This window comes from Bacteroides sp. UBA939, assembly GCF_002293435.1.
Taxonomy (GTDB): domain Bacteria; phylum Bacteroidota; class Bacteroidia; order Bacteroidales; family Bacteroidaceae; genus Bacteroides.
In genome coordinates, this window is record NZ_DBDF01000038.1 from 1 (window position 1) to 57,671 (window position 57,671).

A 57,671-nucleotide genomic window follows, 5' to 3' on the forward strand; every position below is an offset into this window, starting at 1 on the left:
AACTTTTCCATAATGAACCAATAGGCTCCGACGCCTTTGAAGGTTTCTACGCTGATCAGGTTTTGCATTCTGGGGTCATGCATCGCCATAAGCGGATGTTTCAGATAGAAGTTACTTTTCATATCAGGTTATTTGGGTTTTTACAGTGGGAAAAGTTTCCGGTAAGACGGTTCATTATAAATATGACATTCAAACGTAAGATTTCTTATGTGAAACTTTTCCCGTATTTTTATACTGCAAAGGTATAAAAATGATAATTTATAGCAAATGTACGGTTTGGCGAGAAAAAACGCCCTTAGAACATGCTGTAAGCCCTATTTTTTCCGCCAAACCGTACATTTGCTAATTTTTCACTTTAACATAACATTAACATTTTGGTAGACCTTTGGCCTCCTTGAAACAACCTATAATACCCAATCCCACCAAATTTCATCCTTTAGCATTATGCCAATTCTAAAAGAACATTCATGACCTTGTATAACAACATCACCTCTACCATTATGCAATATATGGCAATACTCTGGAGTCGCATTTCTTAAAGTGGCAGGTACTTAAAGTTAAGATAAAGAAAAATAAAAAAGTTTCCCACAAGCAAGCACTATGTCGCTAATTTTATATTAATTTGCAGATGCTTACTGAATGTAAAACAGAAAATGAGAAAACAAAAAAATATGAACTACCCTTACAGCATACTCGTATTTATATGGTTGATTGTAGCAACCGGCTTTAATGTAACACATGCCTTTGCAGCAAACAACTCCTTGCCGGACAGCCTGCTGACCGAAGACTGTGTCTATGAATATACCTTTTCGAATTATGACAAGGCAGTGCAAATAATGAAGGAACTGCGCAAGCGGAATACCTATTCACAATACCGACTGGACGTGACTGAAGGCGACTTGTATTTCAATACAGGACGCTATCTGCAAGCACTGAAATACTACAAACGGGTAATGAAAAGCGACACGGTGCGAGGTAGCGACAAGGAGTACATGGAGCAGGTACACCGCATGATTTCCTGCTACGACTGCCTGCACGACGAAGCAAAGAAAGCAGGCTATGTGCGGCTATTGTTGCAGAAGGCGGAGCAGTGCGACAACAAAGAAATGAAATCCATCGCCCTCTTCAATATGGGAAAGATGATCTATTACCAAGAGGACAAGCCACGGGGCTACGAAATGATAAAGGAAGCTATTTCCCTGATGAAGCAGACAGACTATAAATACAAGTATGACAACCTACGATATAATTACAACTCACTATTCATCATGCAGCAACGGGACAAACACTACGAGGATGCCCTGCAAACACTGGAAGAGCTGGAAAAGGTGACGACCAAGGCAACCAACGAGGAACCCGGCATCGGCAATCTGGCGGAGAAGGAGCAGAAAACGCTGTATGCGCACCGTGCAGTCGTATTCTCCCGGCTGGGACGGTTCAGGGAAGCGAACGAAGCTTATCAGGCGTGGAAAGCCATCGGGGAGGCATACACCAAAGACGACTATCTGATTATCCCCTATCTGATGGACAGGAAACAATACGACAAAGTGATTGAAATGTACACGCCGCGCGAAGCCTTCCTGTATGCCAACAAGGACACCATCAACTACCACATGATGACGGCGAAGCGTTCGCTGGCGAAAGCCTACGAGGGCAAAGGGAACTATAAACTGGCATCACGGTACTATAATGCGCTCTCCATCCTGACAGACAGTCTGAAGGCACGGGAACAGAAAAGTTCCGCCATCGAACTGGCAACAGTATATGAGACTCACGAACGCGAAGAGGAATTGCACGAACAGACGGAACGGGTGAAAATGTACACAGTCATGCTGCTCTCTTCCGGAGTGGTGCTTGTTATCCTGCTGGTGTTGTTCGTACTTAATATACGGCATACCCGTACCGTTCGCCGAAAGAACACGGCCATGGTGAAAACGATTGATGACCTGCTGAGTTATAAGGACGAACTGGACGAAGCAAAGGAGAAACTGCGCAAAGTGACAGAAAATAATAATACTGCCGACCTGCCGGATAATAGCATCATACCGGATAACGATACCGTAACGGACACGGAAGAAGAAGAGAAAAACCGGCTACTGTTTGAAAAGCTGGACAATGTGGTAACACGTGACAAACTATATCTGAACCCTGACTTGTCGCGTGAGGATTTAGTGAAGCTCACCGGAGCAAATAAAACACGGGTGGGAAGAATATTGCAACAGAATACAGGATTGGGTACAACGGGATATATCAATAAGAAACGGTTGGAATTTGCTGCAAAATTACTAAAAAACAATCCTAATTACACGATACCGACTATCGCCGAAAAATGTGGCTTGCCCAATGTTCCGACCTTTAATCGGCTGTTCCGTACCAAATACGGCATGACACCAAGTGAATATCGAAAAACCACGTAAATTCCCAAAAAATAAGAGATATACAAGTCAAAACAAACGAAACAAAAAAGGTGTGTGCCAAAGTGGTAGATATTTGTGCCAAAGTGGTATATCTTGAACCTCTATTTTCTTGGCTTGTATTTCCGTAAAGACTATTTTTGGACTGTACTAATCAATTTTAACCGGTATAGTTCAAATGAAATAAAGGCGTACTGGCATAGTTAACCGTTTAAAAAAGACTCTTTGAAAGCTATATGATAAAGAAGATAGTGACACACTACGCCTCCCGCCTGGACGAGTACCTGCGCCACAAGTTTCCGCAGCCCGAAGGCATGGCAGAAGTAGGATTCATCGGCAACAGCGCGGATGAAAAACCATGCAAGCTGGTCGTTTCGCTGGTCAACATCGAGCGTGAAACGGCAGGGGGCATAGCGGGGAGTATCAACCGCAGTGGCATGGATTATACGCGGACTTTTGCGCCGCTGCTACTAAACCTCGACCTGATGCTCGCCGCCGTATATGACGAGAGGCGGTATGCCGAGTCGCTTTCCGTCCTGCACGAATCATTGCTTTTCATCCAGTCGCATCCCTTTTTTGAACTGGACGGGCAAAGATATACGGTAGAGGTCGTCACACTCTCGACACAAGACATTAATAACATCTGGTCTACATTGGGTGGACAATATTATCCGTCGGTGATGTGCAAACTGCGCCGTCTCGCGGTGGATGCGAATGAAGCTGTAGGCAGCGGTGGCATCTCCCGCGCCCCGTCGGCCAATGTAACCAATAAAAGAAAGGAGAAAAATACATGAGCCAATATATGCCCATAGCCATCATACGCATCGAACATGATTATTGCGCCCCTCCAGCAAACCCTTTTGTGGACATGGAGCAGACCCCCGACACTCGAAAGCTGACGGATCGACGGGGCGTGTTACTCAGATCTACCGACAGGAATGAGTGGCAATGGATTATGTCCAATGATGCGCCGGGATTTATGGATGATGATGCGCTGGAGCTTTCGATGATTGTGAAAAGCCCCGATTTCCTGCAACAGATAGAGAGCAAAGAATATGAGTTAGGCGGCTTTTACAAATTCACCGTGAAAGACGGAGTGACGGAAGTAAATGCCGATTATGTCTGGAAACAGGAAACAGAAGGACAGAAACTGAGAAACGAGTTCTGCCGCCTAACGCTGAAACCGGCACAAACGTTACAGGCCGCCTGCTGCCCCATATTCACCCTCCGGTTCTCTTCCCGTCCCTATTATTGGGAGTATCTGTGCATATTCAGGGATGAGAATGACCTGCGCGGGAAAGACCTCAGCATGAAGTGCAGCGACAACTCTGTGTCTTTCTTTCCACCGGAAAAGTGCGGGACAACAGCATTCGGAGCCAATGTCTGGAGAATCGTTTCTATCGCTCGGATACCACTGAAGGAGCATTATGATTTTTCACTGCAACTCTACCTCGGCACGCGAGTGGAAAATCGGTTCATTTCACCACCGCAAATGGGAAAATTCCGGTCGGACTCTCCGGATATCCTGAGAGAGATATGCTACATCAGAGAACAATAACCAAAGATTTGAGTCACGTCAAATATAGTATTAATCTTTAAAATTGAAAAACTATGGGCGAATACAAGACCCCCGGCGTTTACATCGTAGAGAAAAACGCATTCGGCAACTCGGTAGTGGAAGTGGAAACTGCCGTGCCTGCCTTTATCGGCTACACCGAAAAGGCGCTGAACGGTACGGAAGAACTGATCGGCAAACCATGGAAGATTACTTCCATGACAGAATTTATTCAGTATTTCGGAGGGATGCATACCCCGAAATATACCATCTGCCTCAAGACGGGCGGTGAGGAATCCGCCCCCTCCGCCAAGAGCTTCTCCGTGAAGACCTCCTCCGGTAGTGAGTTTTCCATTGCTGTGGAGAACGACTATACACTCTATCTGCACATGCTATTGTTCTTTACCAATGGCGGCGGTCCGTGTTACATCGTGTCCGTAGGCAAATACGAAACCGAATTCAAGGCAGCGGACTTCGAGACGGCCTTTACACCGCTGGAAAAAGAAGCGGAGCCTACCATGATAGTCATCCCCGAAGCCGTCAACCTGACGGACACCGCCTGCTATTCCCTGCAACAGAAAATGGTGGAGCACTGCAACAAGATGCAGAGCCGTATCTCCATTCTGGACGTGTTCATCCAGAAATATCCCGCCGACCCGAAAGCAAAAGTAGACTACGTGGAGAATTTCCGTAACGGGTTCAGCACCAACTTCCCCTCTTACGCGGCGGCTTACTATCCTTATCTGAATACTTCCGCTCTCGCTGATACCGACATTACGGAAAACATGATCGTACTGAAAGACAACGTAGCCGACTTCATTACGCATCTCGATTTAGACGAGAAAATGATAACCTCCTTCAAGACCGCTTTTCTCACAGAGGAAAATAGTGGGGAGATGACAAAGGACATCAATCAGGCCCTGCTGCAAAACTCCGTAATTTACCGGCAACTCATAAAAGCAGTCAAGGACAACCTGAACCTACTCTCCCCCTCGGCAGCGATAGCGGGCGTATATTGCTCGGTGGACAACTCGCGCGGCGTATGGAAAGCTCCCGCCAACGTGACGGTTAATTCCGTGGTGAAACCATCGGTAGCCATCAACGACTACGAGCAGGAAAATCTGAACATACCCATGAGCGGCAAGGCGGTGAATGCTATCCGCACCTTCCCCGGCGAAGGAGTCAAAGTATGGGGGGCACGCACGATGGACGGCAACTCGCAGGACTGGCGGTATGTCAATGTGCGCCGCACAATGATTTATCTGGAACAGTCGGTGAAAAACGCCGCACGCGCCTACGTGTTCGAACCGAACGATGCCGGTACATGGATTAACATGAAGTGCATGATAGACAACTTCCTGCGCAGCGTGTGGAAACGCGGCGGACTGGCGGGGGCGACTCCCGAAGACGCCTTCGAGGTGCACGTGGGGCTGGGCGACACGATGACAGCCGAAGATATTCTGGATGGCATTATGCGCATCACGGTGCTGGTGGCAGTCAGCCGTCCGGCAGAGTTCATCGAAATCACCTTCCAGCAGCAGATGCAGAAGAGTTAACTATAGTAGCAACAATAAAAAAATCAATATATTATGGCAGATAATGGAACAGCACAGAGTGCAAGTACACAGGCGTGGCCGTTGCCGAGTTTTTATTTCAAAATCTCCATTACGAATGTAGGGGATATGTCATGCAGTGAAGTGTCGGGACTTGAGATGGAATACGATACCATTGAGTACCGTGCCGGTGACAGCCCGGTGTTCACCAAGCAGAAAATGCCGGGGCTAAGAAAGGCCGGTGACGTGACGTTGAAGAAAGGCATCTTCAAGGACGACAAGGCAATGTGGGACTGGATCAATAAAGTGAAGCTGAATACCATCCAGCGCGAAACTGTCACCGTCAACCTGCTCGACGAATCGGGCGGGGTTGTGAAGACGTGGGTAGTAGTGAACGCCTGGCCCAAGAAGATTACAGTGGAAGGCTTTAAGGCGGACGGCAACACTGCCGCCATCGAGACATTGGTACTGGCACACGAAGGTGTGAATATTTCAACATAGTGATATGGCTGATTCTCCCGCATCACAATCCACTGTTAAATGGATTCCATCCGTTGCTTTTTACTTTCAGGTGAATTTCCAACGGATGGGAGGTACCAACTTCCAAGCTTCATTCCTGGAAATTGGCGGATTGTCGTGGGATTTGGGTAAAAGGGTCTACCGGGGGAATAACGGGAGCTTCCAGGCTGTTCCTACCGGACTGACCTATCCGACGAATATGACATTGAAGCGTCCTCTGGGGCCTATGTCCGGTGCACTGGCCAAATGGCTGAAGGAGTGCCATGACTTTATCTCTTCCGCAAGGAAGGACAGAGATATGCAAGCTATTATGACTTACGATATGGTCATTCATCTGATGGATATAGACGGAAAGCCCCACGCCTCGTGGCAATGTGTAAATGTCTATCCAATGAAATGGAGCTTGGGCAACTTTGCTTCCGACAAGAGTGAAATGGCAATAGAAACTATCGAACTGGCCTATGCCCGTTTGGAACGTGTAAAATAAGAAATTATGCCGATAATAATCAAGGAAATGCATGTCCGCACCGTTGTAGAGAAACGAATCGTCACAGAAGCGGAAGTTTCGGAGGAACTGTTCCGGAAGATAGAAAGCCGTGTAACGGAGGGACTGTTTGCCGGAGAAAGCAACAAACAGCTATCCACCCAGCAGTGGCAGCCCTTCACCCGGCGGTGGCAGCGAAAGAAGAACGAAAGGTAGTGACATATAAAGAACAAAAACGAAATGGGAAAGATGACCATCACCGCCTATAGGGACGACAGTTTCAACAGCGAATGCAAATCCGCATTGAATCTCCCCATCAATCCGAACAAGGTGAAGCTTGGCAAAGGAATCGTTTATGCGGAAGACAAGCAATTGGGCAGTCTGAACGGATCAAATGTCTATGTGCGCTACAAGCCTGAAACGTTCAGTTTCGAGTGTCTGCTGGATATGACTGCCATGGCCGATGACGACGAGAAGAAACCGGTGCACGACATGGTGGATGCTATCGAGGAGCGACTGTACGACTACAACACCGAAGGACATCGCCCTTCGTTTGTCAAGGTGCAGTACGGCGACATCACGTTCTTCGGACAGCTCAAGACACTGGACACGGAATACACCCTGTTCGATGCAGACGGCATCCCGCTCCGCGCCGAACTGAAAGTGACACTGACGGGTTATTGCAACCAGAAGGAGGAAAAGAAACACTTCTCCAAGCATTCGCCTGACGTGTCGCGGTTGGTCACACTGAATGAAGGGCAGACACTCTCCGCCCTCTGCTACGAAGTATATGGTGATGCGCTCTTAGTGGGGCAAGTCGCAAGATTTAATAATCTGAACGGCTATAGGAACATACCGGCAGGTACGCAACTCCTGATGCCGATGTTAAAGAAAGGATAAAGAAATTATGGTAGAATCACCTTCGGTAAATAAAGACCGCGTACTGTCCTGTTCCGTCTATGTGAATGGCAGCAAGCTGAAAGACACCTATTCACTGGTATCAGCTTCGGTGCGACTGGAACTGAACCGAATCGGCAAGGCGACGCTGACGTTCAATGTCGGAAACATGGACAAGCAGACCTTCGATGAAAGTGACGACTCGCTGTTCAAGCCGGGCAACAGTATCCGTCTGGACGCAGGCGAAGTAGATAAGGAGGAAACACTGTTCGATGGCATCATCACCGGGCTGCGCATCCTCACAGAAAAGGACTTCCGCTCTTATATGATGGTGGAGTGCCGCGACAACGCCTACGCTGCCACCCAGGGGCGCAAGAACCGTATCTTCGAAAAGAAGAATGACAGCGACATCATCAAGGAAGTACTCGCCGCCTACGGCAGCGTAGATGTGGATGCCACTTCTTATCAGCACCCCACACTGATGCAGTATTACTGCTCGGACTGGGACTTCGCCCTCTCACGTGCCGATGCCTGCGGACTGTTTGTCTTCACCGAAGGCAATAAGATAAAGGTTAAGAAACCCGATGTAAGCAGCTCGCCCGTACTGACGGTGACCTACGGCACGGACATCATCGCCCTCGACCTCGAACTCTCCTCCGACGACCAGTTCACGCAATACGAAGCCGTGTCGTGGTGTCCCAAGACACAGAAGATGGTTCGGGTTTCCGCTTCCTCCCCCTTGCTCAACAAGCAAGGCGACCTGCAGCCCAAGAACATCACCTCCGGTAACAGCCTGCTGCTGCAAACCGATGCGCCCACAGACGAGAAAGCATTGAAGCAATGGGCGGACAGCATGGCACTGAAAGCCGGACTGGCACGCTATCAAGGTTCCGTCAGCTTTTACGGCTCCGCCAAAGCGAAGCCCGGCTGCATGATTGAACTGAAAGGGCTGGGCAAACGGTTTGGCGGCAACCTGTTTGTCGGTGCGGTGATACACACCATCTGCGACAACGAATGGATCACCGAAGCCGGTGCAGGCATCTCGCCCTTGAACATCACCAATGAAACGGACGTGGTGTCTCCCTCCGCCGCAGGTTTCCTGCCCGGCATACTGGGTTTGCACTCGGCTGTGGTGAGAAAGCTGGACGGCGACCCGCTGAAAGAACAGCGCATACAGGTGGAACTGCCGTGGCTGAACGGTCAAAGCAAACTGCTCTGGGCACGCCTCTCCACGACCTACGCCACCAGTGGCACAGGTTTGTTCTTCCTGCCCGAACCGGGCGATGAGGTATTGGTGAGCTTCGTGAACCAAGATCCCGGACATCCCGTGATTCTCGGCTCACTGTATAGCGAGAAGCACAAGCCGCCCTACGAGTACGAGGCGAAGAATAACAAGAAAGCCTTCGTCACACGTGAGAAGATGCGCATTGAGTTCGACGAGGAGAAGAAAGCTATAACAGTCTCCACCCCCGGAAAGAACACAGTGGAAATCAGCGACGACGGAAAGCATATCCGTCTCTCTGACCAGCATAAGAATGAAATCAAGATGGACAGTGGAGGCATCACCCTCACATCTGCCAAAGACATAACGCTGAAAGCTAAGGGCAACATCACGATAGATGCCGGGATGAAACTCAGTGAAACCGCTAAGCAGGACGTCAGTCTGGGAGGGCTGAATGTGAAAGTGCAGGCAAAAATAGAAGCAATGGTCGATGGTGCCATAGCGAAATTCACAGCAAACGGCCAGGCCATTGTAAAAGCCCCAACAGTAATGATCAACTAATGTACAACGGATAATAGTTTATAGACAATGAAAAGAAACAAATTTTTAACTCTCTATTCTCAACTTTCAATTATACAACCATGCCTCCAGCAGCAAGATTAACCGATATGCACACCTGCCCCATGCAGACTCCGGCGTTTCCCTCGCCGATTCCGCACGTGGGCGGTCCCATAGTGGGTCCCGGTGTGCCGAATGTACTGATAGGGAAATTGCCCGCAGCCGTCGTAGGCGATACGTGCATCTGCGTAGGGCCACCGGATAGCATTATAAAAGGCTCGTCCACGGTGATGATTGGCGGTAAACCCGCAGCCCGCATGGGTGACACCACGGCGCATGGCGGCTCGATAGTTTCAGGATGCCCCACGGTGATGATTGGAGGATAGCAATATGGACGACTTGAGACACCTCTTGAATGCCGATGCCTTCCTCGGTCGTGGCTGGAGCTTCCCGCCCGTGCTGACGGATAGCGGCATAAAGATGTCCGCCTATGAGCAGGACATCGAGGAAAGCCTGCGCATCCTCTTCAGCACCTCGCCCGGCGAACGGGTGAACCGCTACGACTACGGATGCCCTCTGCGCCGATACACTTTCGAGCCGATAACCACGGAAACCACGGTACGGATGCGCAATGACATCACGCGAGCCATTATTCTCTTCGAGCCGCGCATCACTCTGGAAGATGTATCGTTTGAGGAGCAACCGGAGAAGGGTGTGCTGTTGATACGGCTCACCTACACCGTGGTTCGCACCAACAACCGCAACAATATGGTTTATCCGTTTTATCTGAATGAAGGAATGAATGTATAACACTTGAAAAATTACAACTATGCCATTTTACAAAAAAACGTAAGATGAACAGCAGAAGGTCTATTACCCCCCAAGCCATCGTGCTGGGTAGACCTATGGAAACGACAACCATCGCCTGCGACCTGACGCGGATTTCCACTATATCAGATAGAGACATTCAGTCCGTCCTAGTTGGCGTCTCTGGTGCAATACACACCCGCATGGCAGAAGACAGGGGTGAATCTTGAAATTAAGAGATAGCCGCCCTGCTCGCAGGGTGGCTGGTCTTCCTTTCAGAATAAGGAATAGTAGTAACTTTAAAATGTGACAGTTATGTATGTAGGAAGAGAATATAAAAGACAGATCAGTCGGGTGATTGGGAAATCGGATGGGAAAAGTGTGCAGCAGTTTAAAATGAAAGATATCAGAAAAAATGCAACTATTATCCCCTTAATATTACAACGCGCAGCTATCGCAGACAATAATATTAATAAAACTATTCAGAGAGTTAAAACGATAGTAATTGAATTGCTTCCTTCTTCACCCACCCATCTAACCACAGATGCTCAGAATGTCAATAGGCGAAAACATTATATATCATTACGTCTTGGTAGAGACCAAAAACAATACGAAAGAGGTTTGAGACATGGCGTTATTCCTCCTGCAATGATTGCTGCCCCTGCTCCTTCTCCAGTAGCGAATAGTTTGGGGCAAATAGGAACTATAGGAGTTAATGAAACACTTATTATAGTATCCCATGGTGCCCGTTACGTCCCTATTTTTGCATTTAGAACACCTGCTATGTTAGCTAGAGGAATTTTTAATTCGCGCATATTACCTGTTGGTTACAGTGGGCAAATTTATTTAGATGGATGCCATACAGGAGAGCCAGGACTTCTTGGAACTCTTGGAGATGGCTCTTCTTATGCAGAAAAGTTCAAACGTGAATTACGCAATTTGTCAGGTATGGAAACGCCTTCTATATACGGCGATTTTACTGTGAAAGGAAATTTAGGTGCCGCTATGACAAGCCGTTGGGGTACGGAGTGGATTGAGGGCGATAATAGAACAGAGCGATTAATACGTGATAATATTGGTGTACTACCAGCGACACCTTTAGCGAATCATTTTGATGCTAATCATAGAAGGAATCGCAATACATCAAGTGTTTTAGGTCTTAGAAATACGACAGTAACTGATTATAGGGGGAGTTATACAAAAATAGAGTTTTAGGTATTGTTTCTAATGAGATCCCGTTCCGTCGGATTTGTAATCCGCTATATCTTGATACATATGGATGATCGAATTATATTGAGAAATAGTGTTCTTTGACATATTGGGAAAAAAGAATAATAGAGTTGCTTTTATCATGCAGATCGGGAGTGTAGAAAATATTTTTTATCGTTCATTTTGCCCATTCCGCCTCCAAATTCTACTTAACAGAGTTCAGGGGTAGCAACATTGAGATTTCTTTTTCCCAAGAATTGAAGAACGCAGAAAACATTGAGATATAAAAATGATAGATTGACAATGGCAATGAACAACAGGCACAGCGGCACCCTCCGCACCGACTACGAAGCCGGTCAAGCAAGGCTGGACGGCTTCCAGATCCTAACCTCCGACCGGCACGTCCTGCTACACCGGTTGGAAAAGTCGGGCGGCACGTTGTGTCCTCTTCTGGAGAACCACGTGCTAAGCGTGCTTGCCGACATCAGCCGCAAGCAACTGTCGGGCTATGGCGAGAGTTTTTCCGGTGCACAAGGCACAGCGGATGTGGCACGCTATGCGGAGAAGCTCAGGAGAGATATCGAAAGCTGGAGCCGACGTCTGGAGACTTATATCCTCCAGAGTTTGAAGTCGGGACATAGCGACAGCATTGCCGTCAAGACAGCTCAAAAACTGGATGACAGTCTGAAAGCCGCCTTGCCCGATGGCAATGTAGCGAAGAAGGAAGACTATTACCGGATGCTCCGCACCGTGACTGCCATTCAGGAACAGGCAGACCGCTATACAAAACAGGCGGAGAAAAGCGGAGATACGGAACCTGCACTGGCCTTGTTGCTGGCTTATCTGAAAAGCTACAGCGACATCACCGATACTTTCAACCATCGCCTTGCCTCGCTGCCCGGCATCTATCTCCGGGAAATCCTGCACGCCAAGCCGAAAGCCGCCGAGCCGGACCATGCCTATGTAGTCATCACCTCAGAAGCGGAAGGCTTCACCTTGCCGACAGGAACGGCGTTCCCTGCCGGAGCAGAATCGGTTTATAAGACGGAGAAAGAAGAGTACATCAGCCCAATGCAATGTGTGGAGGCGGATGCAGTCTATCCGGACAAGGAAGTGCTCTACAAACACCCTCTGCTGCAAGGAACAGAACAACCGTTCGCTCACGGCAAAGCATTATATATCGGCTGGCAAATCGAGTCGCCCATGCTGGTGCTGGAGGAAGGGAAACGGAAAGTGACGGTTCTCTTTTCATTGACCGGCAACAGCGTTTTGCCCGACAGTTTCCCGGCGGATGCCCTTGCACTGCAACTAAGCAGTGAGGAAGGATGGACGGAACGGACGTGCCGGTACGGCATAGAGGACGGGCAGCTTGTTGTCCACTTTACCATCGGGCAGGAAGAGGCGGTCCCCACCGCCTGTACAGAGGAAATACACGGCATGGCAACGGAATATCCCGCCCTGCGGCTTCTGACTGACCAGCCCCGATGGGCAAGCCGGTTGAGCATTGACAACGTGGAAATACAGGCGGAAGTGACCGGTATCCGTAATTTCACCTTGAAGAACGAACTGGGAGAGGCGGACATCGCGCAACCCTTCCAGCCTTTCGGCATACAAGGGGGACGCGGTGCATCGTTCCTTTTCGGCAGTATGGAAATGGGACTGAAACCTTTGCAGGAAGTCCGTTTGCAAGGCACGTGGAAGAACCTGCCCGGAACGGAAGCGGAATTCAACAGGCTGTATAAGGAATATGATACCCATGCGGACTTGTTCACCGTCTCAGTCGGATACCGGCAAGACGGCAGGTGGAAGCGCTGCGGCGAAGAACAAAGACTGTTCCGCTTCGATGCGGACGGAAATATGGACAAGGCGGAAATTTCTTTTATTTCCAATGAAAAAGAAGATTCCAATGAATACGGAGACCACTGCGACAAAGAAGGTCTTTTCCGTGTCACCTTAGAATCTCCCGCCATTGGTTTCGGCATGGAAGCCTACCGCAAACGGTTCATGGAAGTGATGATAAACAACAGCCGCCGCAAACGGTTCATGGAAGTGTTGATGCACAACATCTGCTGCAAGAAGAAGGAGCTTAAGGAAATCCCGCAGGAACCTTCCGAACCGCTACTTGCCGATGTGGAACTGTCATACATTGCCAAGGCGGACTGGAAAGACCCCACCATCCGGCTGAGCCGCATCACCGGCTGGTCGGCACAAGAGCCGCAAGCTGTCGACAAGGGTGAGATACAACCCTTCCTGCTTCCCGCTCCGGCGGAACATTTGGTTCTGTTTGCCTTCACCCGTGCCGCGGGAGAAGGCAAAGTGCGGATGTACATCGACACGGCATTGCCCAAGGAACGCATTCCCTTCGGCAGTCCGCAACCCGGGCAAAACGTAAAAGCAGACTGGGAACTGTGGAACGGAACCGGCTGGCAAACCATCAGCCACGAATCCGTTCAAGCGGAAGAGACCTGCGGACTGACGCAAAGCGGTTTCATCGAGATAACCCTGCCGGAGAAGATCAATAACAACTATACGGACCGGCAAGGCTGCTTGTGGCTGCGTGCCGCATTAACGGGCAATGTGTCCGCCTGCCTTGCCATACGGGGCATCTGGATGAACTGCATCCAAGTGACCGCCGTGGATGGTGACGGTACACCGCTACCCGCCGGAACCCTTCAGGAACTGGAAGAAATTGACGAACGAATCGAAAGTATCACGCAGCCTCTGCCCGGTTTCGGGGGACGGACAGCCGAGACGGAGACGCAACATGCCGTGCGGCAACAGATGCGCCTGCACAACCGTCACCGAGCCGTCACGATGAAGGATTACGAGGAACTGGTGCTGGAGCATTTCCCCGAAGTGGACAAGGCGCAGTGCATCGCCATTCCCCAAGAGAATACCCCATCGGACATCCATATCGTGGTATTCAGCCGCATGGAGGACAGCCGCTACTTCCTCTCCCCGGCCTGGAAACTCGAAGAGATACAACGGACGGTAAGCCGGTACACATCGCCTTTCGTTTTGCTGAAAGTGGTCAATCCCCAGTATGATAAGATAACGGTAAACTGCAAGGTGGTGCTGCGCGATAAGGTACAAGACAAAAGCAAAGTATTGCGACAACTGGTGGTGCTGGCACAGGAGTGCATCTCTCCGTGGTACCGGAAAAAGGAGATTCCCGACTCGGGGCGAAGTTTCTCCTACAAGGAACTGCACACGTGGATGGCGAATCACGAAGATCTGTTGCGGCTGGTTTCGCTGGAAGTCGGCGGAATCAGCCTGCCCAATGTGGATGTGGAAACGGAAGACTACGTCTTTAAAGGCAGCAAGCCGTGGAGTACACTGCTACCGGAAATAAGAATCGGACTGCTCTCTCCCAGTGACGGCATCGAAGAAGCCGAAATCGGAAAAAACTTTATGATTAAGATAGCTTATGAATAGAAATCAAGTAATGGACGAGCAGAAAGAACCCTACATAGCGCAGCAGGCCGAAGAGGATGCCCTCTACACGAAATTGCAAACACAGATGTTGGAAGAAGTGCAGCGGCTGTCGGGCAAGGTATGGACAGACTACAACGTACATGATCCCGGCGTGACCGTAGGCGACATCACGAATCATGCCCTGACGGAACTGGATTATAAATTGGGCTTCCCCCTGACGGACTATTGTGCGGAAAAGGGAGGCACATTTGCCCCCGAACGGCTCGGTCTCTTCCCACCGGAGAAGGTCTATACCACCCAGCCCATTACGGTGGAGGATTACCGCAAGCTCTTCCTTACCCATATCCCCGAAATAGACGATGTACAATTGGTATGCAACCGGCAGACCGGCGGCTATACCATTAAAGCATTGCTTTCTCCCTTCGGGGTGGAAGACGAGAAAACGGTGTGCGAACAGATAAAAGCCCTGTTCCATCAACACCGTAACCTGTGCGAGTACCTGTCGGACGAAGTGAAGATACTGAAACCCGATGAACTGGAATTTCATGCTGAGTTCGAGATAAAACCGGGAGAGGACGCGTCCGTCGTACTTGCCAGGATATATAGTACTATCTTGCGTTACCTCTCCGGTACGGTACGGCTTTCCACTCCCGATGAAGCGGTAAATTCCGGCATCTCTCCCGAAGAGTGGCTGGAAGGCGTGACTGATGTCGTGCGTCCGGTGGTTCCTGAACTGCAACAGACCGAACACGAACTCTACAAACAACTCCGTGCGGTGGAAGGGGTACGTTCGTTCACAACCTGCTACCTGATGAAGGACGGAGAGCCACAGACGAATTTCCTGGAAGGATTCGGCTTGCAAATACCCACGGAAGCTAAGGAACTGCACGTCCGTATCCGTCAGGGACGCTTCGAGGTGGAATCGAACCTCGCCATCTTCCGTACCCAGCTGGAAGCACTATACCAGGCAAGGCGGCACAGACAGCCCAACCGGACGGAGCAAGGACAAAAATATCATTGGAGCCTTCCGGATACCGTTTACCGCGACATCTTTGCTCACGACTCCGTTATTGGTGACTTCCCGGTCTGCTATCGCCTGTCCGGAAAGGAAGGACAAGAACAAACCGCCTTTGAAAGCTATTTAAAATTGTATGACCAAGTGATACAGGACGGGCTGCAGGAAGTGAAGGAACTGCCCCGCATCTTCTCCATCGAAACGGAGGGTGCCGCAAACCTGACCGACCGGCGCATCCGTGCGCTGAAAAAACAGTATCTGGACTTCCTCGACAAGCTATATGGTGTGGAAAGCCACCCCGCCTGGCTGTCGGAACAGAACTGCTACGGCGAGACAGAGGAAGGCACGTTGCGGAGGAGAATGAATTTCCTGCGCCATGTCGCCCGGCTGACCGGTAACCGTTCGCGGGCAAGAGACATCCTGCCCCGTAAGGAAGAAAGCGACACACCGGTGGTAAAGGAATGGTTTTGCCGGTTGCTGGGTCTTGAGAAGAGCGACGAATATACCGTCAGCAACGTATTGCCCAAGCACAACCTGCGCATTGTGGATAAGGCCGAAATATCATTGACGGATAGAATTGACTCTCTGCTTATCGACGAACGTATGCTGGAAGAAGACAAGGTGGACAAAATCAATTACGAGGAACTTGCGGCGGACGAGGCGGAAAAGCGCAGGGAATATGAGATGATGCGTTCGGAACTGGGCTATTTCAATGTAAACCGGATCAGCGGTGACCTGTTCCGGGGCGGAACAGACCTGGAGAATTACCGGACAGTGCAACTCGGCAAGGAAGAATACATGCTGATGTACCGCAACCGGGAACGGAACGGCTGGATCAATCTGGGAAGTGCAGGAAGCCGGGAACGGCTGAATACGCTGGCAAACATCCTGCGGCGTTTCCTGCGCGAACTGAACCGTGCGTGCGAGACGGTCTATATTGTGGAGCCTATACTGGCTGACACCGACAGACCATTCCGGCTGATACTTGTGCTTCCAGCTTGGACCAGGCGTTTCCACTCGCCCCGTTTCCGGGAAAATTGCAAGGACTTGTTGCGTTGCCTCCTTCCGGCGCATCTTTCCGTCGAGATATACTGGCTTAATGAGCACAGCATGAAAAGATTTGAAAGTTACTATCATCAGTGGATACACTCGCTGACAAACTGCCGTATGGGAGATTATAAAAAACTGCTGCTATTAGCCATGGACGAGTTATTGAACCCTACAACGAAAAAAGATAAATCAGATGATACTAATTGACCACATATCTTTTGAGTTTACCGCCCCGGACGAAGTATTCGCACACAGACTGTATGCAGACTGGGACGACTTTTGCCACCGCTGCTTCGAACAAGTGGTGGAGGAATGCTGCACCACCTACGACAAAGAAAAGGTGTTGTACGAGATTGAACGGCTGGAACTGAACCTGGGTAACATCCCGGAAGAGGAGTTTCACAGTGAATTTCCCCGGCGATTGAGGGAAGAACTGCTGAAAGCATTGTCCTCCCTGAATATACGGACTGCAGACGAGGTGGAAAAGAGTGCTGCTTCCCGCCGGGACAACCTGCTGTTCTTCCTGGAACATGGCTTTCCAAAGCCGGAGTGGACAGACGGTGACTTCAACCCGTCGATAGAGGCTGAGTGGTTGCTCTCACAATCCACCACTATCTATATGCCCTTCATACAGAATGCCACCCTCCTTTGCTTAGGACGGGAACATGCCTTGCGCCGCCTGTTATGGCAGACGGACAACGTGGAGATGCACCTCCGGATTTACACTACCGCGCTTGCCGAACCCTCCGCAGGCTTGCAGGAAAAGCACCGTTTCCTTGCTTTGATACTGGAGGAAAAGCCCGGTATCGCCGTGCGCTTCATCCACAAGGTAGGAAGTGACGAGGAACTGCACAGCATGACGGTCTTGCTCGACAGCCCGACTGTCCGGCAACTCATGCAGACCGAGATGAAGGAACACGCCGAAGTGGACCTTCCTCCCTACTGGCATTATCTGTATGAATGGCTCATCCAATATTATCCCTTCAACGGGCTTGCCATGTTCGGCGGCAAGGCAGAGTTCATCCGCCACCTGCACCACCGCCTGCTGACATTTATCCGCAAACGAAGCGATTCACCCTACCTTTCCAAAGTGGAACTGACCTTGGACTTCCTGCTGGAAGTGTTCGGTCATACCTATTATAAAGATGTGTTGAACGACATCTATGAGTTACAAGCCAGCCAGCCGGACGGTTCTCCCGTGTATGACGGATATTTCAACCGGGAACTGTACCGGATATTTATGCAGCTTTCCCTGTTGCGACAGCCTGCTATTATGAAACAGAAAGCAACCGGGGAAAAAGTGGAATCCCAAATACTGTTTGAAGAGCGCTGGAATACAACGGAAGGTTTTACCGCATGGTTGGAAGACTCATCCGAGCCTGCCGAGCGTAAGCGTGAGCTACTGCAAACAGCAGTTACGGAGAATACACAGGAATGGATGGCGTTGCTCCGCAAAACAGTACCAAAAGAGGGCATACCTGATGCGGTAACCGACAATCTGCCTGTGTCCGTGTTGCAACAAGGTATGGCAAAGGTCAGCTTTTATCAGGCATCGGTCTTGTCAAGGACGATAGAGCGGATTGAACAAAATGCGGATGCGTTTCCATTCCTTACGGCAAGCGGTATCCCTTTATCTTCGGCCCTGTCAAAAGCCTTGCTGCTTTATATGCAGGATGCGGACACCTTGGAACGTACACTGACGGAGAGGGAGATTATAGAGAAGTTCCTTGCTTTCCTATACCATATATATACAGGACAAACAGACTACCACAATGAAACCGGGTGGAAGCAACTGTCTGAAGAAATCATACCGAAGCCGGAACAACAGGAAGATAGCGGGCAAGAAGAGCAAGAAGTAGCTAAAATCCGGGCAAGCCTTCCTCTGTATACGGCGGAACTGCTCCGACAAGTGACGGAAGTATTACGCTTGGACGAAGAAGAACAACGGTTGGCATGGAGCACCTATATGGCAACCGGGAAAAAGGAAGAGGAATGGTCGTACAGCAGTCCGGAGGAAAAGATTCGCCTCTTCGTGCAGACAGTAGTTTCCCTGCAAGGGCAAGGAGAATCAGAAGTGGAAGAAACCGTCCGACGAGTCAAAGCGGAACTGAAAATTCAAGAAGATGTAATGCCTGTCATAGATAAGGTACCGGAGTTCTTCCTCGTAGGCAATGCCGGTCTTTGTCTGTTCACCCCCTGGTTTATCCGATTGTTCGGTATGCTCGGCTATCTGGACGAAGAGCGGAATTCGCTCAAGAATACGACTCTGAAAATCCGTGCCGTGTTCCTGCTGCAATACGTTGTTTACGGGGAGGAACGGGAATACCGGGAGACAGAACTGGTCTTCAACCGGTTGCTTACCGGGTTGTCCCGGCACATTCCCCTCCCGAAGTACCTGCCACTTACCGATGAGGAAAAACAAACCGCCGATTCCATGGTGACAAGTATAAAGGCCTACTGGTCGCAAATGAACGGCACATCGGTAGAAGGATTCCGTCAGAGCTTCATCGCCCGCAACGGAACATTGGAACAGCAGGAGGAACAGTGGTCGTTGTCGGTAGAGAAAAAGACTCACGACATCCTGCTCAATTCCGTATCATGGAGCTTCAGGAAGATACGGTTGCCGTGGCTCAAGAAATACATTCAGGTGGTATGGAACGAGAAACAGGAACTTCCCTGATGCCACAAGTCGGCAACAAGAGAAAGTTGAGATAAAGACATTATATAAACCATATAAATGGATATCGTATGGAAACAGAAAAAGTATATCAGGAAAAGACGGCACGCACCATCCAGCAGAAGCAGGAAGGTAGCGGCGCTTTGCAATTTGTGGATAACCGTCCGATAAGCCCGGCCCTGCAACGGATGGGAGAAGACGAAGAAGATACCCTGCAAGGAAAGTTCGGACAACCGCTTCAGCGCGAGGAGGATGAAGAATTGATGCAGGGAAAGTTCGAGGAGCCGGTGCAGAAAAAAAATGAAACCGGCATACCGGATAATCTGAAAACCGGAATTGAGGATTTATCAGGCTTTGCGATGGATGATGTACGGGTGCATTACAATTCGGACAAACCGGCTACGATACAGGCACTTGCCTATACGCAAGGTACAGACATCCATGTAGGCCCGGGACAGGAAAAGCACCTACCCCATGAGGCATGGCACGTGGCGCAACAGATGGCAGGTCGTGTGAATCCAACCATGGAAGTGGGCGGAATACCGGTGAATGACAACATCGGTCTGGAACATGAAGCGGACATAATGGGTGCAAGGGCAAACAGCCTTTAATAATGCGAATCAGGAGTTAAAGGAGTTATGCGTGAATCTATCGAATGGTTTAACCAGGCATTGACCGTCGCCATCCAGCTTTACTTCCGGCAGGAGTGCAAATACGGTCGACTGGAAGAGGTACGGCCACCTCGTAACGGCTGGATGGAGAAAGTGACGGACAACCCGGACATCCGCTTCGATGAGCATGTCGTGGTGATGCTCGCCCTCATGCCCCATGTCTGTCCACAGGCACTGGACATCTTCTTTGTGCAGAACAAGGATTTCGACCGCCAATACACCGAGTTCGGCGGCTGGAAAGGTTTGTCGCACAGTGGCTTCCTGCCCACGGGCGAAACGGCCTTGTTCATCCTCGCCAGAGAAGATATAGAGAAGCGGAAGGAAGTAGCACACTTGTTCGGACGCGACCATTGGTTCTACCGCAGCAACATCCTGCGGCTGGAAGGCGCGGGCGAAGGCGAACCGTTCCTGAGCGGGCAGTTGCGTGTAACGGAAGAGTTCCTGAGTCGTGTACTGCTTGACACAGAGTACAAACCGGATTACAACATCGGTTTCCCCGCCAAACGTATCACCACCGAACTGGACTGGGAGGACATGGTACTGGACTATCAGGTGGAAGCCGAATTGGAAGAGATAAACACCTGGATTTCCTCCGGAAAGACCATCATGGAGGACTGGGGACTGTCCCGTTTCCTGAAGGCGGGCTACCGTTCCCTGTTCTATGGCCCTCCCGGCACGGGAAAGACACTGGCGGCAACCCTACTGGGCAAGAAGAACCGAATGGACGTGTACCGCGTAGACCTCTCCATGATTGTATCGAAATACATCGGCGAGACGGAGAAAAACCTTGCCCGGGTGTTCGACCTTGCCGAAAACCGGAACTGGATTCTCTTCTTCGACGAAGCGGATGCCCTCTTCGGCAAACGTACTTCCACAAATAGCTCCAACGACCGGCATGCCAATCAGGAAGTGGCTTACCTGCTGCAACGGATAGAGGACTTCCCCGGTATAATTATCCTGGCCACCAATCTGCGCAGCAACATCGACGAAGCGTTCTCGCGCCGTTTCCAGTCGGTGGTTTACTTTCCGATGCCCACACCGGAACTGCGTGCCGAGTTGTGGGGGAAGATGCTCCCCACGCAATGGCTGGGCGGGGATAAGGGCGAATTAATCGCTCTTGCCGCCGAAACGGAACTCTCCGGTGGCTCCATCACCAATGTGGTGCGGCGATGCGCCTTGTACCTAATAAAAGCCAAGGAAAGGATATTGGATAAACGGATATTGAAAGAGGCGTTGCAGAAGGAAAAGTTGAAAAGCTGACCATACGTGTTATTGCATCTGGGATACCCACATACCTATATCCTGCTTGCTGAGGGCAGCGGCCATCAAGTCCGGAAACTTATCCGGGGTACAGGCAAATGTAGGTACGCCGATGGAAGCCAGAAATTCTGCATGGTTCTTGTCGTACGATGGTGCACCGTCGTCATTCAATGCCGGAAGCACAATCAGTTGCACACCGCTATTGACCAACGACACAAACCGCTTTCTCATCTCCCGGGCATCTCCTCCTTCGTACAAGTCGGTCACCAATACCAGCACGGTGTCTTGCGGGCGGGTAATCACTCCCTGGCAATAGGTTAGCGCCCGGGCGATATCTGTTCCTCCTCCGAGTTGCACGCCGAACAGCAGGTCGACAGGGTCTTGCAAATCCTCCGTCAGGTCTACTACAGCCGTATCGAAAACTACCATCCGGGTAGTGACTGCCGGGATAGATGCCAATACGGAACCGAATATCCCGGAGTATATCACCGAAGTACCCATCGAACCGCTCTGGTCCAGGCACAGGATGACGTCTTTCAACGCTCTTCTTTTACGTCCGTACCCGATACGTATTTCGGGGATAACTGTTTTATACTCCGGTTGATAGTTCTTCAGGTTCCGTTGGATGGTCGTTTTCCAGTCTATCTCATTATAACGCGGATTCCGGCGACGGCTTGAGCGGTTTAAGGCTCCGGTCACTGCCTGTTGCATGGGTGCCGACAGTTTCCGGAGCAGCTCATCCACCACTTGGCGGACTACCTGACGGGCCATTTCTTTATTCTTTTCGGGAATCACCCGGCTCAGTGACATTAAGGTTGCCACCAGGTGGACATCGGGAACAACTGTTTCCAGCATTTCCTTTTCGGTAAGCAGGCTGGTGAGGTTCAATCGCTTGATGGCATCCCGCTGAATGACTTGCACCACCGTCTGCGGAAAGAACTCGCGGATATCGCCCAACCATCGGCTTACTTTAGGAGCTGATGATCCCAGTCCTCCCCTCTTGTCGCTATCATATACTGCTTGCAGGGAGCGGTCCATGCGTTGCTCCTCCATGTTCAAGGTCACTCCTGTTCCGTCGGCTTCATCTCCGCCCAGTATCAAGCGCCATCTTTTCAGCATTTCTTCTTCCATGTTTTCTTTTGATTTTATAAATGATTGGTCATATCCATAGCACGATAATGAGAATTTAGTTGTCTCACAAACAGGAGTATCTCTATATATTATCAATTCCTCATTGTCTCAAGCCCCAATAACTGACGAATCACGGGGATTACCTTCTTCGCTTCTTCCCGGTTCAGATGCATATCACCCGCGCCAGCGATTCCCGCAGAATGTTGAGCGGACATTGCCCCCGCATTCTTCGCCTTCTCCCCCAACTTGCGCAGTTCGGCAGAGGTGAATTGGCTGAAGGTACGCCTCAGGACAGGAAGCAGCTCCATAAACACTCCCTTCTCCTGCGCACACACCCAGTTATTCACCAAATTCCAAAGCCGGTCATCCAACAGAAGAATGGAACCTGAGGAACGCAAAAACCCTTCAAACCAGTATGCCATATCCGCCGGAGAGTTACCCACTGACGAATAAAAGCTCAGCGTAGCCTCCATTTCCTCTACCGAAATCTCCCCCTTATCATTCAATAACCGGGTAGCATAACCGGACAACAACGGATGTACACCCGCAGAAGTACGCATCTGGCCAATGAAACTAAGCCACATCCCATTCAATTCTTCCCGGTTGAGAATAGAAAGCGCATAATCCGTAGCCGCCAGTTTATCCAGGATATCACTTGCCGCCTCCTCATCAATATGAATGCATACCAGCACTCCACCCGCCAGAATACGGGCTATGATAGCCTCAAGCATCGTACCCACTTTAGAGAAATCAAGATTACGCACATTCCCGTAGCGGACTATACTCACCAGACCGGGCACTGCCTCCATCATCTCCAGGATATCCGTAGAGGCGGCAGACAGATTATCCAACTGCACAGTCATAGCTTCTACCAACGCCGGAAGGTCTGCCGGAAGCACTCCGTTCAACAAAACAGTCAGTTCGGGAATATGCTTGATATCTACCATCTGCTTAACCAGATAGTTCTGCGTTGCTTCCATCACAGTATTTCCCCAGATAGCCCTTTCTATCAGTTGAACAATCTGTTCCGGCTTATGATACAAGGTCCACTTCTCCTTGAAAGTACCCTTACCGTCCGTTTGTCCGGGCAATGTCCAATCAATGTTCAGTAACCGGAGGCGATGGAAGAAGACACTGCGCTCCAAATCGTTCGGTTTGCGGAGGTCTAACACCAGTTCTTTTATTTCGGCCGTAAAAGGCACACGGAGCCGTTTCTGTATCTTCTCCATGTCCAGCAGCAAAGGCACTTTGGGCACCTCGTCGGGCACGCTTCCCAAACGGTTGCTGATAACCAGTTCTTCTTTGATGATTTGCAATAGTATGTCATCTCCAAAGCCCATTACGGTGGTTACCGCTTCATTATATTCGTGTAAGGAAGGATGAGACAGGTTCCTCAAAGCAGCCGTAGCCTGTGCAAGGCGGACAGTTTCAATCACATGCGCTACTGAAATATCCATGTTCTTCCGGCGGAACAAGTCGGCAATGCGGCTCACCCAAAGCGTACCGTCATCATCGGGATGATGCCAAAGGTAATGATACCAGCCCGGAGACTCGATTCCTGCTCCATAACCGCTGCGAAACGACAAGCGGTCGTACGTCCACGGAATCCATGTACACTCCACTTTCACTTTGGGCAGCCCTTTCAGCAATTCATTGTCATCCTTCACCTTGAGCATACTGCTTAATGCAGGTACGTGCCACGCGCCGCAAACAACAGCGATACGCTCGTAGTTCTCCTTCTGCGCCGCACGAATCATCTTGCGCATCCATGCTTCACGTATCAAGTCGCGCGAAGAAGTATGCTCCGGTAGTTCCTCGCGAAGCGCAGTCACAGCTTCCTGTACAGCTTGGAAAATATCAATGGAATCCCTTCGGTGCTCAATCATGGTTTCCCACCAAGACTCCCCATCCGTAAATCCGGATGCATGGGCAAGCCAGTCGAATGCGTCGCCGGAGGCTTTCTCTACCTCTGCTGTTGCCACTTCTTCCGTTGCTTCTGCCGCCTGTTTACGAAGAGCCATCGAATGAGCCAAAGGCAAATCGAAAAAGCGGAAGGGAACCTGATTCTCCACAGCATAACGCATGACCTGCCACTCCGGCGAGAACTCTGCAAACGGATAGAATACTGCATTCTGCGGTTCATCCGGTTGGTATGCCAACAAGGCAACCGGGGGCTTCATCTGCGGACTATCCACACAGGAGAGCAATGCCTCACCTTCTGCCGGGCCTTCTACCAGAATCAAGTCCGGTTGCAATTCCTGCAAATAGTTCAGCACATTGCGGCACGACCCCGGACCATGATGCCTGATTCCTAATAAATGAGTTGCCATTCCTACTTCCTTATTATATCATATCCCTGGAGGCGCGATAAATATCCTTCCAGCCATCCCGGTTCTTGACAACCGTTTCCATGTATTCCTGCCAGACTACTTTATCCTGCACCGGGTCTTTCACCACAGCTCCCAGAACACCGGAAACAAGGTCTTCGGCATGAATCTCTCCGTCACCAAAATAGCCTGCCATCGCCAGACCATTGTTCATCACCGAGATTGCTTCTGCCGTACTAAGCGTTCCGCTCGGGGTTTTCAGCTTTGTCTTTCCATCGACCGTTGCTCCCTGGCGAAGTTCACGAAAGATGGTAACCACCCGGCGGATTTCTTCCAATGCCGGTTTCTCTGCCGGAAGCTGCATAATCTTTTCGTAACTCTCCACTCGGCGGCGGACAATATCTATTTCCTCATCAATGGAATCGGGCAGAGGCAGGATAACCGTATTGAAACGGCGCTTCAAAGCGCTCGACAAGTCATTGACTCCCTTATCGCGGTTGTTGGCAGTAGCAATGATATTGAAACCGCGGATTGCCTGCACCTCTTCATTCAGCTCCGGAATGGGCAGGGTCTTTTCAGAAAGAATCGTAATCAGCGTATCCTGTACATCAGATCCGATGCGGGTCAACTCTTCGATACGTCCTATTTTACCTTCCTGCATGGCTTTCATAATCGGAGTCTGCACCAACGCTCCCGCACTCGGGCCTTCTGCCAACAAACGTGCATAGTTCCAACCGTAGCGGATGGCTTCTTCGCCCGTGCCGGCAGTGCCCTGCACTAGCAAGGTGGAATTACCCGAAATGGCTGCCGCAATGTGTTCGCTTACCCAACTTTTCGCCGTACCGGGCAATCCGTACAGTAACAGGGCGCGGTCGGTAACCAGCGTTGCTACGGCAATTTCCATCAACCGGCGGTTGCCTATATACTTGGGGGAGACTTCAAATCCATTCTTCAGTTTACCTCCCATCAGGTAAGTAACTACCGACTGCGGGGACATCTCCCAATTCTCCGGAACAGAATATGTTTCGTTCTGTTTCAACTCATGAAGTTCTTCTGCGAACTGCTGTTCGGCATGTTGTCTTAATAAAGTACTCATACTTTTTCTATTAATAAGGTATCTATTCTCTGTTTCAAATTCATATATTCTATCATCAGCCGGCTAAAGCGCACGGATGTGTCTTGCGACTGCGCGTTGGCAGAGGTTGCTATCTGTTCTATTGTCTTTCGCATTTCCGGCGGGAAGTACAATGACAGTTGTTCGGCAGTCTCCTTCGGCAAATAATAATTGTTGCGGAATGCCCGCTGAAGGACGTACTTGGAGAACTTCATTCCCCATACCGCCCCGTCTTCATTGAACCAATTATCCAGGATATAGGCTTCCTTGTCCGACTGGAATGTTATTTCTTCGCGTTGTGAAGGAGACAGCAGACCTACTAATGGGATAACAACATCTGCATTCGAGTTCTCTTTCAACGTATGATATGCCCATACCGGGTCTCTGAAATTCAGGATAGGTTTCGACAGATTGAACAGTTTCTGAAAAGGAGGGTTCTTAGCCAACTTACTTGCAGCCTTTTCCGGGTCACAATCGTAGAACCGGCACCAGAAGCCCAACGAAACACGTTCAGCCAATTGCCGCAACAGGAAGCGGTCGTCCTTTTCGTTTTTATTGGAACTCACTTCTTCCAGTCCGAGCTTCTTCATTTCGGGGGTAAACTCAATCTTGTCGTAAGACCATCCCAGCAGAAAGCTATAGTGCAACTTTCCCTGCAATAATTCCTCGTACTTTTTCAGCAGTTCAGAATCAGGCAGGCTACCCAATAATTGCCGGGCTGTCTCTTTGACATTAACGCTCCGGTCGGTCTCCGCTATCTGCTGAAGGAAAGCTTCATCGGCTTTGCTCAGTCCTAACTGCAAACACCGGATCAGCTCATCCCTATGGGTGGCGGATTCATTCTTCAGTTCTGTCTGCAATAAGGCAAGTCCCTGTTCAGGGTGCTCTTTCCGCAGGTTGCATAGCATTCGCTTGCGTTCTTCGTGAGATGCTGTTTCCCAGGTTTCGTTACCGGCTTCTCCCCATGCGGGAAGTCCCATTTGCGGGAGCAGCCATCGACCTCTTTGTCCGGCAAGCTGAGACAACCGGTGCTGCTCTTCGTGCCTGCCGGGATTGTTCCGGTCAAAGGCTCTTCCCAATAATGCTTGCAGGAATGCGGGAAGTATCAGCTTATCTATTTTCGCCGCTTTCTTATATGCATATAATAATAGGTGTCGATTCCTGTTTTGATGCAAGGAAACCAGCAACTCTCCTACTTCACGAGAGAAATAGGGTTTGCTTTCATCGGGAGCCTCGGTAGCTTTCACCGTTTCCGGCAAGGTTACGGTTTCCATTCCGCTATGTTCAAAGGCAAAGCTCAGGGCAGACTCTTGATAGAAGGCGGCTTCGGCATCTTCCGCTCTTTCCTGAATATCGCGGAAAGCGTCTTGCAGTTCTTCCGGGAAATCGGCAACTGTCAATTCCCGGGTGGCAGTGCCAAGCAATGCCGTATTAATGATAGAATCAGTCAGGTTCATTGTTCCAAAAATAAAATTCGGTTTGATACCAGATTGTTTTCAATTCCCAAAAGGTAGCGTTCGCCAGCAGGAAGGCTGAGAAAGGCTTCCCGCCTGTGATAGCGAGAATATCTATACGGGCAGACTCTTCGATATGCACAGGGATTGCTCTCTCTGCCGTGTCTTGTATATAGAATGTATTACCATTGCCCAGCAGTCTGACGTTATCAACCAGCAAGGGGACTTCTTCTGTCAGCGGGTTAGTTTGCATCACGCTTCTGTAGTACTGTACGGCAACCGACAGGTCGGGAGAGAAAGAGGGAGAGAACGTAGCATCCGTCCATTGCAGGTTCTTCGGCAAAATGCGCAATATGCCCGTGCCCTGATAGAAATAGGTATCTCCCTGATACACGCCACCGGGAACCAGGTTAAATTCGGGCAATGCTCCGGGAGCCATAAAGCTGAGATAGATTCCCGACCTTCGGCTCGACTTGCCATACAGCCAAAAGGCATCCACTCGCAAATCGTTCACTTTCCGGTTCCTTATGGGCAACGCCAACCATTGGTCGCTGACCGGTTCGCCTGACATTACTTCCTCCTTTGCCTGCGAATATCCTATCTGAGTACGCACTTCCGCTTGCCAGTCGGTGGAAAGGTGTTCCAGGTTCTTATAACTCTCTGCCAGAAGATACAGCTTACCCAGTTTGTCGGTCAGTTCATATTTCCAACTGTCTGCATAATAGTTTATCTCTTGAAGCGACCGCAACCTGCCTGCCAATCCGCCGGCTTGCGCATCGACCATTCTACGCGAGATTGCCTCGAACAGCGTATATGCCCTTTCCGGTACATTCAGCAGTCCGTTGCGAAGTAAGTCCTTCATCCATATCTGAAGATCGTCGATGCCTCCCAATACCTTCTGATGGCGCACGGCTTGCCTTTTGGCTTGCGCCGCTTCGTCTACCGGAGCGCTTGCTTTCTCTTTTTGTTCTTTCTTCTCTGCTTTTACTTCCCGTTTAGAGAGCCAGGCGGTTACCCACTCCGGTTCTTCGGCTTCCTTGAACAGGCCGGCGTGGGCGATGCACATAAATAAAAGCCCAAGCCCGTGTTTACAGGGGAATTTGCGGCTCGGACAAGAACATTTGAATGCAATATCCTTTGTATCGACCACTGTTTGATAAGGAGTCTTCCCGCTACCCTGGCAATGCCCCCAGACAGCGCGGTCGTTATGTTCCAGAAGTACCCATTTCGTTTGGCTTGCCAGTCCCTTTCCCGCCTTGACGGATGCAGCATCCGGAGCCAGCTGACTGATTTGTTCTTCTGTTAAATTTAATAGCATAGCATATATTTATCAAGTATTTTATTGCTTATATACAAACAACTTACACAGGTGGCAGCCGATAGATTGCATGACGCAGTTGTTCCAACGCCTGCTTGATCACAGACCGCGGTGTGGCTACATTCAGCCGCATAAACCCTCTGCCTTCCACACCAAACGTTTCGCCGTCATTCAATGCCAAGCGGGCTTTCTCTACAAAGAGGGATACCAATTCCTCATGCTCCAGCTTCAATCCACGGCAATCCAGCCACACTAAGAACGATGCCTGTGGACGCAACGGCTTAATCTGAGGCAAATGATTTGCACAATAATCAATCACATAATCTATATTTCCCTCCACATAGCGAAGCATTTCCCTGCGCCAAGGTTCACCCTCGCAGAAAGCGGCAACAGTGGCAATGGTAGCAAAGAACGTAGGATCGTCCAATTCATTCGCCTTTAGCCAGGTAAAGAAACGATGCCGGATATCATCATCGGGTACTATGGCATAAGAACTGACAATACCGGCAATATTAAAGGTTTTGGAAGGTGCGCCGAATGTGATGCTACACGCGGAAGCCTCCTTTGAAACCGTAGCAAACGGTATGTGTTTATTATCCCAAAGCGCCATGTCGCAATGTATCTCATCGGACAACACAAGAATGTGACGTCGATAGCAGAAATCCGCCAGACGAACCAACGTTTCCCTATCCCATACAATCCCTGCCGGATTATGCGGATTGGAAAGAATCAACATGCGGCACTTCTCGTCGGCAACCGCCTCCAAATTATCAAAATCCATCGAATAGGAACCATCCTCGTTTTCATGTAGCGGATTATATACTACTTCACGTCCGTTTCCTTGCGACGTAAGGCGGAAAGGATGGTATACGGGCGGCTGGATAATCACCTTTTCATCCTCTTTCACAAATACGTTGATAGCCATGCCGATGCCTTTCACAATCCCCGGAATGTACGCCAACCATTCGCTCTTTACCTCCCATTCGTGGTGGGAAGCAATCCATTGGATAATTGCAGGCCGATACTCTGCCGGTTCTATTGTATAACCGAACAGCGAATGTTCCAGCCGCCGTTGCAAAGCCGCGGTAATGAAAGAAGGTGTCTCGAAATCCATATCCGCCACCCATAGCGGAAGCAAATCCGCACGTCCGTAGCATTCCCGCAATACTTCCAGCTTCACGGCGTCTGTACCTCTGCGGTCTATTATCTTGTCAAAATCATATTTTCCCATTGAATTGTTCTTCAATTATAGTTGTATCAAGAATATCCATACTGTGCCGTTGTTCGTCGGTAAACGGGGCAAAGATAATACTTACAAAATGAATGGCAAGTATTTTGTTATCAGTATCCTTTCATCACCATAAGCAAATAGATAAATTATATTAAAAACACATAAAAAGCTATCAGTATCCGTCTGTTTGATTGTTACTCATATACAATGCGAATCAGTAGCCTGTGATTCGCATAACAATTAAAACATAGTATGTATGAAAACAATTAGAATGATTTTTTCTGTATTGCTAATTGCAGCAATATGTATCCCGCTTCTTTCCGCACAAACAAAAAAAGAAAAGAAAGAGCAAAAGCAGCAAGTCGTAAAAGAACTCATTATGTCAGAGGCATATAAAATAGACGTAGACAGAGCCTTCCCTACAAGAGGACGGTCTATTACGCTGACTTCACCTTATTCCATAGAAATAAGAAATGATTCCGTGATATCTTACCTCCCATACTTTGGACGCGCTTATTCCATTCCTTATGGTGGAGGAGACGGATTGAACTTCAAAGCTCCGCTCAATGAATATCAAATGGAATGGAACAAAAAGGGAACAGCCAAGATTAAATTCACGGCACGAAATACGGAAGATAATTTTGAATTCAGTATAGATATATACGACAACGGTTTGTCCTCCATACATGTAAATATGAAAAACCGAGAGTCTATCAACTTTCAGGGAGAACTATTTATAAATAATGCGAATCAGTAGTTAAAGAAGTCAAAGGAGTCGTCATTTAGGTAATGGCAGTTAACAGAATAAGGTCCGATACCTGTCATCTCCGTATCTGCTCCGTACCTGCTCCGTATCTATAGGAACGGAGCAGATACGGAGTTGGTACGGAGCAGATACGGAGCTGGTATCCATCATTCCCTCGCATACTTTCTCCTCTTAAAAGAAAAGCTCTGTACCTCCGTGCCTCTGTGTGCTATTAACTAAATTCTCATTTATAAAACAAATGAACCGATATTAATTCATATATTTGCATTCGTTACTAAGAACTAAGTAGATTATGAATATCAGATTTTTATTATTTCTCTTTATTTGCTTCTCATTAAGCGCCTGCGAGAAAGACGATTCAACCGGAAGTGATGATCGTTCTGCTACTTTGAAATGGATAGAAAACACCATGCGCGAGCATTATTACTGGTACAAGGAAATACCGGCCGCCGGAAAACTGAATTACACCCGTGAACCGGAAGATTTCTTCTATTCATTATTATCTAAAGAAGACGGGAAGGATTATATGAACTCTGCCGGGCAGATGCAACACTATTATTTCTCTACCATTGAGGAACTTTCAGATGGAGATACGCGAAGTTCCATACAGGAAGATAACTCATACGGATTTGAATTCACCACTGTATACATCAACGATGCCAAAGAGCTATACGCACTTATTCTATATGTATTGAAAGATTCTCCGGCCTATGAAGCAGGACTGAGAAGAGGCGACTGGATCATAAAAATCAATGATAAAGCTATCACAGATGCAAACTATCAATCTCTGTTTGGAGATGAAGCATGCACATTGACTATGGCGAAGTGGAATTCAACCGACAAGAGGTTTGTTGTCCAGCCCGATAATGTAGAGATTGTCTCAGCACGCAAGGTTGAAGACAATCCGGTTTATTTCTGGGATGTGATAGAAAGTCCGGTAAAGAAGAAACGCATAGGCTATCTGGTTTACAATCACTTCTCTATGGGCAAAAATGATGATGATACTTCTTATGATGATAAATTGAAAGAACTCTCCGGATCCGAATTCAATGGGGTGGATGAATTCGTATTAGACCTGAGGTATAACAATGGCGGATTCATATCATCCGGAATTTTATTGTGTTCCATCTTGCAACCGGGAAGTGCGCTCGGAACGGAGTTAGGCTATATGCAATATAATGACAAACAAAGGAACCGGAAGAGATCCTTTAAAACAGGAACGGAGCAACTTGGTACGACAGGACGAAATCTGAACCTGAGAACATTATATGTATTGGTAAGTGGTTCCACAGCTTCTGCTTCGGAAATGGTAATCAACTCATTAACGCCATTTATGAATGTAGTGGTAATCGGTGAAACTACCATCGGCAAGAATGTCGGTTCAGTGGAATATACAAGCAACGACAAGAAGTGGGAGATGCATCCGATTGTATGCAAGATATATAACTCCACAGGATTTACGGAATACGAAGACGGGATAGAACCGGATGTAGAACTCAACGAAGCTTTTATTCCCGTAGCTCCCAGAGTAGTGGAACCGACAGAAGTACTTCCTTTAGGCAATCCGGAAGAACGTTTATTAAAAGCCGCCATTGACCTGATTGACGAAACAACCACCAAAACCCGGAGCACTGATACGCCGGGTATGGTAACTTACAGAAAAGCGCCTATTAATTCCATAGACAGAAAAGCAACCGGCAGTGTGATTATTGACACGCACGGTATATAAAAGTCATATCCTCATTTCATGGTTTATAGCATAAAAAGAAAGAAAACTCTGAAAAGCAGAATAAAACACTTGAACATAGCTGCTATGTACATTGTTATATATCAAAAATTGAATTACTAAATTTGTAACACATTAAAAAGAAGAAAACATGAAAAAGAGAAAATTTACAGCATTGCTGTTAATCGGTGTTCTATTGTTGGTTAGTTGTAGTACAATGAATAACACCACAAAAGGTGGTGTCATTGGTGGTGGTTCGGGTGCAGCAGCCGGAGCAATCATCGGCGGACTCGTAGGTAAAGGTAAAGGCGCGGCTATCGGTGCAGCTATCGGCGCTGCCGTAGGTACAGGCACAGGAGTGATTATCGGTCGTAAGATGGATAAGAAAGCTGCCGAAGCCGCCAAAATTGAAGGCGCACAGGTACAGACAGTGACCGATACCAATGGACTTTCAGCCGTAAAGGTAACTTTTGATTCCGGTATCTTGTTTGGCTTTAACTCTTCCGCATTGAGCAACACTTCCAAAGCGTCCTTGCGTGACTTAGCCCGGATTTTGAAAGAAGACCAGACTACGGATATCGCCATCACCGGCCATACGGACAAGGTCGGTACTTATGAAGCCAATATAAAAGTGTCGAAAGACCGTGCTTATGCCGTGGAGAATTATCTGCAGGAATGCGGTGTATCTCCTTCCCAATTCAAAAAAGTAGAAGGTGTAGGTTACAATGAATACGACGACACCATGACAGCTACCCAGAACCGTCGTGTAGACATTTATATGTACGCCAGTGAACAGATGATTAAGAATGCCGAAACAACAGGTAAATAATCGCTAATCACAGATTACTTTAAAAAGATATTTTTCATTTGCAGATTACACGGATAGCGCAGATTTATTTAACTTTAAATCAGTGTTATCCGTGTAATTTGTTTATATTTGTAGCTTTAATCAAACGATTATTTGTGGTTTCAATCAGATGACCGAATGAAAAAAGCAATATTACTTCTCTCAATAAGTATCATCTGTTGCGGTTTGTATGCCCAACGCACAGAGGTCTTCACACCGCATATACGTACGGTACAGGTTATTGCCAACCATGATTATACGGTTCCGGCAATTATTCAAACGGAAAGAGACGAATCTCTTGAAATTTCTTTCGACCATCTCACACACGAATACCACCGGTATCAATACATCCTGACTCATTGCAATACCGACTGGACTCCTTCCGACCTGTCTGAAACCGAATATCTGGACGGTTTTAATGATAACCCGGTAGAAGACTACGAAATATCAGTCAATACGACCCTCCCCTATACCCATTACCGCCTGACGTTACCCAACGACCAGGTGCGACTAAAACTTTCAGGCAATTACCGCCTGACAGTCTATGATGATGCGGAAGGAAGCAATAAACCTGCATTCAGCACCTGCTTCCGGATATTGGAGAAAAAGGTAAATGTATCGGCGCAAGTCAGTAGTGATACGGAAATAGACCGCAACAAGACACACCAGCAAGTCAGCTTCGGTATTCAGTATAAAGGATATCCAATTCGGAATCCGCAAAATGAAATCAAAGTATATGTGTTGCAAAACGGACGTACGGATAACCAGGTCACGAATCTTTATCCCTCATACATCGGCCCCGACCAGCTACGCTACGAACACAACCGCGCCTTGATATTCGCCGCCGGAAATGAATACCGCCGTTTCGAAATGGTAAGTACCCGGTATGCTTCGCAAGGTGTAGAGGGTATCCGGTATCACGCGCCCTATTACCACGTCAGTCTTTATCCAAACGAACCGCGCTTGCTAAACTATAGTTATGATCAAGACCAAAACGGGCGCTTTGTGATACGCTATAATGAAGCGGTAGATAACAATACGGAAGCCGATTACTTCTTTGTACACTTCTCTCTGTTATGGGAAAATCCCCTTGAATCGGGAGATTTCTATTTGCAGGGAGCTTTCACTCATGATAACTTCAATGCCGGAAGCCGGTTGGAGTATAATGCCGAAACACATGCTTATGAGAGTACTCAACTACTAAAACAAGGAGCATACAATTACCAATATCTATATGTAGCCCCCGGCAGTACGAAAGGAAGTACCGCACAGGCGGAAGGTAATTTCTACGAAACAGAGAATGAATATCTGATTCTTGTCTATCAACGCGCCTTCGGAGAAAGATACGACAGGCTGATAGGAATGCAACAGGTCAGTTATAAATAGAGAATAAAATTAAATACATAACATCAACAACAAGCTATGAAACGCATCGGAATACTACTCACCCTCTGCATAACCGCCATCACCCTCTGCCCGGCGCAACTCCCTCACACCTTCACCCAATACACCTCCGAGGACGGGCTGGCACAAAAGAACATACAAGGAGTAATACAAGACCATAAAGGAATCATGTGGTTCGCCACATGGGACGGACTTTATGAGTTCGACGGATATACGTTCAAGAACTACAAAGCACACCCGGGCGACAGTATCGGACTGAGCAATAACCGGTTGGACAATATAAAAGAAGACCGGTACGGATACATCTGGGTACAAAGCTACGACCACCACGTCTATCGCTTCAACCCAAAGACAGAACAGTTCCAGGCTATTCCATACAGTGAGTATTCGTCTCAAAGCCTGTACGTACTGCCATGTGGAGATGTGTGGGTAGTTACGGTACAAAACGAATTGATTCACATCACCACCCACCCGGAAACCGGAATCATGAAAGCCTCCAATTTCCGGAAAACCTATCAGATTCCACACTTAGAACGAGTAAACCGGGTTTGGCAAGACCAACAGCAAAACCGGTGGATATTAACCGAGAACGGGTTATACAAACTAAGCACCCGTGGAAATAAAACAGAACTTTCATCCTATTTCGTCGCTCCTCCCCAAAAAGATAAGCTATCCTTTTATGATGCATTAGAGAGTGGAAACACAATCTACTTTACCTCAAAGCGGGGAGACATATATGAACTCAACCTGGATAACAACCAGTTCACGAAACAGAAGGTAGAAACTCACTCTTCTCTTAAGATTATCCGCCGGCTCAAGGACGACAAACTGCTAATCTGCACTGCCAGCGACGGCTTCTTTATCTACGAACAGAAAAGCAAGAACGTCCGTCATTACAACACCCGCAATTATCCTTCTTTAAAGGACGATTACATAAGGGATGTATATATAGACTCGCACAATGACATCTGGATAAGGCATCAAATCAAAGGAGTAACCCACTTCAATCCGGAGAAGGAGAAGTTTGATTACTTCATCCTTCAGGATAAATATGGAAAAGACATCACAGGGGCGCGACCGGAGGTGTTTATCAACGAAGACATCAACGGATTCCTATGGGTACACCCCTCCGGTGGCGGACTGGCTTTATACGACCGGGAGAAGAACCGCATACGACCATTCTACAACCCTGCCTTGCAGTCCGGCTGGAGTTCCGACAACCGGGTTACTGCCGTCTTCACCGATAAACAGGGAAACCTGTGGTTTGCCTCGTTCGACAACGGGTTACAGAAAGTATCTTTCAGCGCCAACCGTTTCCAGTTACTCACGTCAACGCCGGACGACCCGGAGTTTCCGGGAAACAATATCCGCGCCATCTATCAGGACAGAGATGGCTATATATGGACCGGCGGCAAAGATAAAGCAGTACGCATTTACGATAAGAACCTGCACTACGTAGGCAACCTGACCAAAGAAGGAACTGTTTCCATGCATCGCGCAGACCAGTTGGGAGTTGTCTACACCATCATGCAAGACCACGAAGGCGTCATCTGGATAGGCACCAAAGGCAACGGACTGTTTGCCGCACGCCCCGGCAATAAACCACTGAACTATCACCTCACCCAATACACCACGGATACGGACAACGCCTATAGCCTGAGCGGTAACGAGATTTACAGTCTGCACGAAGACAGCCGCCACCGGATATGGATTGCTACCTTTGAGGGCGGCATCAACTACCTGGAACGGGGTGCAGACAAAGAAGACGTGAAATTCATCAATTACAGGAACAGGCTGAAAGATTACCCCATCAGCCAATGTTACCGCACACGCTTCGTAACATCCGACCCCGAAGGAAGAATATGGATAGGCAGCTCCGACGGGTTATTGATGTGCAACGGAAATTACAGTAAAGCAGAAGACATCGTTTTCCACCGGTATCACCGCATACCGGGAGACAGCCTGAGTCTTAGCAACAACGATATACACAACATCTTCTTCACCCGGAATAAAGAAATGTATGTAGGTACTTTCGGGGGCGGACTCAACAAACTAATATCATTCGACCATGCACAGGCACGCTTCCATGCCTATACCATGAAAGATGGTTTCCCGTCGGACGTATTACTGTCTATCGAAGAAGATAAAACAGGCAACCTGTGGTGCGCCACCGAAGAAGAACTTTATAAATTCAACCCGGATACGGAAACGTTTATCAGCTATCCCTCCAGGGTTTTCCCGCGGCAAGTCATTTTCAACGAAGGAGCTGCCCTGCACACGCAGTCGGGACAGCTCATGTACAATACCATAAAAGGTATCCTCTACTTCCTGCCCGATTCTATAAAAACGAGCAACTACATACCTCCTATCATCTTCACCAACCTGCAACAGGCAAAGAAGACCATAACTCCCGCAGAAGGCGGCATACTGACCACACACATTGACGATACGAAACTCCTGAAACTGCCGCACGACAAGAATAGTTTCAGCATCCAGTTTGCAGCCTTAGACATGAAGTACCCCGACGACATTTCCTACTCCTACCGGCTGGAAGGCTTCGAGAACAACTGGAATGACATCGGCAACCAGCGAACCGCCACTTATACCAACCTGCCCAAGGGGCACTACACCCTGAAGGTGCGCTCCACAAACAGCGACGGGATATGGGTGGACAATACGCGCACGCTCGCCATAACCGTACTCCCCTCCTTTTGGGAAACCCCGTGGGCATATTCACTTTATGTACTTTTCATCTTATTAATCATTTTCGCGGCAACCTATATTCTCTTCACCATTTTCAGGCTTAAGCATAAAGTGTCCGTGGAGCAGGAGATATCGGATATCAAATTGCGCTTCTTCACCAATATATCCCACGAGCTGCGTACCCCGCTGACGCTGATTGCCGGACCGATAGAGCACGTGCTGCAACACGGCAAACTGGATAATGAAGCAAGGGAACAACTGGTTCTGGTGGAACGCAACACCAACCGCATGTTGCGCCTGGTGAACCAGATACTGGACTTCCGCAAGATACAAAACCGGAAGATGAAGATGCGCGTACAGCAGATAGACCTCATCCCCTTCATCCGCCACATTATGGAGAGCTTCAACAGTCTGGCAGACGAACACCAGATAGACTTCGGGATAAGCACGCAGAGTTCGTCCCTCAAGGTATGGGCAGACCCCGATAAACTGGAGAAGATAGTGTTCAACCTGCTGTCGAACGCCTTCAAGTACACCCCCCGGGGCAAGCAGATTCAGATAACCGTGCACGAAGGCGAGAGCGACGTAAGCATCGCGGTAGAAGACCAGGGCATCGGCATTGCCGAGAACAAACAGAATTCCCTGTTCGTGCGGTTCGAGAACCTGGTGGATAAGAATCTCTTCAACCAGGCCAGCACCGGCATCGGGCTGTCACTGGTGAAAGAACTGATTGATATGCACCACGGCACTATCAGCATCCGGAGCAAGCCGGGCGAAGGCAGTTGCTTCACCGTCCGACTGCCTAAAGGAAAGGAACACTTCGACCCGACGGTAGAGTTCATCCTGTCCGACTATGTAATCAGCGACGACGCAACTGCACACGCCGGCAGCCATCTGCCTTCTTTTATCGAAAACGAAGAGGAGAACCTGAACACCGAAAAAGAAACCATCCTCATAGTGGAGGATAACCGGGAGCTGCGCTTCTTTATACGTACCATCTTTGCCCAATACTTCAATGTGATAGAAGCCGAAGACGGAGTCACCGGGTTGGAGAAAAGCCGGAAGTACCTGCCGGACATCATCATCAGCGACGTTATGATGCCCGAAAAGGACGGTATCTCCATGGCGCGCGAGCTGCGCGAAGACATAACCACCAGTCATATACCGATCGTTATGCTGACTGCCAAGTCGACCATTGAAAGTAAAATAGAGGGCATGGAGCTGGGTGTGGACGATTATATCACCAAACCTTTCAGCGCCACATACCTGAAAGCGCGCATCTTCAACCTGCTTGAGCAACGCAAGAAGTTGCAAGCGCTGTACTGTGCCAGTCTGTTGCCTTCTTCCACCGAGCAGCAGTCGGAAGAAGCGGAGCGGGTGGCTGCTCCTACCCTTTCGCCCAACGACCGGAAGTTTATGGATAAGGTAATGGAAACCATTGAAGGACAACTGGATAACGGTGACTTAATGGTTGAAGATATTGCCGGTGAGGTGAACATGAGTCGCTCCGTGTTCTTTAAGAAACTGAAGACGCTGACCGGGTTATCGCCCGTTGAGTTTCTGAGGGAGATTCGTATGAAGCGTGCAGCTCAGTTGATAGAAACAGAGGAGCACAACATGGCGCAGATAGCCTACATGGTGGGACTGAATGATTCACATTATTTCAGCAAATGCTTCAAGCAACAGTATGGCATTACGCCGACAGAGTATAAGGAGAGGTGGAAGCAAAAAACCCCGTCAGGAACATATTCTGAGAGGGGGTAATTCAGTATACGACTGAATGGCATTCAGTATACGACTGAGCCTATTTCATTATACGACTGAATAGGGTTCAGTCGTATAGTGAATTAAGGTCAGTTCGGGAGGGGGGGTACAAGGCATGGTTCTGGTTTTATATTTGTATGCTTTTTTGCTAATAAATAATCCGTTGCTGCTTTGCGGCGTACTTTAACCCGCAACTACTCATGTATGATTTGCTATTTATCGCGTATGTGCGTATTTTTGCAGTATGAATTATACCGACCCTTGTATCAGGGCATCGGATATCAGAGGTACGCTTATTTATTGCTACTTAAATAAATTCGCTCATTTATACCATACATTTGGCCTTTTTTGTATATTTGCTCTTATATTAAAAAGAAGCGTGAATATAGATAATAATTCAGAAAGACATTATCAAAAGTATGGAAGAACTACGAGTTATACAAAGTAAAATTTATGAATTCATAGGAATAAAGGTCATGCTCGACTTTGACTTGGCTAGGCTATACTGCACAGAAACAAGTTTGCTAAAGCGGGCTGTCAGGCGTAATATTGAACGCTTCCCAGAAGATTTCATGTTTGAACTCACAAAAGAAGAAGCTAACGCATTGTTATCCAGTGGGGTATTCCAATTTGGCACACCCCAATATCAGATAGGAGAAGAAGCTTTGGAAGCTATAAACGATCTATCGGAGGATAACCGTAAAGAATTCGATAGCATATATCTTGCCCTTTCTCAATTAGCAGATAAACAGAAGTTAATAAACAAGCCACGTAACCCGATAGGATTCAGGGTACCAAAGAGTAAAGAATAGCATACAAAACTTAAGTAATTAGCCTATCCAAGTACCTACTTTAACTCGACTTATTCTCAATGCATTCTAATTCCTATAGCCTGTTTAAATTTTGCTCAGCGTTGTTTTGAGGAAAATTTAAACAGGCTCTTGAAGTATAAAGTGTACAGCCTACAAACTTTTATCCAGAAAAGACAAGATGGCGCATTGCACCTTTATCCCGCAATCGTGCGGCATATCCCACAGTTCCGTAACGAGCTTATCGCCTGCCGAACGGCTCTCCCACACACTGCGCATCTCCGCAAAAGCAGCTTTCACTCCTACGGGAGGAAACAGCTTGTCGTGCTCCCCATTAAGGAAGAACATCGGTTTGGGACAGGCAATGGATGCAATATGCGGATAATCCAAGTAACGGCGGATGCCGGGCAACATATTGGCAAAACCACCACGTTCGCGACCGTACTCCCATGAGAACTGGCAATCAGTCGTATTCATCCAGCAAACAGCAACCCCAGCATGAATTTTATCAGACAGCGCCGAAAGCATCCAGGCACGGTAAGCACCCATCGAAAACCCCATGCAGGCGATACGCTTGGAGTTCACTTCGGGCAGAGTAGCCAGGAAATCGGTAGTGTACATATCTTCGTAGTTCATGAAAGCGCTCAGACTACGCCCCAGCATCATGAAGTTTCCCGCATTATCGGCATACTTGCTGCCGTCGGCTCCTTCCTTACGCCCACGCTCGCCCCAGTAAAGAGCATCTACGGAGATAACTACGTAGCCGTGAGCCGCCAGGTAATCGCCTACGTACTGTCCGCCATAACAATTCGTCGCCCAACCGTCCGCATCATCAAGCACTGCCTTGTCCACCCCGAAAGGGCGAATCATCTTCTCTTTGCCAATGGTATAGTGTCCACCATGATCGTGCAACAGTACAACAGCCGGGAAAGGTCCTTCACCGTCGGGCACCAACAAATAAGCATTCACGCGCGAATAGCCGGTCAGATTAAAGCGCAGTTTCTTCGCCCGGTAGCCTTCACGCTGTTCTTCGGCAACAACCTCCATCTGATAGTCGGTGGTACGAGGCGGTGGCGCCAACATAGCATCCAATACCGCCGCACGCGCCCTGGTGCGCCACTTCTTAAAGTTCTTCACCGGACTGTTGCCCCAAGCCAGGGGATAGGTCAGTTCTTTCTTTAACTGTTCAAGGAACACGGGCATCTCCCGTTCCAATTCATAAGCGGGTAATTGCTGAGAAAGGGCGGCCACCGAAGTGACCAGCCCTAACATACCCAAGAACAATCTCTTTACCATATCTATCATCTATATATAATGCTATTATCTATACCCCGGATTCTGCCCAAACTCTTCCTTATTCACCAGAGCATCCAGTTCGCTTTGCGGAATGGGACGCAACAGGTGGTGCTCCTTAATGTTGGCAGCAGCATCGGGGTTGCACGCCCGCACACGTTCCAACAGTTTGCCGGTACGTTTCAAGTCCATCCACCGGTGCTGTTCACCGGCCAGTTCGCGGGCGCGTTCGTCAAGAATGAAATCAATGTTGAGCTGACCTGCCGTGATACGCATGTCTGCTTCGTGACCGGGGATAGCACGCTGCTCGCGCAAGGTATTCATGTAACTCAGCGCTTCCGACGTGTTGCCCGCCTTCATACTGGCTTCGGCTACGATGAAATACATCTCTGCCAGGCGGAATACCCAGAAGTCACGGGCACTTTCGTACTCCCATCCGGTGGCACGGGTGTTATCCTGAAACTTATAAGTAGCTACGTAGACGTCGCGGTTCTTCATCTTGCCGTCCGGCATAAAGATATCGTTGCGGTCGAATATCTGGTAACGCTTGCCGGCACGATATTCATCGGTTACCGCATATTTGGTAGTGACGAAAGCCGTATCGCCAATCTGCAATCCGCCGGGTACGCCATAGCGTTCGCCATAAGCCACATCGTAGTTGTCGGTAGTGGTATTTACCAGCCATGTGGTGCGGAAGGTACCGTCCCAGCGTTGGTCTATGGTTTCATCGAACATGTGCAGCCAGGCAAGGTTGGGCTTGAGCAGATTCCACGGCGAAGTATTGCCCATACGCGGGTCGTCGGTGCTCGAAGCCACCCAAATGCCGCAACCGCCCACCATCCAGTAGCACATGCCCGAAACAATGAATGCACTGTTTCCGCCGTTGCCCAGCACGGTAGAGTTGGCAGCACTGGGATTGCCATTGTTGTCGAAGGCATTGTTCAGCGTTACATCTACCGAATAGTCCACCCACCAGATGGCTTCGGTGTTAGTTTGCCCTTGATTGTTTGCCATGTCGAACGTTTCGGCAAAGCTGTCGTAGAAAGCCAGTCCGGGAGTGTTGATAACCTCTTTTGCCAGCGACGCAGCTTCCGCCCAACGTTCGCGGAAGAGGCAGAGACGAGCCTTGAAAGCCTTGGCAGCAAGCTGGGTTACCCGACCATTATCTTTGTTGGGTGTTCCTGCCAGCAGTGTGATAGCTTCTTCTACATCAGCAAAGATTTGAGTATAGAAATCCTCAACCGACGAGCGTTGTGCAGTTCTGACCGGCTCTTTCATCTCTTCGGTATAGAGCACCACACCTCCCCATTGCTCAACAATGAGATGAAGATAGAGGGCGCGCAGGAAATGCGCTTCACCCAAACGGCGCTTTCTGGTAGCGTCGTCCAGTCCGGCTGCATCGGCGCGGATAATGGCGGCATTACATGCATTCAGTCCACCATAGAGATTGTTCCACATGTGCTCAAACAATATTTGGTTGGGTTGCATTTCGGATGCATAAAGCCCCATATAGCTGGGATTACCTTCGGTGTACATGTCGGTACCGGTTTCGGACATGGCATAACCATCTGATTTGCCGTACCACGTACGCAGATAAGAGTAGCAGGAATTGATTAGATTCTCATATCCTTCGGGAGTGCTGTACAGCACATCGGCGGTAATGGAGTTGCGGTTAATCTCGTTCAGAAAGTCGGAACACGAAGAGAAACCGAGTATGATTGCAATGAATAGTGTATATATCTTTTTCATAATGGACATGTTTTTTTGAGTGAATTAGAAACTAACGTTAGCACCAAAGACTATTTGCTTGGTCATAGGATAAGAGTTGGCTCCACCACGTTCGGGGTCGTAGTTGTCGGAGTGGCTGAAGGTGAAGAAGTTCTTCAGCGTAGTGTAGAGACGCAACTTTGAGAGATGCGCTTTACTTATCCAGGCTTTTGGGAAACTATATCCCAAGGTTACATCCTTGATTTTAAGGAAGTCGCCCTTCTCGTAAGCCAGCGTGCTGGTGTAGAGCATCTGCGGCTTGTTGAAGTTAGGACGCGGATAAGCGTTGCTGGGATTTTCGGGTGTCCAGTAGTCGCACACCACCGAGTTTTGCCAGCCGGTGGGCGAGAAGCTTCCTTTAGCCTGATTGGAAATGAGGTGCCCCACACGGGTGTAAAGGAAGAACGAGAAGTCCCATCCCTTAAACTCGAAACGGTTGTTCATACCCGCCGTCCATTTGGGTGTGCGCTGACCCAATACGCGGCGGTCTTCGTTAGCATCAATGCTGCCGTCTCCATCCTGGTCTTTTACGCGGATGTCGCCCGGCTCGTAGCCATACTCGGCTGCCGTAGCAGCATCGGCTGTTTGCCAGATACCTATCTTTTCGAAGTCGTAGATAACCGAGATGGGATGTCCGATGAACCAGCCGCTACCCACATCATCTTGCTTATCGCCCAAACTCAACTCTACAATTTTCTCTTTATTGGCAGAGAAAGTGAAGTCGGTAGTCCACTTAAAGTCCTTGGTGTCGAAGTTCACCGTATTGATGCTAAGGTCTATTCCTTGTGTTTCGGTCTTACCAATATTGCTGATAACCTGTGTAAAGCCTGTGTGTCCGGGTAATACCATCGACATGAGCAGGTCGCTCGTCCGCGTCTTATACGCATCAAGAGTAAGATAGACGCGGTTGTTGAACATACCATAATCTACGCCCACATTGAATACCGCAGTATTCTCCCAGCCTAAGGTAGGATTGGCCATGCCATACGGACGATATCCGTAAGCGGCACTTGTACCGAATTCGTACATACTGCGATCCAGTCCGCCGGTTGTTTGGTAAGCCCTAACAGCACTGCTGCCCGATACACCGTAAGAGAGACGCAATTTCAGGTCGCTCACTACATCAACTTCTTTCAGGAAAGCCTCATCCTTCATACGCCAGGCTACCGCCACCGATGGGAAGTAAGACCACTTGTGACCTTTAGCCAACACCGACGCACCGTCGGTACGCAGCGTGGCAGTAAGCAGGTATTTATCCATCAGTTTGTAGTTGATGCGGGCAAAGTACGAAAGCATGGATTGTTCAGTAAGCGTACTGGCCAATTTATATTCGCTGGATGTACCGTCGAGGTTGTGGAACAGGGCTTGTTCAAAGGCAAGTCCCTTGCCTTCGGCGTAAGTGTCTTCCGCAACACTTTTCCACATACTGTGCCCCACCATGGCAGTAAGCGAATGGATACCAAAGTCTCGAGTGTAAGTCAGCGTGTTATCCCACGTCCATTTGTTGCCGTGATATTCGGTTTTAGATACCCGCGCCATATTGGAGTTGCGTCCTACAAAACTGGAGTTCACACCCTCGAAGTGTCCGTTACGGCTGGCGTACGAATCGATACCGAAGTTGGTACGGAAAGTCAATCCCTTGATAATCTCCCAGTTTAGATAGGCGGTACCGAAGAAGCGGGTAGCCTTGGTTTCGTCGAGATAATTATTGGGGTCTTGATCGAAGAGCATGTTGATTTGTGTAGAGCCATCGCCCGTGAAGGGATACTTCCGCAGTGTACCGTCTTCGTTGTATGGAATGCCGTAAGGTACTTGAAACGTAGCCTGATGGTAATTACCACTGGCTCCATTGTTGAGTGTGGAACTCATAAAGGTTGCCGAAGCACCGGCTTCCATACTCTTGGAAATCTGCTGGGTTACGCTAAGGCGACCGTTGTAGCGGCTAAAATCTTCGCCTACCAGGATACCGTCTTCGTTGAAGTAGTCGAGCGAGAAAGAAGCCCTGGTTTTCTCTCCACCTCCACTTATCGAGAGCGAATAGTTTTGAGTGGTAGCATCGTCCATAATAAGGTCGAACCAATCGGTATAAACGTTATCGGCGATACGTCGGAGCGATTCAGGGTCTATAAAGTTGGCATCATCGGCAGGCGAGTTCCACACCCCGGCAGCACGATAGGCTTCGCGGCGGAAAGCGATGTACTGTTGTGTGTTTTGCATCTTAGGCAGATTCGTCTCAAGGCTCGGTCCCCAGTAGGCATTCAGGTCGACTGTAACTTTGCCGGCTTTACCCTTTTTAGTAGTGATAAGGATAACGCCATTGGCACCGCGCGAACCATAGATAGCAGTAGTCGATGCATCTTTCAGTACTTCGATAGATTCCACATCATTAGGATTGATGTTGATATCCGCACCGTAATCAATACCGTCAACCAAAATCAGCGGAGAGTTGTCGCCTCTAAGCGAACGGTTACCACGAATGGTAAAATTGAAGCCGCTACCGGGTTGACCACTGCTACGGGTCATGTCCAAACCTGCAATCTTACCTTGCATGCTCTCCAGCACATTACTGGTAGGCACCGCCGTGATATCCTGAGATTTAACAGAAGCAATAGATCCTACCAAGTCTCTCTTCTTAACGGTACCATAACCTATCACTATTACTTCATCCAGAGCCTGGGCATCTTCTCTCAAAACTACATTGATAGCAGATTGCTGTCCCACGGTTACTTCCTGAGAAACATATCCTATATAAGAGTAGACCAATACCACCTTTCCCAAAGGTACCGAAAGTGTATAATTACCATCAATATCAGTGATTGTCCCTGTAGCAGAACTGCCTTTCAACATTACATTCACACCAATCAATGGTTCCTGTTTCGAGTCTGTTACCATACCCGTGATTGTTTTGTTTTGTGCATACAGGCATTGAGCCAGTATCAGCGCCAATACAAAACATACTTTTCTAAAATAAAAATACTGTTTGTTTTTCATATTAATACATTTGAATTAATAAAAGAATAAAGTTTCTCGATTAATAAGATTATCGCTTCAATCTCACACTGCAAAGTAGAGGATTAATCTGTTTTGGGAGGTTAAAAAAATGCTTGATTCGGTTAAAAAATAGCTTTGTATGACCGGATACTGCTTGAGGAGATGGTATTGAGTAGACAAATCACCTCACGAGGTGTACTTTTCGCTTCACAAAACAGTTTTGCTTCACTCCATATCGTTTTTTAAGCTAATTACTTGTTGATTCACTAAGATTTAGTTCTTCGTCCATTAAGAACTAATATTCGTTTTGCATAAATCTAATTGTTCGACGGTTGTCGAACGAAAAGATTTATGTAATCGCAGAGATAGATTTATTAGAAACAGGTACTAAATGACAGGCTAAACAGCATCAGTTTATAGCAATACCGGCAGGAACAAACCTTTTGGTACAGTTACCCTGATTTTAATTATAATTTGCTTGCGCCTAAAATGACGAAGGAACCCAGTAATTGCATCAAATACGCAATGCAACCAATACTTTCGCTTACAGTCTTTGTTTTTGATTGAACAAACAAATTCATCCCATGAGACGAATTATTTCGTCCCACGAGATGAAAAAATCCGTCTCATGGGATGAATTTTTTCGTCTCGTGAGACAAAAATATTGGTCTCGTGAGACGAATTTGTTACCTTGAAAGTATAGGCAAACAAATATTATACTTCACAGCAAGAATACGCGTCAGGAATACTGTCACCCCGGCTACTACCTGGCAACCATAAGGCTGCATCCCGGCGAGATGGCACAACCAATAGGTCATACCACCTATCACACATGCCATAGCATAAATTTCTTTTCGGAAAATCAATGGAATCTCATTGATAAATACGTCGCGGATAACACCGCCTGCAGCTCCTGTCATAGTACCCATTATGATAGCTACCCAAAACGGATACCCCAATGCAATACTCTTACCCACACCCACCACTGTAAACAGCGCCAGGCCTATACTGTCGAATATGAAGAAAGTGTTATTCAAATGAATGAGATACTTGCCGAAAAGGATTACCCAAAGCAGAGCTAACCCTGTACATATCAAATAAATGGGATTCGTCATCCAACCGGGCGTCACATCCAGTAACACATCGCGTATCGTACCGCCTCCGATAGCAGTTACAAAACCTACCACGTACGCACCAAACCAGTCGAATTTCTTTGCCGAAGCCAGACGAATACCGCTGATAGCAAAAGCAAACGTACCTATAAAATCGAGTATCTGAACAAATGTTGGCATATTGCATTAATTTAGCGGGCAAAGTAACGAATAATTTCCCTAAGAAAACGTATTTTTGCTCCATCATTTCAGCCTGCATTATTCATAATGCAGTTTAGAGGCGAACAGAAAAATACCAGCAAAATGAAAATAACCATCGTATCGGGAGCACGTCCCAACTTCATGAAAATAGCCCCCATCTGCCGTGCCATTGATGCAGCCAGGGAAAGTGGTAAGAACATCTCATACCGCCTGATATACACCGGGCGTCAGGACGACACAAGCCTCGACGCTTCCTTGTTTTCCGATTTGGATATGAAGAAGCCCGATGGTTATCTGAACGTCAGCGGACACGATCATTCCGAAGTGGCAGCAGCCATTATGCTGGCGTTTGAAAAAGAATTGGATGCACACCCGACCCGGGTGGTTCTTGTTGTAGATGACCTCACAGCTACCATGAGTTGCTCCATCGTTGCCAAAAAGCGCGGACTGAAAGTGGCTCACCTCATTGCCGGCACCCGTTCGTTCGATATGAACATGCCACGCGAAGTAAACCGGACTATTGTAGACGCCATTTCCGATTACCTGTTCACGGCAGGCATGGTGGCTAACCGTAATCTGAATCAGGAAGGGATGATACCGGAATATATTCATTACGTAGGTAATATCCTGATAGATACAGTCCGCTACAATCGCCACCGCCTGCTACAACCCGTATGGTTCTCTACCATGAGATTGAAAGAGCGCGGTTACCTGCTGCTTACCCTCAACCGCCATGACTTGCTGGCTAAGAAACACGTGTTGAATGCCTTGTTACAGACGCTGATAGAAAAATCCGAAGGAGTTCCTGTCATTGCTCCTTTGCATCCTTACGTGCAAAATGCCATTAAATCATTGGAAATCAAAGCGCCGAATCTGCATATATTGCCGCCGCAAAGTTATCTTCACTTCGGTTATCTCGTCAATCATGCCAAAGGTATTGTTACTGATTCCGGAAACATTGCCGAAGAAGCCACTTTCCTTGACGTGCCTTGTATCACGCTGAACTCTTATGCCGAGCATCCCGAAACCTGGCGTTGCGGTACCAACGAGCTGGTTAACGAAAGCCCTTCCGCACTCGCCACTTCATTAGAAAGACTGATACGCGGGGAATGGAAACACACCACCCTGCCCGACCGTTGGGACGGGCGAACAGCAGAACGTATCGTACAAACCTTGATTTACGGAGAATTAAGACTCTAAGACTCAGGAAAGAGATAATCTGCATAGATATCCCAATTTATAAAAAGCAAAAAGCCATAGAGAGGGATGCTTTCCTATAAGATTTGCCTCCAAAAGCCCCTCGAACAAACGGAATATGAAAGCAATGAGTGCCACGGCATGAAACTGCTTCACCTTGTTGTACCAACGCAACAACCGGACATACGGAAGTAACTCACTTTCATACCCCAACAAGTTCCTCACAGAGCGACGTGTCTTGGCCAGAAAAGCAGAAGCATCCTCTTCCACCAGATGCCATACCGGATTTTCAATATGCAGCACAGGTATTCCTTCCTCCTCCAGCCTCTTTCCGAAAACAGTATCCTCATATCCAAGATGAAACGTCTCGTCAAAGCAAACCCGCAAAAAGGTTTCTTTCGGGATGAAGAAATTCATACTGATGAACCGTTGATAAGGATGCCTGTTTCGCTCAACTGCCGATTGTACTTCTACCTGCACTCCATACTTATACCGCAAAACCGACTTCCCCGTTTCCTGATATAAAAAGCCTCCACAGACCACCTGTCCGCCCACACAATCGAGATACACAGAAAGGAAATCATCACCTGCCGGCCTCGTATCTGTATCCAGAAAAAGCAAATAAGGATAACATGCCTGTTCCCCCAGGTAATTGCGCACAAATGCCGGCCCGTGATTTTCATTAAGTTCAAGTATACGGCATTCTTTCAACACATTCAGTACACGGTTTTCTCTCTTTATCTCTTCACACGACGCATCATCCGCCAACAGGATTTCAAAAGGAACCTTCGTCAGCAAAGCCATCGCATGCAGTCTTCTGACTAATGGCACGCAGGAGACATTGTACACCGGAATAAGTATGGATAACATAGTGCAAATATACATTTTCTTTTTAGCATCTTTTCCGTTGTATCAAGGCAAAAGAAGAGTATAATAAACATTCCTCTTACTTCTTTATATTATATTTACTTCTCTGTTAACAATAAATCGTTAACTTTGCGCCCTGATATATGACCATTATGAAGCAACGTTATAGAATATTTATCATTTTTCTGTTATCACTATTCGCAGGAAACAACGTATCCGCACAGATAAAGGGCGTAGTCACAGACTCCCTTACCAATGAACCGTTAATGTACATTACCGTTCAATATGAGGGAAAAGGTGTGGGCGCCATAACCAATGGCAAAGGTGAATACACCGTAGAAAGCCGCAGAGGTTGGAATGAACTAACATTCTCAGCTATTGGATATATAACAAAGAAAATCAAATTCAATCCCGATACCAAAGTACTCAACGTAAAGCTTGCGTCTGCCGACGTAATGCTCTCCGAAGTAGTGGTAAAGCCACAAAGAGAAAGATATTCCCGCAGGAACAACCCTGCCGTGGAGTTTATGAAGAAGGTAATCGAGAAGAAAAAAGGATTGAAACTGGAAACCAACGACTACTACGAGTACCAGAAATACGAGAAAATGAAGATGTCGCTCAACGACGTCACTCCTGAAAAGATGGAAAAAGGCATCTACAAAAAGTTCTCGTTCTTCAAAGACCAGGTAGAAGTATCGCCCAAAACCAACAAAATGATATTACCTATCTCAATCAAAGAGACGGCTTCGCGTACCATCTATCGCAAGAGTCCCAAGAGTGAGAAGACCATCATTGAAGGTTTGAATTCCAGCGGCATAGAAGAGTTTTTCAATACAGGCGATATGTTGGGGACTATTCTGGCGGATGTATTCTCCGACATTAACATATACGACGACGATATCCGCCTGTTGCAACGCCGCTTCGTCAGCCCTATCGGACGCGGCGCCATCACTTTCTACAAATACTATCTCATGGATACCATCATGGTAGACCGTCAGGAGTGCGTACACCTTACTTTTGTTCCGCAAAACTCACAGGACTTTGGCTTCACGGGGCATCTTTATGTGGTGAAAGACTCTACTTACGCCGTCAAGAAGTGTACCATGAATCTGCCCAAGAAAACGGGAGTCAACTTTGTGGAGAACCTCGATATCATACAGCAATTCGAGCAAATGCCCGATAACAACTGGGTGCTGACGGACGATGACATGACCGTGGAACTGGAAGTCATAAAAGGTACACAAGGACTTGAAGTGCAACGTACCACGAAATACAGTAATTACAAGTTCGAAGAAATAGAACCCCGCCTCTTCCGCCTGAAAGGCAATGTGATTAAAGAAGCAAACATGCTCAACAAGAGCGACGAATACTGGGCGGAAGTACGCCAAGTCCCTCTCACCAAGAAAGAAAGTAATATGGATGTCTTCATGAACCGCATCGAACAGATTCCCGGTTTCAAATATCTTATCTTCGGTGCAAAAGCCCTGATTGAAAACTTCGTGGAGACAGGAAGCAGGAAGCATCCCAGTAAGTTCGACTTCGGGCCTATCAATACCACCATTACAAGTAACTATGTAAATGGCACGCGTTTCCGTTTGAGTGGTATGACTACGGGTAACTTCGACCCGCACTGGAGCTTCAGCGGTTACGGAGCTTATGGAACCAAGGACAAGAAATGGTTTTATAGAGGACAGGCCGCCTACTCTTTCAACAAGCGCGAATACGTTTTGTGGGAATTTCCCAAACACCACCTTGCCTTTGATTATAGTTACGACGTCATGTCTCCCATGGATAAATACCTATCAACTGATAAGGACAATATGTTCGTTGGCTGGAAGTGGACCAAGGTAGACCAAATGTCGTACATGCGCGACGCTACCCTGACCTACGAATTGGAAACCAATGCAGGTTTCTCCATCAAGGCCATGGCTCGCCACCGCAACGACGAACCAGCCGGAGGCGTGCTGCAATACTGGAAAAACAATGGTAACACCGCCGGTTCGTGGGACGAAACGAACACCTTTGTCAAAGACATCACCACCACCGAACTGGGTGTCACCCTGCGCTATGCTCCGGGAGAAACGTTCGTCAACACCAAGCAACGCCGTGTACCTGTATCTTTGGATGCGCCGACATTCCTGTTATCGCATACTGTTGGCCTGAAAGGCGTATTGGGTGGTGAATACAACTTCAACCTTACGGAAGCCAGTATCCGCAAGCGTTTCTGGTTTGGTTCATGGGGTAAACTGGATATCACTGCCCGTGCCGGTGCGCAGTGGAACACCGTACCGTTCCCCTTGCTGAACCTGCCTATGGCAAACTTGTCATACATCACCCAACATAATGAGTCGTTCAACCTCATCAACAACATGGAATTCCTAAACGACCGCTACGCCTCACTTGCCCTGACGTATGACATGAACGGAAAGCTCTTCAACCGCATCCCGCTTCTGAAAAAGCTGAAATGGCGTGAGACCTTCCGTATTCGTGGTATGTATGGTACGCTTACAGACAAGAACAATCCGTATAAGAGCCAGAACAATGATTTATTCCTCTTCCCGATGCGCAACGGTATCGCTACCAGTCATGTAATGGGCGAAATGCCATATCTGGAAGCCAGTATCGGTGTTTACAATATCTTTAAACTATTGCATATCGAATACGTTCGCCGCCTCACTTATACCGATATTCCGGGGGTGAAGAAAGACGGTATCCGTTTTATGATATTAATGATATTTTAGATAAGTAGTTAGTAGATAGTAGTTAGTAGACAGTAGTTAGTAGTTAGTAGACAGTAGTTAGTAGCTGAGTTAATAAACAATCACTAAACATTAAACGTTAATCATTAAGCACTAATTAATCACTAATTGAATGTTAATCACTAATCACTAAACGTTAATCCTTAATCCACATGATTCCATTAGCAGAAAGGCTCCGGCCCAAGACATTAGACGAATACATCGGTCAGAAGCATTTAGTTGGACCGGGTGCTGTATTGCGTAAGATGATTGATGCAGGGCGAATCTCATCGTTCATACTGTGGGGACCTCCGGGAGTAGGCAAAACTACATTGGCTCAGATTATCGCCAACAAACTGGAAACCCCGTTCTACACACTGAGCGCCGTGAGCAGTGGAGTGAAAGACGTACGCGAAGTGATAGAGCGCGCCAAAAGCAATCGTTTCTTTTCACAATCCAGCCCTATCCTGTTCATTGACGAAATCCACCGTTTCAGCAAGTCGCAACAAGACTCATTGCTCGGAGCCGTGGAGCAAGGCACGGTGACGTTGATAGGAGCAACTACTGAGAACCCGTCATTCGAGGTAATCCGTCCGTTATTGTCACGTTGCCAACTGTATGTATTGAAGTCTCTCGAAAAAGAAGACCTGCTGGAATTGCTGCAACGCGCCATTACAACAGACCAGATACTGAAAGAACGGAAAATCGAATTGAAAGAAACCACTGCCATCTTCCGGTATAGTGGCGGAGATGCGCGGAAGCTACTTAACATCATAGACCTGGTTGTTTCTTCCGAAACAAAAGACCCTGTCGTCATTACCGACGAAATCGTAACCGAACGGCTGCAACAGAATCCACTCGCTTACGATAAGGACGGGGAAATGCACTATGACATCATTTCCGCATTTATAAAATCCATCCGCGGCAGTGACCCCGACGGCGCCATCTACTGGCTTGCCCGCATGGTAGAAGCCGGTGAAGACCCTGCTTTCATAGCACGCCGCCTCGTTATTTCCGCCTCAGAAGACATCGGGCTTGCTAACCCAAATGCCTTGTTACTTGCCAATGCCTGTTTCGACGCCGTCATGAAAGTGGGATGGCCCGAAGGACGTATCCCTTTGGCAGAAGCAACCCTTTATCTTGCCACAAGCCCAAAAAGCAATTCCGCTTATATGGCCATTGGCAATGCTCTGGAACTTGTGCGGCAAACCGGGAACCTGCCCGTACCCTTGCATTTGCGCAATGCGCCTACCAAACTCATGAAAGAACTGGGTTACAGCGACAATTATAAATATGCCCACGACTACCCGGGGCATTTCGTCAAACAACAATTCCTACCCGATGAACTGAAGAGCCACCGCCTATGGGAAGCGCAAGACAATGCTGCCGAACAGAAACTTGCGGAACGGATGAAAACTTTATGGGGCAACGATAAGCTTAAATAATAATACATGGAAACATTTACGTTCAATACAACGGAACAGATTTTACTTGCCTCCGGCGGTATTCTTTTTTTTGCTCAACTCCTTTATTACTTCTGTCTCTACAACCGTATACGCACCCGTAGCCGTGCCGCAAGACAAGGTAATATACATTTCACGCAGGATTCAGCTCCCTTGTCGGTTATCATCTATGCCCGCGAAGAAGTGGCGAATCTGCGCCGTAACCTTACCGCCGTATTGGAACAGGACTATCCGCAATTTGAAGTCATTGTTATCAACGACGGGAATATAGACGGAAGCGAAGACTATCTGACTATACTGGGAGAGCAATATCCTAACCTATATCACAGTTTCGTCCCAAACTCCTCGCGGTACATCAGTCACAAGAAGCTGGCTGTCACCCTCGGCATAAAAGCAAGCAAGTATGACTGGGTCGTATTTACCGAAGCAAACTGCATGCCCGAAAGTGACCAATGGTTGCGTACAATGGCGCGTAACTTTACTTCATCCACACAAATTGTATTAGGATACAGCGGCTACGAACGTGGCAAAGGTTGGCTGCACAAGCGAGTATCTTTCGACAACCTGTTTACGTCTATCCGCTACTTAGGCTATGCACTGGCAGGAAAACCATACATGGGCATTGGGCGCAACATGGCCTATCGCAAGGAACTTTTTTATGGTCAAAAAGGTTTCTCGGCACACTTAAGCCTGCAAAGAGGTGACGACGATTTGTTTATCAACCAGACGGCTACGGGTAAAAATACCCGGGTAGAAACCGACGCAAACGCAATTGTACGCATGCAACCTGTACGTCGTGCCAAAGATTGGCGGGAAGAGAAAATCAGTTATATGGTCACAGCACGGTTATGCAGTGGAATACAACGATATTTGTCAGGATTAGAAACAACCACGCGACTACTGTTTCATACAGCATGGATTGCCGCATTGGTTATGGGTATTATGAACTGTCACTGGCTGGTGGCAGGTTGTGCATTCATTATGTTCGCTTTACGCTATGCAATACAGGCATTCATAATCAACCGGACGGCAAAAGTATTGAGGGAGAAACGCCAGTATATTTTCACTCTTCCGGTGTTCGATGTACTACAACCCATGCAGTCACTCTTTTGGAAACTGCATTGCATATTCAGGAAAAGAACTGATTTTATGAGGAAGTGAAAAACCTGTTTAATTAAACTTTAAGGTAAGCCTCCGATAAGCCCCATATTTTCTATGTATTTTTGCAATAGTTTGCTCATTGAGAATAATAGGAGATAAAGATAATACTTTTTTGTATCTTACACAAAAGAAAAGACTCTATCTTTAGTCATTACTTTGTTCAATATTGAATGAAAAATCCACAACTTCTCTTATTTTTTCTTTTTGAGTTTCATTCTTTTTTGAAAAATATAACGCTTTTTCTTTGCTAATATCTAAATTATCAATCTCTTCTAAAACTAATTTTTTAGATGTTAGTTCATCTTTTATTTTTTCAAAATATCCAGAAGAGGATATTAGTTTTAGATTATGCATAATCTCATTTTCAATCCCTTCTTTGTTATAGTCTATTTTGTCGTTTTCCTCTCTATCTGAACTATCACTTTCATCCTTTTGGGGTTTGTAAATAGAACTATCTATATATTTTAATATTTTCAAAAAAATATCAATATCATCAGACTGAAATCCTTTATTTATTGTTACACTTACATCTTTAAAATTTGTGTCATATTTTATTTTATAGTAGTCTTTTGCTATATAAGAAAACAAAGATAATAAGATTATATTTTGAGAAAAAACAAAGAAATCAAACTTAAAACAACATTCTATTAAAGATTGTATTCGATATGCAGCTAGCATATCTTTAAAAGATGTATTCTCATTAAAAATAATTTCATATAATCCGTCTTTGTCTTGTTTGTGAGAAATAAATATAAAATTGTTCTTTTTCCTAGAAAAAACATTTAAGGTCTTTATAGGATCATGAAGAAAGTAAGCTAGATAAAGTTTGGCAAACACTTCATTGGATACTATTTGTATACCTTCATCTTTGTTTCTAAACTCTCCTCTTCTTTTTTCATACCAAAATGATGTTTCAAAGGATTCCTCTTGTAGCCTTTTCTGCACCTCATCATTTGCAACAAAATCTCTGTCAGAAACAGGGTTTTGAGAATTAGTAAAACGCGTAACATTCAGATCAAAATCTTTGCCCCCAGACTTTAAAATCCTCAATGTTACAAATGATTCTGAATCCATAATCTGTCTTTTTACAGGAGATGCATCTTTATATGCTTTATAAATCGAATAAACAGTTTGAGCTCCATTTATAATTTGAAGTCCAGTAACTGTTGCTGTTTCAGCTTCATTTCTTATCTCTGGAAGTAAGTATGTGATTGCTGTCAATCCATTATTGTAATACCAAAAAAATGCAGGATTGTCTATGATAGTTTTTTCAATTTGCTGATTAAGTTCAGATACCATTAATGGATTTCGTACATTTTTTTGAAAAAGCAAAAACCCATATTTTTCAAATAGTTTATATATTGTAATAGGTTTTAGTAAGAAGACAAATGCTTCAAAAGGTTTGTCAATATGTATAAAACTTCTACCACCTATATGTTGCTTTATTGATAATTCTATATTTTCTTCTTCTGGATTGTAATACTTACTTAATGGGTTTATAGGCTCTATCTCCTTATATTTTCTATTAATATAATCAATTTTCAATCTTTCCAAATCAATCCATTCAAATGATGTCTTTTTATGATTTAATAAAAAGGCATCAATATTGTCCTTTGTATCTTTATTGGGAGAACAAAGTGTTAAATAAATAATCTTTATTTCTCCATTATGCTTGATATGCTCTTGCAATTCTTGGACTTTCGCTTGATATATTATATTCTCTGTAGTGAGTTTGTGCCCACGTATAATGTTATCAAACTCATTAATAGCTTGTAACACTTGTGCTTTTTCTACTGAGGAATGACACTTACCTTTGGTATTCCATTTGGATTGTACTATATAATATATATGATTCTCTTGATTATCATATGCATCAAATATAATATCACAGCTATGATCCCCATCACCATCTGTTATATGTTGAATATATTGATCTGTCTTTCCATAAAATTTAAGAAACCAGATCAAAAAAGCTCTTGACTTACAATTGTTAACATTCGACTTGTTTTTCTTAAAATAAAGATCATCCTTGTATTCTTCTATAAGGGCTTCTAGTTCTTTATCGATAATATCGTAAAATGTTTCTGACACCATGATTACTGTTATTTTTTGCGAATTTACTAAAACTCTCTGATTTCCCCAAATATATAGCCACTAATTTCTGTATCTCAGTCTATCTAAAATTTATTAAGCTTCTTCTTTCTTAAATTCAGAAGTAATTCTTCCAAGAGAGAAACTACAAATTACACTGAGTGAACTAAAACCAATAATTGATTAAATATTCTACTGTATATCTGTTCATTAGAAGAGTTGATTAAAAATATGCTTTTTTGAGTAAGTAGTGAATTTAATTAGTTTATACTATGTATGCTTTTATAAAAGCTGATAATCAGATATCTACTCATAAGAATAATATAAACTAATTCATGTCTTGTACTTACATTCAATACTTTGCGGATATAGTATTTTATAGCATCGGCTTGTACCTGCTCTGTCATCCCATCGTCCGAAGCTCCTTTTCCGATGGGCTGACATGGATAGTGTAAAACTTTGCATCCTTTTTTAGGAGTTACCTGATATTACTATATATATTGCTTTTATGACCTTTGATTTATACGATGGTAACTATATATTGCTTACAGCGTGAACCCTTGTTAAGCAATAATATTATTTGACCATAAGCCCCTATAAACCAATTATACAGTTTATAGAGGCTTTGCTGTAAGGCAATATATAGTTACATTTATTCATAACGCATCGAATTGGCGGGATGAATGCGCGTTATGAGATATGACGGGCCTAAAAGCATCAAGACCGACACCACTAAAGTCCCTATATTCAACAACAGGAACAAGAGAATATTGAAAGATACGGGAACGGTATCCATGTTATACGTTTCAGGATTGAGTTTAAAGATACGCAACCACTTCTGTATAAAATAGAAAGCCAGCCCAATAGCAT

40 protein-coding genes and 1 pseudogene (1 of these 41 running past the window's edge) are annotated in these 57,671 nt (G+C 47.2%); 27 read left to right on the forward strand and 14 right to left on the reverse strand.

Going from position 1 to position 57,671, the window contains the following annotated elements; all coding sequences use genetic code 11:
- Positions 1-653: 653 nt before the first annotated feature.
- From B2Z67_RS02635 to B2Z67_RS02715, 17 genes are all read left to right on the forward strand, one after another.
- Positions 654-2,417 carry a helix-turn-helix transcriptional regulator gene (locus tag B2Z67_RS02635; protein ID WP_291528268.1) on the forward strand — a complete coding sequence of 588 codons (1,764 nt, stop codon included), beginning with the start codon at positions 654-656 and terminating at the stop codon, positions 2,415-2,417.
- 233 nt (positions 2,418-2,650) lie between these two features.
- On the forward strand, positions 2,651-3,208 hold the full coding sequence (locus B2Z67_RS02640; protein WP_291528269.1) for a Pvc16 family protein: 558 nt from the start codon (positions 2,651-2,653) through the stop codon (positions 3,206-3,208).
- Positions 3,205-3,972 carry a hypothetical protein gene (locus B2Z67_RS02645; protein WP_291528270.1) on the forward strand — a complete coding sequence of 256 codons (768 nt, stop codon included), beginning with the start codon at positions 3,205-3,207 and terminating at the stop codon, positions 3,970-3,972. Before B2Z67_RS02640 ends, B2Z67_RS02645 begins: the two co-directional genes overlap by 4 nt.
- Positions 3,973-4,025: 53 nt before the next feature.
- Entirely contained in the window at positions 4,026-5,525 is a 1,500-nt protein-coding gene (locus tag B2Z67_RS02650) for a phage tail sheath family protein (protein ID WP_291528271.1), read from the forward strand.
- Between the two features lie 33 nt (positions 5,526-5,558).
- Positions 5,559-6,023 carry a phage tail protein gene (locus tag B2Z67_RS02655; protein ID WP_291528272.1) on the forward strand — a complete coding sequence of 155 codons (465 nt, stop codon included), beginning with the start codon at positions 5,559-5,561 and terminating at the stop codon, positions 6,021-6,023.
- 4 nt (positions 6,024-6,027) lie between these two features.
- Entirely contained in the window at positions 6,028-6,528 is a 501-nt protein-coding gene (locus B2Z67_RS02660; protein WP_291528273.1) for a phage tail protein, read from the forward strand.
- Positions 6,529-6,534: 6 nt separating this feature from the next.
- Positions 6,535-6,741, forward strand: coding sequence for a hypothetical protein (locus B2Z67_RS02665; protein ID WP_291528274.1), 207 nt, complete (start codon positions 6,535-6,537; stop codon positions 6,739-6,741).
- A 24-nt stretch (positions 6,742-6,765) separates the two neighbouring features.
- Positions 6,766-7,425: a hypothetical protein gene (locus tag B2Z67_RS02670; RefSeq protein ID WP_291528275.1), complete on the forward strand. Its 660-nt coding sequence runs from the start codon at positions 6,766-6,768 to the stop codon at positions 7,423-7,425.
- 7 nt (positions 7,426-7,432) lie between these two features.
- Positions 7,433-9,205 carry a type VI secretion system tip protein VgrG gene (gene vgrG / locus B2Z67_RS02675; RefSeq protein ID WP_291528276.1) on the forward strand — a complete coding sequence of 591 codons (1,773 nt, stop codon included), beginning with the start codon at positions 7,433-7,435 and terminating at the stop codon, positions 9,203-9,205.
- Between the two features lie 80 nt (positions 9,206-9,285).
- Positions 9,286-9,588, forward strand: coding sequence for a PAAR domain-containing protein (locus tag B2Z67_RS02680; protein ID WP_291528277.1), 303 nt, complete (start codon positions 9,286-9,288; stop codon positions 9,586-9,588).
- Positions 9,589-9,592: 4 nt separating this feature from the next.
- Positions 9,593-10,012, forward strand: coding sequence for a GPW/gp25 family protein (locus B2Z67_RS02685; protein ID WP_291528278.1), 420 nt, complete (start codon positions 9,593-9,595; stop codon positions 10,010-10,012).
- A 312-nt stretch (positions 10,013-10,324) separates the two neighbouring features.
- On the forward strand, positions 10,325-11,224 hold the full coding sequence (locus B2Z67_RS02690; RefSeq protein ID WP_291528279.1) for a hypothetical protein: 900 nt from the start codon (positions 10,325-10,327) through the stop codon (positions 11,222-11,224).
- A gap of 297 nt (positions 11,225-11,521) precedes the next feature.
- Positions 11,522-14,653: a hypothetical protein gene (locus B2Z67_RS02695; RefSeq protein WP_291528280.1), complete on the forward strand. Its 3,132-nt coding sequence runs from the start codon at positions 11,522-11,524 to the stop codon at positions 14,651-14,653.
- Positions 14,646-16,925, forward strand: a complete 2,280-nt coding sequence (locus B2Z67_RS02700) for a hypothetical protein (protein WP_291528281.1) — start codon at positions 14,646-14,648, stop codon at positions 16,923-16,925. The genes B2Z67_RS02695 and B2Z67_RS02700 overlap by 8 nt, the downstream gene beginning before the upstream one ends.
- Entirely contained in the window at positions 16,912-19,398 is a 2,487-nt protein-coding gene (locus tag B2Z67_RS02705) for a contractile injection system tape measure protein (RefSeq protein ID WP_291528282.1), read from the forward strand. Before B2Z67_RS02700 ends, B2Z67_RS02705 begins: the two co-directional genes overlap by 14 nt.
- 68 nt (positions 19,399-19,466) lie before the next feature.
- Positions 19,467-20,006 (forward strand): DUF4157 domain-containing protein, encoded by a 540-nt coding sequence (locus tag B2Z67_RS02710; RefSeq protein WP_291528283.1) that lies wholly within the window; start codon positions 19,467-19,469, stop codon positions 20,004-20,006.
- A gap of 27 nt (positions 20,007-20,033) precedes the next feature.
- Positions 20,034-21,326, forward strand: a complete 1,293-nt coding sequence (locus B2Z67_RS02715) for an ATP-binding protein (RefSeq protein ID WP_291528284.1) — start codon at positions 20,034-20,036, stop codon at positions 21,324-21,326.
- 9 nt (positions 21,327-21,335) lie between these two features.
- On the opposite strand, the gene B2Z67_RS02720 is transcribed toward B2Z67_RS02715, so the two are convergent.
- From B2Z67_RS02720 to B2Z67_RS02745, 6 genes are all read right to left on the reverse strand, one after another.
- Entirely contained in the window at positions 21,336-22,457 is a 1,122-nt protein-coding gene (locus tag B2Z67_RS02720; RefSeq protein WP_291528285.1) for a vWA domain-containing protein, read from the reverse strand.
- Between the two features lie 92 nt (positions 22,458-22,549).
- Positions 22,550-24,787, reverse strand: a complete 2,238-nt coding sequence (locus B2Z67_RS02725) for a DUF5682 family protein (RefSeq protein WP_291528286.1) — start codon at positions 24,785-24,787, stop codon at positions 22,550-22,552.
- A gap of 13 nt (positions 24,788-24,800) precedes the next feature.
- Positions 24,801-25,880, reverse strand: coding sequence for an ATP-binding protein (locus B2Z67_RS02730; RefSeq protein WP_291528287.1), 1,080 nt, complete (start codon positions 25,878-25,880; stop codon positions 24,801-24,803).
- The gene (locus B2Z67_RS02735) at positions 25,877-27,355 is read right to left on the reverse strand and encodes a DUF5691 domain-containing protein (protein WP_291528288.1); all 1,479 of its coding nucleotides are present in this window, start codon (positions 27,353-27,355) and stop codon (positions 25,877-25,879) included. Before B2Z67_RS02735 ends, B2Z67_RS02730 begins: the two co-directional genes overlap by 4 nt.
- The gene (locus B2Z67_RS02740) at positions 27,342-28,670 is read right to left on the reverse strand and encodes an SWIM zinc finger family protein (protein ID WP_291528289.1); all 1,329 of its coding nucleotides are present in this window, start codon (positions 28,668-28,670) and stop codon (positions 27,342-27,344) included. Before B2Z67_RS02740 ends, B2Z67_RS02735 begins: the two co-directional genes overlap by 14 nt.
- 43 nt (positions 28,671-28,713) lie before the next feature.
- Positions 28,714-29,901 (reverse strand): MalY/PatB family protein, encoded by a 1,188-nt coding sequence (locus B2Z67_RS02745; protein WP_291528290.1) that lies wholly within the window; start codon positions 29,899-29,901, stop codon positions 28,714-28,716.
- A gap of 256 nt (positions 29,902-30,157) precedes the next feature.
- Between B2Z67_RS02745 and B2Z67_RS02750 the strand changes: the two genes are divergently transcribed.
- The 6 genes from B2Z67_RS02750 to B2Z67_RS02775 all read left to right on the forward strand — a co-directional run bounded on the left by B2Z67_RS02750 (position 30,158) and on the right by B2Z67_RS02775 (position 39,923).
- Entirely contained in the window at positions 30,158-30,658 is a 501-nt protein-coding gene (locus B2Z67_RS02750) for a DUF4251 domain-containing protein (RefSeq protein WP_291528291.1), read from the forward strand.
- Between the two features lie 301 nt (positions 30,659-30,959).
- The gene (locus B2Z67_RS02755; protein ID WP_291528292.1) at positions 30,960-32,396 is read left to right on the forward strand and encodes a S41 family peptidase; all 1,437 of its coding nucleotides are present in this window, start codon (positions 30,960-30,962) and stop codon (positions 32,394-32,396) included.
- Positions 32,397-32,544: 148 nt separating this feature from the next.
- Positions 32,545-33,222 (forward strand): OmpA family protein, encoded by a 678-nt coding sequence (locus tag B2Z67_RS02760; protein WP_291528293.1) that lies wholly within the window; start codon positions 32,545-32,547, stop codon positions 33,220-33,222.
- A 156-nt stretch (positions 33,223-33,378) separates the two neighbouring features.
- Positions 33,379-34,626 (forward strand): DUF5103 domain-containing protein, encoded by a 1,248-nt coding sequence (locus B2Z67_RS02765; RefSeq protein WP_291528294.1) that lies wholly within the window; start codon positions 33,379-33,381, stop codon positions 34,624-34,626.
- A 36-nt stretch (positions 34,627-34,662) separates the two neighbouring features.
- On the forward strand, positions 34,663-39,111 hold the full coding sequence (locus B2Z67_RS02770) for a hybrid sensor histidine kinase/response regulator transcription factor (protein ID WP_291528295.1): 4,449 nt from the start codon (positions 34,663-34,665) through the stop codon (positions 39,109-39,111).
- A gap of 419 nt (positions 39,112-39,530) precedes the next feature.
- The gene (locus B2Z67_RS02775) at positions 39,531-39,923 is read left to right on the forward strand and encodes an ORF6N domain-containing protein (RefSeq protein WP_291528296.1); all 393 of its coding nucleotides are present in this window, start codon (positions 39,531-39,533) and stop codon (positions 39,921-39,923) included.
- A gap of 150 nt (positions 39,924-40,073) precedes the next feature.
- On the opposite strand, the gene B2Z67_RS02780 is transcribed toward B2Z67_RS02775, so the two are convergent.
- From B2Z67_RS02780 to B2Z67_RS02795, 4 genes are all read right to left on the reverse strand, one after another.
- Entirely contained in the window at positions 40,074-41,216 is a 1,143-nt protein-coding gene (locus tag B2Z67_RS02780) for a dienelactone hydrolase family protein (RefSeq protein WP_291528297.1), read from the reverse strand.
- 24 nt (positions 41,217-41,240) lie between these two features.
- The gene (locus B2Z67_RS02785; RefSeq protein WP_291528298.1) at positions 41,241-42,962 is read right to left on the reverse strand and encodes a RagB/SusD family nutrient uptake outer membrane protein; all 1,722 of its coding nucleotides are present in this window, start codon (positions 42,960-42,962) and stop codon (positions 41,241-41,243) included.
- 24 nt (positions 42,963-42,986) lie between these two features.
- The gene (locus tag B2Z67_RS02790; protein WP_291528299.1) at positions 42,987-45,971 is read right to left on the reverse strand and encodes a SusC/RagA family TonB-linked outer membrane protein; all 2,985 of its coding nucleotides are present in this window, start codon (positions 45,969-45,971) and stop codon (positions 42,987-42,989) included.
- 686 nt (positions 45,972-46,657) lie between these two features.
- Positions 46,658-47,263 (reverse strand): trimeric intracellular cation channel family protein, encoded by a 606-nt coding sequence (locus B2Z67_RS02795; RefSeq protein ID WP_291528300.1) that lies wholly within the window; start codon positions 47,261-47,263, stop codon positions 46,658-46,660.
- A 123-nt stretch (positions 47,264-47,386) separates the two neighbouring features.
- Between B2Z67_RS02795 and B2Z67_RS02800 the strand changes: the two genes are divergently transcribed.
- On the forward strand, positions 47,387-48,484 hold the full coding sequence (locus tag B2Z67_RS02800; protein ID WP_291528301.1) for a UDP-N-acetyl glucosamine 2-epimerase: 1,098 nt from the start codon (positions 47,387-47,389) through the stop codon (positions 48,482-48,484).
- 3 nt (positions 48,485-48,487) lie between these two features.
- Here B2Z67_RS02800 and B2Z67_RS02805 read toward each other — a convergent pair whose 3' ends face one another.
- Positions 48,488-49,351: a glycosyltransferase family 2 protein gene (locus B2Z67_RS02805; protein WP_291528302.1), complete on the reverse strand. Its 864-nt coding sequence runs from the start codon at positions 49,349-49,351 to the stop codon at positions 48,488-48,490.
- Between the two features lie 149 nt (positions 49,352-49,500).
- Between B2Z67_RS02805 and B2Z67_RS02810 the strand changes: the two genes are divergently transcribed.
- The 3 genes from B2Z67_RS02810 to B2Z67_RS02820 all read left to right on the forward strand — a co-directional run bounded on the left by B2Z67_RS02810 (position 49,501) and on the right by B2Z67_RS02820 (position 54,710).
- On the forward strand, positions 49,501-52,089 hold the full coding sequence (locus B2Z67_RS02810; RefSeq protein ID WP_291528303.1) for a DUF5686 and carboxypeptidase-like regulatory domain-containing protein: 2,589 nt from the start codon (positions 49,501-49,503) through the stop codon (positions 52,087-52,089).
- 170 nt (positions 52,090-52,259) lie between these two features.
- Positions 52,260-53,531 (forward strand): replication-associated recombination protein A, encoded by a 1,272-nt coding sequence (locus B2Z67_RS02815; RefSeq protein WP_291528304.1) that lies wholly within the window; start codon positions 52,260-52,262, stop codon positions 53,529-53,531.
- A gap of 6 nt (positions 53,532-53,537) precedes the next feature.
- Complete coding sequence (locus B2Z67_RS02820) at positions 53,538-54,710, forward strand: glycosyltransferase (protein WP_291528305.1); 1,173 nt, start codon at positions 53,538-53,540, stop codon at positions 54,708-54,710.
- A gap of 144 nt (positions 54,711-54,854) precedes the next feature.
- On the opposite strand, the gene B2Z67_RS02825 is transcribed toward B2Z67_RS02820, so the two are convergent.
- The 3 genes and pseudogenes from B2Z67_RS02825 to B2Z67_RS02835 form a co-directional block, all read right to left on the reverse strand.
- A complete protein-coding gene (locus tag B2Z67_RS02825; protein WP_291528306.1) occupies positions 54,855-56,804 on the reverse strand; it encodes an AIPR family protein in 1,950 nt (649 codons plus the stop codon).
- A 353-nt stretch (positions 56,805-57,157) separates the two neighbouring features.
- A pseudogene (locus B2Z67_RS02830) lies at positions 57,158-57,326 on the reverse strand (DUF5712 family protein); the annotation flags it as partial.
- A gap of 127 nt (positions 57,327-57,453) precedes the next feature.
- On the reverse strand, positions 57,454-57,671 hold the 3' portion of the coding sequence (locus B2Z67_RS02835; RefSeq protein WP_291528307.1) for an ABC transporter permease. 1,027 nt of this gene lie beyond the right edge of the window; only the last 218 of its 1,245 coding nucleotides appear in the window; its start codon lies off the right edge, out of view; the stop codon is at positions 57,454-57,456.

Bases quoted from the DNA above. Each gene is read 5' to 3' on its own strand.
- B2Z67_RS02785 (WP_291528298.1), bottom strand. From the start codon at position 42,962: ATGAAAAAGATATATACACTATTCATTGCAATCATACTCGGTTTCTCT.
- B2Z67_RS02645 (WP_291528270.1), top strand. From the start codon at position 3,205: ATGAGCCAATATATGCCCATAGCCATCATACGCATCGAACATGATTAT.
- B2Z67_RS02765 (WP_291528294.1), top strand. From the start codon at position 33,379: ATGAAAAAAGCAATATTACTTCTCTCAATAAGTATCATCTGTTGCGGT.
- B2Z67_RS02755 (WP_291528292.1), top strand. From the start codon at position 30,960: ATGAATATCAGATTTTTATTATTTCTCTTTATTTGCTTCTCATTAAGC.
- B2Z67_RS02665 (WP_291528274.1), top strand. From the start codon at position 6,535: ATGCCGATAATAATCAAGGAAATGCATGTCCGCACCGTTGTAGAGAAA.
- B2Z67_RS02700 (WP_291528281.1), top strand. From the start codon at position 14,646: ATGAATAGAAATCAAGTAATGGACGAGCAGAAAGAACCCTACATAGCG.
- B2Z67_RS02685 (WP_291528278.1), top strand. From the start codon at position 9,593: ATGGACGACTTGAGACACCTCTTGAATGCCGATGCCTTCCTCGGTCGT.
- B2Z67_RS02705 (WP_291528282.1), top strand. From the start codon at position 16,912: ATGATACTAATTGACCACATATCTTTTGAGTTTACCGCCCCGGACGAA.
- B2Z67_RS02780 (WP_291528297.1), bottom strand. From the start codon at position 41,216: ATGGTAAAGAGATTGTTCTTGGGTATGTTAGGGCTGGTCACTTCGGTG.
- B2Z67_RS02820 (WP_291528305.1), top strand. From the start codon at position 53,538: ATGGAAACATTTACGTTCAATACAACGGAACAGATTTTACTTGCCTCC.
- B2Z67_RS02775 (WP_291528296.1), top strand. From the start codon at position 39,531: ATGGAAGAACTACGAGTTATACAAAGTAAAATTTATGAATTCATAGGA.
- B2Z67_RS02655 (WP_291528272.1), top strand. From the start codon at position 5,559: ATGGCAGATAATGGAACAGCACAGAGTGCAAGTACACAGGCGTGGCCG.
- B2Z67_RS02770 (WP_291528295.1), top strand. From the start codon at position 34,663: ATGAAACGCATCGGAATACTACTCACCCTCTGCATAACCGCCATCACC.
- B2Z67_RS02815 (WP_291528304.1), top strand. From the start codon at position 52,260: ATGATTCCATTAGCAGAAAGGCTCCGGCCCAAGACATTAGACGAATAC.
- B2Z67_RS02650 (WP_291528271.1), top strand. From the start codon at position 4,026: ATGGGCGAATACAAGACCCCCGGCGTTTACATCGTAGAGAAAAACGCA.
- B2Z67_RS02725 (WP_291528286.1), bottom strand. From the start codon at position 24,787: ATGGCAACTCATTTATTAGGAATCAGGCATCATGGTCCGGGGTCGTGC.
- vgrG (WP_291528276.1), top strand. From the start codon at position 7,433: ATGGTAGAATCACCTTCGGTAAATAAAGACCGCGTACTGTCCTGTTCC.
- B2Z67_RS02740 (WP_291528289.1), bottom strand. From the start codon at position 28,670: ATGCTATTAAATTTAACAGAAGAACAAATCAGTCAGCTGGCTCCGGAT.
- B2Z67_RS02800 (WP_291528301.1), top strand. From the start codon at position 47,387: ATGAAAATAACCATCGTATCGGGAGCACGTCCCAACTTCATGAAAATA.
- B2Z67_RS02640 (WP_291528269.1), top strand. From the start codon at position 2,651: ATGATAAAGAAGATAGTGACACACTACGCCTCCCGCCTGGACGAGTAC.
- B2Z67_RS02715 (WP_291528284.1), top strand. From the start codon at position 20,034: ATGCGTGAATCTATCGAATGGTTTAACCAGGCATTGACCGTCGCCATC.
- B2Z67_RS02750 (WP_291528291.1), top strand. From the start codon at position 30,158: ATGAAAACAATTAGAATGATTTTTTCTGTATTGCTAATTGCAGCAATA.
- B2Z67_RS02710 (WP_291528283.1), top strand. From the start codon at position 19,467: ATGGAAACAGAAAAAGTATATCAGGAAAAGACGGCACGCACCATCCAG.
- B2Z67_RS02660 (WP_291528273.1), top strand. From the start codon at position 6,028: ATGGCTGATTCTCCCGCATCACAATCCACTGTTAAATGGATTCCATCC.
- B2Z67_RS02695 (WP_291528280.1), top strand. From the start codon at position 11,522: ATGGCAATGAACAACAGGCACAGCGGCACCCTCCGCACCGACTACGAA.
- B2Z67_RS02825 (WP_291528306.1), bottom strand. From the start codon at position 56,804: ATGGTGTCAGAAACATTTTACGATATTATCGATAAAGAACTAGAAGCC.
- B2Z67_RS02690 (WP_291528279.1), top strand. From the start codon at position 10,325: ATGTATGTAGGAAGAGAATATAAAAGACAGATCAGTCGGGTGATTGGG.
- B2Z67_RS02670 (WP_291528275.1), top strand. From the start codon at position 6,766: ATGGGAAAGATGACCATCACCGCCTATAGGGACGACAGTTTCAACAGC.
- B2Z67_RS02680 (WP_291528277.1), top strand. From the start codon at position 9,286: ATGCCTCCAGCAGCAAGATTAACCGATATGCACACCTGCCCCATGCAG.
- B2Z67_RS02720 (WP_291528285.1), bottom strand. From the start codon at position 22,457: ATGGAAGAAGAAATGCTGAAAAGATGGCGCTTGATACTGGGCGGAGAT.
- B2Z67_RS02635 (WP_291528268.1), top strand. From the start codon at position 654: ATGAGAAAACAAAAAAATATGAACTACCCTTACAGCATACTCGTATTT.
- B2Z67_RS02805 (WP_291528302.1), bottom strand. From the start codon at position 49,351: ATGTTATCCATACTTATTCCGGTGTACAATGTCTCCTGCGTGCCATTA.
- B2Z67_RS02790 (WP_291528299.1), bottom strand. From the start codon at position 45,971: ATGAAAAACAAACAGTATTTTTATTTTAGAAAAGTATGTTTTGTATTG.
- B2Z67_RS02795 (WP_291528300.1), bottom strand. From the start codon at position 47,263: ATGCCAACATTTGTTCAGATACTCGATTTTATAGGTACGTTTGCTTTT.
- B2Z67_RS02745 (WP_291528290.1), bottom strand. From the start codon at position 29,901: ATGGGAAAATATGATTTTGACAAGATAATAGACCGCAGAGGTACAGAC.
- B2Z67_RS02730 (WP_291528287.1), bottom strand. From the start codon at position 25,880: ATGAGTACTTTATTAAGACAACATGCCGAACAGCAGTTCGCAGAAGAA.
- B2Z67_RS02735 (WP_291528288.1), bottom strand. From the start codon at position 27,355: ATGAACCTGACTGATTCTATCATTAATACGGCATTGCTTGGCACTGCC.
- B2Z67_RS02760 (WP_291528293.1), top strand. From the start codon at position 32,545: ATGAAAAAGAGAAAATTTACAGCATTGCTGTTAATCGGTGTTCTATTG.
- B2Z67_RS02810 (WP_291528303.1), top strand. From the start codon at position 49,501: ATGAAGCAACGTTATAGAATATTTATCATTTTTCTGTTATCACTATTC.